Source organism: Streptomyces sp. NPDC002926, assembly GCF_053591755.1.
In genome coordinates this window covers 5,062-62,732 of the sequence record NZ_JBSFUK010000027.1, presented here as the reverse complement: position 1 = coordinate 62,732, position 57,671 = coordinate 5,062, and the positions used below count along the sequence as shown (strand labels likewise).

At 70.6% G+C, this 57,671-nt stretch carries 41 protein-coding genes and 3 pseudogenes (1 of these 44 running past the window's edge); 8 read left to right on the top strand and 36 right to left on the bottom strand.

Annotated features, from left to right (window positions below; genetic code table 11):
* On the bottom strand, nucleotides 1-2,079 hold the 5' portion of the coding sequence (acnA, locus tag ACWDZ6_RS27900; RefSeq protein WP_451505024.1) for an aconitate hydratase AcnA. 651 nt of this gene lie to the left of the window's left edge; the window shows 2,079 of its 2,730 coding nt (coding positions 1-2,079); it begins with the start codon at nucleotides 2,077-2,079; its stop codon lies beyond the left edge, outside the window.
* A 248-nt stretch (nucleotides 2,080-2,327) separates the two neighbouring features.
* Here acnA and ACWDZ6_RS27895 point away from each other — a divergent pair, with 248 nt between their 5' ends.
* From ACWDZ6_RS27895 to ACWDZ6_RS27885, 3 genes are all read left to right on the top strand, one after another.
* Complete coding sequence (locus tag ACWDZ6_RS27895; RefSeq protein WP_451505023.1) at nucleotides 2,328-2,684, top strand: VOC family protein; 357 nt, start codon at nucleotides 2,328-2,330, stop codon at nucleotides 2,682-2,684.
* 48 nt (nucleotides 2,685-2,732) lie between these two features.
* Nucleotides 2,733-4,262 carry a helix-turn-helix domain-containing protein gene (locus ACWDZ6_RS27890; protein ID WP_389180664.1) on the top strand — a complete coding sequence of 510 codons (1,530 nt, stop codon included), beginning with the start codon at nucleotides 2,733-2,735 and terminating at the stop codon, nucleotides 4,260-4,262.
* 329 nt (nucleotides 4,263-4,591) lie between these two features.
* Entirely contained in the window at nucleotides 4,592-5,407 is an 816-nt protein-coding gene (locus tag ACWDZ6_RS27885; protein ID WP_451505022.1) for a VOC family protein, read from the top strand.
* Between the two features lie 36 nt (nucleotides 5,408-5,443).
* Here ACWDZ6_RS27885 and ACWDZ6_RS27880 read toward each other — a convergent pair whose 3' ends face one another.
* The 5 genes from ACWDZ6_RS27880 to ACWDZ6_RS27860 form a co-directional block, all read right to left on the bottom strand.
* On the bottom strand, nucleotides 5,444-7,009 hold the full coding sequence (locus ACWDZ6_RS27880) for a PP2C family protein-serine/threonine phosphatase (RefSeq protein WP_451505021.1): 1,566 nt from the start codon (nucleotides 7,007-7,009) through the stop codon (nucleotides 5,444-5,446).
* 115 nt (nucleotides 7,010-7,124) lie between these two features.
* Nucleotides 7,125-8,684 (bottom strand): MFS transporter, encoded by a 1,560-nt coding sequence (locus ACWDZ6_RS27875; RefSeq protein ID WP_451505020.1) that lies wholly within the window; start codon nucleotides 8,682-8,684, stop codon nucleotides 7,125-7,127.
* 85 nt (nucleotides 8,685-8,769) lie between these two features.
* On the bottom strand, nucleotides 8,770-9,615 hold the full coding sequence (locus ACWDZ6_RS27870; protein ID WP_451505019.1) for an alpha/beta fold hydrolase: 846 nt from the start codon (nucleotides 9,613-9,615) through the stop codon (nucleotides 8,770-8,772).
* A gap of 63 nt (nucleotides 9,616-9,678) precedes the next feature.
* A complete protein-coding gene (locus ACWDZ6_RS27865; RefSeq protein WP_451505018.1) occupies nucleotides 9,679-10,077 on the bottom strand; it encodes a RidA family protein in 399 nt (132 codons plus the stop codon).
* Nucleotides 10,074-11,198 carry an acyl-CoA dehydrogenase family protein gene (locus tag ACWDZ6_RS27860; RefSeq protein WP_451505017.1) on the bottom strand — a complete coding sequence of 375 codons (1,125 nt, stop codon included), beginning with the start codon at nucleotides 11,196-11,198 and terminating at the stop codon, nucleotides 10,074-10,076. The genes ACWDZ6_RS27865 and ACWDZ6_RS27860 overlap by 4 nt, the downstream gene beginning before the upstream one ends.
* A gap of 132 nt (nucleotides 11,199-11,330) precedes the next feature.
* Here ACWDZ6_RS27860 and ACWDZ6_RS27855 point away from each other — a divergent pair, with 132 nt between their 5' ends.
* Both ACWDZ6_RS27855 and ACWDZ6_RS27850 read left to right on the top strand, forming a co-directional pair.
* Nucleotides 11,331-12,947 carry an AMP-binding protein gene (locus tag ACWDZ6_RS27855; RefSeq protein WP_451505016.1) on the top strand — a complete coding sequence of 539 codons (1,617 nt, stop codon included), beginning with the start codon at nucleotides 11,331-11,333 and terminating at the stop codon, nucleotides 12,945-12,947.
* Between the two features lie 4 nt (nucleotides 12,948-12,951).
* Nucleotides 12,952-13,758, top strand: coding sequence for a PaaX family transcriptional regulator (locus ACWDZ6_RS27850; protein ID WP_451505015.1), 807 nt, complete (start codon nucleotides 12,952-12,954; stop codon nucleotides 13,756-13,758).
* A 45-nt stretch (nucleotides 13,759-13,803) separates the two neighbouring features.
* On the opposite strand, the gene ACWDZ6_RS27845 is transcribed toward ACWDZ6_RS27850, so the two are convergent.
* Both ACWDZ6_RS27845 and ACWDZ6_RS27840 read right to left on the bottom strand, forming a co-directional pair.
* Nucleotides 13,804-16,125, bottom strand: coding sequence for a bifunctional salicylyl-CoA 5-hydroxylase/oxidoreductase (locus tag ACWDZ6_RS27845; protein WP_451505032.1), 2,322 nt, complete (start codon nucleotides 16,123-16,125; stop codon nucleotides 13,804-13,806).
* A 131-nt stretch (nucleotides 16,126-16,256) separates the two neighbouring features.
* Complete coding sequence (locus tag ACWDZ6_RS27840) at nucleotides 16,257-17,084, bottom strand: enoyl-CoA hydratase family protein (protein WP_451505014.1); 828 nt, start codon at nucleotides 17,082-17,084, stop codon at nucleotides 16,257-16,259.
* 216 nt (nucleotides 17,085-17,300) lie between these two features.
* On the opposite strand from ACWDZ6_RS27840, the gene ACWDZ6_RS27835 reads away from it, so the two are divergent.
* The gene (locus ACWDZ6_RS27835) at nucleotides 17,301-17,744 is read left to right on the top strand and encodes an ATP-binding protein (protein ID WP_326653267.1); all 444 of its coding nucleotides are present in this window, start codon (nucleotides 17,301-17,303) and stop codon (nucleotides 17,742-17,744) included.
* Between the two features lie 69 nt (nucleotides 17,745-17,813).
* Here ACWDZ6_RS27835 and argF read toward each other — a convergent pair whose 3' ends face one another.
* The 16 genes from argF to ACWDZ6_RS27755 all read right to left on the bottom strand — a co-directional run bounded on the left by argF (nucleotide 17,814) and on the right by ACWDZ6_RS27755 (nucleotide 45,063).
* Nucleotides 17,814-18,821 carry an ornithine carbamoyltransferase gene (gene argF, locus ACWDZ6_RS27830; protein WP_451505013.1) on the bottom strand — a complete coding sequence of 336 codons (1,008 nt, stop codon included), beginning with the start codon at nucleotides 18,819-18,821 and terminating at the stop codon, nucleotides 17,814-17,816.
* A gap of 66 nt (nucleotides 18,822-18,887) precedes the next feature.
* The gene (locus ACWDZ6_RS27825; protein WP_326653264.1) at nucleotides 18,888-20,120 is read right to left on the bottom strand and encodes an arginine deiminase; all 1,233 of its coding nucleotides are present in this window, start codon (nucleotides 20,118-20,120) and stop codon (nucleotides 18,888-18,890) included.
* 77 nt (nucleotides 20,121-20,197) lie between these two features.
* Complete coding sequence (locus ACWDZ6_RS27820; protein WP_451505012.1) at nucleotides 20,198-22,276, bottom strand: hypothetical protein; 2,079 nt, start codon at nucleotides 22,274-22,276, stop codon at nucleotides 20,198-20,200.
* Complete coding sequence (locus ACWDZ6_RS27815) at nucleotides 22,276-24,402, bottom strand: hypothetical protein (protein ID WP_451505011.1); 2,127 nt, start codon at nucleotides 24,400-24,402, stop codon at nucleotides 22,276-22,278. Before ACWDZ6_RS27815 ends, ACWDZ6_RS27820 begins: the two co-directional genes overlap by 1 nt.
* Nucleotides 24,399-27,029: a hypothetical protein gene (locus ACWDZ6_RS27810; RefSeq protein WP_451505010.1), complete on the bottom strand. Its 2,631-nt coding sequence runs from the start codon at nucleotides 27,027-27,029 to the stop codon at nucleotides 24,399-24,401. Before ACWDZ6_RS27810 ends, ACWDZ6_RS27815 begins: the two co-directional genes overlap by 4 nt.
* Nucleotides 27,030-27,037: 8 nt before the next feature.
* Nucleotides 27,038-30,430 (bottom strand): tubulin-like doman-containing protein, encoded by a 3,393-nt coding sequence (locus ACWDZ6_RS27805; RefSeq protein ID WP_451505009.1) that lies wholly within the window; start codon nucleotides 30,428-30,430, stop codon nucleotides 27,038-27,040.
* 41 nt (nucleotides 30,431-30,471) lie between these two features.
* On the bottom strand, nucleotides 30,472-32,874 hold the full coding sequence (locus tag ACWDZ6_RS27800) for a VWA domain-containing protein (RefSeq protein WP_451505008.1): 2,403 nt from the start codon (nucleotides 32,872-32,874) through the stop codon (nucleotides 30,472-30,474).
* A gap of 6 nt (nucleotides 32,875-32,880) precedes the next feature.
* Nucleotides 32,881-33,327, bottom strand: coding sequence for a Pycsar system effector family protein (locus ACWDZ6_RS27795; RefSeq protein WP_366734652.1), 447 nt, complete (start codon nucleotides 33,325-33,327; stop codon nucleotides 32,881-32,883).
* 56 nt (nucleotides 33,328-33,383) lie between these two features.
* The gene (locus ACWDZ6_RS27790; RefSeq protein ID WP_451505007.1) at nucleotides 33,384-34,712 is read right to left on the bottom strand and encodes a hypothetical protein; all 1,329 of its coding nucleotides are present in this window, start codon (nucleotides 34,710-34,712) and stop codon (nucleotides 33,384-33,386) included.
* Nucleotides 34,709-37,003 carry a hypothetical protein gene (locus ACWDZ6_RS27785; protein WP_451505006.1) on the bottom strand — a complete coding sequence of 765 codons (2,295 nt, stop codon included), beginning with the start codon at nucleotides 37,001-37,003 and terminating at the stop codon, nucleotides 34,709-34,711. The genes ACWDZ6_RS27790 and ACWDZ6_RS27785 overlap by 4 nt, the downstream gene beginning before the upstream one ends.
* Complete coding sequence (locus ACWDZ6_RS27780; RefSeq protein ID WP_451505005.1) at nucleotides 37,000-37,914, bottom strand: hypothetical protein; 915 nt, start codon at nucleotides 37,912-37,914, stop codon at nucleotides 37,000-37,002. Before ACWDZ6_RS27780 ends, ACWDZ6_RS27785 begins: the two co-directional genes overlap by 4 nt.
* 75 nt (nucleotides 37,915-37,989) lie before the next feature.
* Nucleotides 37,990-38,718, bottom strand: coding sequence for a Crp/Fnr family transcriptional regulator (locus ACWDZ6_RS27775; RefSeq protein ID WP_366734656.1), 729 nt, complete (start codon nucleotides 38,716-38,718; stop codon nucleotides 37,990-37,992).
* 223 nt (nucleotides 38,719-38,941) lie between these two features.
* Nucleotides 38,942-41,527, bottom strand: coding sequence for a polynucleotide kinase-phosphatase (locus ACWDZ6_RS27770; protein WP_451505004.1), 2,586 nt, complete (start codon nucleotides 41,525-41,527; stop codon nucleotides 38,942-38,944).
* Nucleotides 41,524-43,125: a 3' terminal RNA ribose 2'-O-methyltransferase Hen1 gene (locus ACWDZ6_RS27765; protein ID WP_451505003.1), complete on the bottom strand. Its 1,602-nt coding sequence runs from the start codon at nucleotides 43,123-43,125 to the stop codon at nucleotides 41,524-41,526. Before ACWDZ6_RS27765 ends, ACWDZ6_RS27770 begins: the two co-directional genes overlap by 4 nt.
* Before the next feature lie 172 nt (nucleotides 43,126-43,297).
* Nucleotides 43,298-44,650, bottom strand: coding sequence for a diaminopimelate decarboxylase (lysA, locus tag ACWDZ6_RS27760; RefSeq protein WP_451505002.1), 1,353 nt, complete (start codon nucleotides 44,648-44,650; stop codon nucleotides 43,298-43,300).
* 17 nt (nucleotides 44,651-44,667) lie between these two features.
* On the bottom strand, nucleotides 44,668-45,063 hold the full coding sequence (locus ACWDZ6_RS27755) for an SAV_915 family protein (RefSeq protein WP_451505001.1): 396 nt from the start codon (nucleotides 45,061-45,063) through the stop codon (nucleotides 44,668-44,670).
* A gap of 527 nt (nucleotides 45,064-45,590) precedes the next feature.
* On the opposite strand from ACWDZ6_RS27755, the gene ACWDZ6_RS27750 reads away from it, so the two are divergent.
* Nucleotides 45,591-47,501 carry an amino acid transporter gene (locus tag ACWDZ6_RS27750; protein ID WP_451505031.1) on the top strand — a complete coding sequence of 637 codons (1,911 nt, stop codon included), beginning with the start codon at nucleotides 45,591-45,593 and terminating at the stop codon, nucleotides 47,499-47,501.
* A gap of 193 nt (nucleotides 47,502-47,694) precedes the next feature.
* Here ACWDZ6_RS27750 and ACWDZ6_RS27745 read toward each other — a convergent pair whose 3' ends face one another.
* The 4 genes and pseudogenes from ACWDZ6_RS27745 to ACWDZ6_RS27730 form a co-directional block, all read right to left on the bottom strand.
* Nucleotides 47,695-48,438: a DUF4118 domain-containing protein gene (locus ACWDZ6_RS27745; RefSeq protein ID WP_451505000.1), complete on the bottom strand. Its 744-nt coding sequence runs from the start codon at nucleotides 48,436-48,438 to the stop codon at nucleotides 47,695-47,697.
* A gap of 250 nt (nucleotides 48,439-48,688) precedes the next feature.
* Nucleotides 48,689-48,889: pseudogene (locus ACWDZ6_RS27740) on the bottom strand (amino acid permease); the annotation flags it as partial.
* A gap of 152 nt (nucleotides 48,890-49,041) precedes the next feature.
* The gene (gene mmuM, locus ACWDZ6_RS27735; RefSeq protein ID WP_451504999.1) at nucleotides 49,042-49,959 is read right to left on the bottom strand and encodes a homocysteine S-methyltransferase; all 918 of its coding nucleotides are present in this window, start codon (nucleotides 49,957-49,959) and stop codon (nucleotides 49,042-49,044) included.
* A gap of 27 nt (nucleotides 49,960-49,986) precedes the next feature.
* On the bottom strand, nucleotides 49,987-50,910 hold the full coding sequence (locus ACWDZ6_RS27730; RefSeq protein ID WP_451504998.1) for an LLM class F420-dependent oxidoreductase: 924 nt from the start codon (nucleotides 50,908-50,910) through the stop codon (nucleotides 49,987-49,989).
* Between the two features lie 234 nt (nucleotides 50,911-51,144).
* Between ACWDZ6_RS27730 and ACWDZ6_RS27725 the strand changes: the two genes are divergently transcribed.
* Nucleotides 51,145-51,498, top strand: a complete 354-nt coding sequence (locus ACWDZ6_RS27725) for a VOC family protein (protein ID WP_451505030.1) — start codon at nucleotides 51,145-51,147, stop codon at nucleotides 51,496-51,498.
* Between the two features lie 351 nt (nucleotides 51,499-51,849).
* On the opposite strand, the pseudogene ACWDZ6_RS27720 reads toward ACWDZ6_RS27725, so the two are convergent.
* From ACWDZ6_RS27720 to ACWDZ6_RS27685, 8 genes and pseudogenes are all read right to left on the bottom strand, one after another.
* A pseudogene (locus tag ACWDZ6_RS27720) lies at nucleotides 51,850-52,332 on the bottom strand (DUF6099 family protein); the annotation flags it as partial.
* Nucleotides 52,333-52,512: 180 nt separating this feature from the next.
* On the bottom strand, nucleotides 52,513-52,845 hold the full coding sequence (locus ACWDZ6_RS27715) for a nucleotide pyrophosphohydrolase (RefSeq protein ID WP_366734663.1): 333 nt from the start codon (nucleotides 52,843-52,845) through the stop codon (nucleotides 52,513-52,515).
* Nucleotides 52,842-53,987, bottom strand: a complete 1,146-nt coding sequence (locus ACWDZ6_RS27710) for an AAA family ATPase (RefSeq protein WP_451504997.1) — start codon at nucleotides 53,985-53,987, stop codon at nucleotides 52,842-52,844. Before ACWDZ6_RS27710 ends, ACWDZ6_RS27715 begins: the two co-directional genes overlap by 4 nt.
* Before the next feature lie 56 nt (nucleotides 53,988-54,043).
* Nucleotides 54,044-54,439, bottom strand: a complete 396-nt coding sequence (locus ACWDZ6_RS27705; RefSeq protein ID WP_366734665.1) for a cell division protein SepF — start codon at nucleotides 54,437-54,439, stop codon at nucleotides 54,044-54,046.
* Nucleotides 54,440-54,544: 105 nt separating this feature from the next.
* Nucleotides 54,545-54,715: pseudogene (locus ACWDZ6_RS27700) on the bottom strand (DUF5133 domain-containing protein); the annotation flags it as partial.
* A 57-nt stretch (nucleotides 54,716-54,772) separates the two neighbouring features.
* Nucleotides 54,773-56,182, bottom strand: coding sequence for an NADP-dependent succinic semialdehyde dehydrogenase (locus ACWDZ6_RS27695; protein WP_451504996.1), 1,410 nt, complete (start codon nucleotides 56,180-56,182; stop codon nucleotides 54,773-54,775).
* A gap of 207 nt (nucleotides 56,183-56,389) precedes the next feature.
* A complete protein-coding gene (locus ACWDZ6_RS27690) occupies nucleotides 56,390-56,764 on the bottom strand; it encodes a hypothetical protein (protein ID WP_389187420.1) in 375 nt (124 codons plus the stop codon).
* Nucleotides 56,765-56,854: 90 nt separating this feature from the next.
* The gene (locus tag ACWDZ6_RS27685; RefSeq protein WP_326653235.1) at nucleotides 56,855-57,046 is read right to left on the bottom strand and encodes a DUF6381 family protein; all 192 of its coding nucleotides are present in this window, start codon (nucleotides 57,044-57,046) and stop codon (nucleotides 56,855-56,857) included.
* Nucleotides 57,047-57,671 lie beyond the last annotated feature (625 nt).

Genomic DNA, 57,671 nt, shown 5'->3' with positions numbered 1-57,671 from the left:
GATGTGGTCGGTGGTGACCGAGTCGCCCAGCTTGGCCAGCACACGGGCGTTCGCGATGTCCGAGACCGGGGTGGTCTCCATCGTCATGCCCTCGAAGTACGGGGGCTTACGGACGTAGGTGGACTGCGGGTCCCACTCGAAGGTGTTGCCGGTCGGGATCGGCAGCGCCTGCCACTGCGCGTCGCCCGCGAAGACATCCTGGTAGGACTTGTTGAACATGTCCTCGCCGATGGAGTTGGCGACGACGTCGTTGACCTCGGCCTCGGAGGGCCAGATGTCCGCGAGGTAGACCGGCTTGCCCTCCTGGTCCGTGCCCAGCGCGTCCTTGGTGATGTCGACCTTCATCGAGCCCGCGATGGCGTACGCGACGACCAGCGGCGGGGATGCCAGGTAGTTCATCTTGACGTCGGGGTTGATACGGCCCTCGAAGTTGCGGTTGCCCGAGAGGACCGAGGTGACGGCCAGGTCGTGGTCGTTGACCGCCTTGGAGACCTCGTCCGGCAGCGGGCCGGAGTTGCCGATGCAGGTGGTGCAGCCGTAGCCGACGAGGTTGAAGCCGACCTTGTCGAGGTAGGGGGTCAGGCCCGCCTTGTCGAAGTAGTCGGTGACGACCTTGGAGCCCGGGGCGAGGGTGGTCTTGACCCACGGCTTGCGGGTCAGGCCCTTCTCGACCGCCTTCTTGGCCACGAGCGCGGCGGCGACCATGACGTACGGGTTCGAGGTGTTGGTGCACGAGGTGATCGCGGCGACGGTGACGGCGCCGTGGTCGATCTCGTACGTGGTGCCGTCGGGGGCCGTGACGAGGGTCGGGCGGCTCGGTACGCCGTTGTGCTCGGCGGGGGCGTCCGAGGCCGGGAAGGACTCCTTGCCCGCCTCGTCGTCCTCGTCCACGTAGTTGCGGACGTCGAGCGCGAACTGCTCCTTGGCGTTGGCCAGGACGATACGGTCCTGCGGGCGCTTGGGGCCGGCGATGGAGGGGACGACCGTGGAGAGGTCGAGCTCCAGCTTCTCGGAGAAGTCGGGCTCGGCGGCCGGGTCGAGCCAGAGGCCCTGCTCCTTGGCGTACGCCTCGACAAGCGCGACCTGCTGCTCACTGCGGCCGGTCAGCTTCAGGTACTTCAGGGTCTCGTCGTCGATCGGGAAGATCGCGGCGGTGGAGCCGAACTCCGGCGACATGTTGCCGATGGTGGCGCGGTTGGCCAGCGAGGTGGCGGCGACACCCTCACCGTAGAACTCGACGAACTTGCCGACGACGCCGTGATGGCGCAGCATCTCGGTGATCGTGAGCACCAGGTCGGTGGCGGTGGTGCCGGGCTTCAGCTCACCGGTCAGCTTGAAGCCGACGACGCGCGGGATGAGCATCGAGACCGGCTGGCCGAGCATCGCGGCCTCGGCCTCGATGCCGCCGACGCCCCAGCCCAGCACACCGAGGCCGTTGACCATGGTGGTGTGCGAGTCGGTGCCGACGAGGGTGTCGGGGTACGCCTGGCCACCCCGGACCATGACCGTACGGGCGAGGTGCTCGATGTTGACCTGGTGGACGATGCCCGTGCCGGGCGGGACGACCTTGAACTCGTCGAAGGCGGTCTGGCCCCAGCGCAGGAACTGGTAGCGCTCCTTGTTACGGCCGTACTCCAGCTCGACGTTCTGCGCGAAGGAGTCCTTCGTACCGAACTTGTCGGCGATCACGGAGTGGTCGATGACCAGCTCGGCGGGCGCGAGCGGGTTGATCTTCGCCGGGTCGCCGCCGAGCTCCTTCACGGCCTCACGCATGGTGGCGAGGTCCACGACACAGGGCACACCGGTGAAGTCCTGCATGATCACGCGAGCCGGCGTGAACTGGATCTCCTGGCTGGGCTGCGCCTGGGAGTCCCAGCCGCCGATTGCCCGGATGTGGTCGGCGGTGATGTTCGCGCCGTCCTCAGTGCGGAGCAGGTTCTCCAGCAGCACCTTCAGGCTGTAAGGGAGGCGCGCGGAGCCCTCGACCTTGTCCAGCTTGAAGATCTCGTACGACTCGTCGCCCACGCGCAGCGTGCTGCGGGCGTCGAAGCTGTTCGCCGACACGACAGTCTCCTTCATCAATGTGCGCGTACTTACCACAATCCTGCCGCCACGGCTCCTCACCGATCCGCTAAGGTAAGACTTAGTTAGGTAACCCTTACCGATTGGCGGCTGCGGTACGTCTTCGGCAGATATCTCGATGTCGAGATAACTCTAGTACATGACCGCTGCGGGGTCATGCCCGGACCTCACCGAAGACGCGGGCCGGCCGCCCGTACGGCGGCGGTGCGCTTGCCGCACCCCTGCGCCCGGCTCACTATCGGAGCATGTTCAGCGGCGCGCATGTGATCCTCTACAGCCGGGACGCGGACGCGGACCGGACCTTCATCAAGGAAGCGCTCGGGTTCCCTCATGTCGACGCCGGGCGCGGCTGGCTCATCTTCGAACTGCCGCCGGCGGAGTTCGCCGTCCACCCGACGAGCGAGGCACCGAAGGCCGAGTTCTATCTGATGTGCGACGACTTGGAGCGGACACTCGCCGGGCTCACCGAGCGCGGCGTGGAGATCTCGCAGCCGCCGACCGACCAGGGATGGGGCGTACTGGCCGCGGTACGGATGCCGAGCGGGGCCGAACTCCCGCTGTACGAACCGCGACACCCCGTCGCCCACCGGCCGCCATCGTGACGGCCCCCCACGCACGATCACATCTCATATCTGAGATAGCGTGCAGCCATGGCAGATGACTACCTCGTACGCATCGGCAAGCTCATCCGTGACGCCCGTCAGCATCGGGGCTGGACACAGACGCAGTTGGCCGAAGCACTCGGCACCAGCCAGAGCGCGGTGAATCGCATCGAGCGCGGCAACCAGAACATCAGTCTTGAGATGATCGCCCGCATCGGTGAAGCGCTCGACAGCGAAATCGTCTCGCTCGGCTACGCCGGACCCATGCACCTCCGCGTGGTCGGCCGACGCCGGCTCTCCGGCGCCATCGACGTCAAGACGAGCAAGAACGCGTGCGTGGCGCTGCTCTGCGGCTCACTGCTCAACAAGGGCCGTACGGTGCTGCGCCGGGTCGCCCGTATCGAGGAAGTCTTCCGGCTGCTCGAGGTGCTCAACTCCATCGGGGTGCGCACCCGTTGGATCAACGAGGGCATGGATCTGGAGATCGTGCCGCCCGCGCAGCTCGACATGGACGCCATCGACGCGGAGGCCGCACGCCGGACCCGGTCGATCATCATGTTCCTCGGTCCCCTGCTGCACCGGATGGACACGTTCAGGCTGCCGTACGCCGGCGGCTGCGACCTCGGTACGCGGACCATCGAGCCGCACATGATCGCGCTGCGCCGCTTCGGTCTCGACATCACCGCGACCGAGGGGCTGTACCACGCGAAGGTGGAGGGCACGTCCGCGCACGACCGCCCCATCGTCCTGACCGAACGCGGCGACACCGTCACCGAGAACGCGCTGCTGGCCGCGGCCCGTCACGACGGTGTGACCGTCATCCGCAATGCCTCCTCCAACTACATGGTCCAGGACCTGTGCTTCTTCCTGGAGGCGCTGGGCGTCAAGGTCGAGGGCATCGGGACGACCACACTCACGGTGCACGGTGTGCCGACCATCGACGTGGACGTCGACTACTGCCCCTCCGAGGACCCGGTCGAGGCGATGAGCCTGCTCGCCGCCGCGGTCGTCACCGAGTCCGAACTCACCATCCGCCGCGTCCCGATCGAGTTCATGGAGATCGAGCTCGCGGTGCTGGAGGAGATGGGCCTCGACCACGACCGCTCACCGGAGTACGCGGCGGACAACGGCCGCACCCGGCTGGTGGACCTGACGGTCCGGCCCTCCAAACTGGAGGCGCCGATCGACAAGATCCACCCGATGCCCTTCCCGGGCCTGAACATCGACAACGTCCCGTTCTTCGCGGCGATCGCGGCGGTCGCGCAGGGCAAGACGCTGATCCACGACTGGGTCTACGACAACCGCGCGATCTATCTGACGGACCTCAACCGCCTGGGCGGCCGCCTCCAGTTGCTCGACCCGCACCGCGTGCTGGTCGAGGGCCCGACCCGCTGGCGCGCGGCGGAGATGATGTGCCCGCCCGCACTGCGGCCGGCCGTGGTGGTGCTGCTGGCGATGATGGCGGCAGAGGGCACCTCCGTACTGCGCAATGTGTACGTCATCAACCGGGGTTACGAGGATCTGGCGGAGCGCCTCAACTCGGTGGGCGCGCAGATCGAGATCTTCCGCGACATCTGACCGGCCCACGGGTCGGGAGGCTTCTTCTCCGTCCTGGGCCGTCCGGGGGCCGCTGCCGAGTGGGTCGCGTGCTGCCTGACCGATGTCCCGCACCGCCCGGTCACCCGGCCGATGACCGCCGCACACCGGGCATCCTCGGCCGGGCCGGGGATGCCCGAACAGGGCCGGGACCTCGGCGGGCCGAACGCCGCCGGCCTGCCTGGCGGGGCTGAGCACCTTGGCCTTTCGGTCACTGAGGGTGTGCGCGCGGTTCGCGAGCCTGCCCGGTTCAGGGGAGGATGAGGGGGCTGGGGGTGCAGAATGCCCCAATCCGACCGGGACGCCGAGTGATGGACAAGCAAACGAGACCAGCCGGATCCGCCGGAGTGACATCGAGCGCCGAAGTGTTCGGCGCGCCGTGCTGGGTCAGCCTGATGGCACGTGACCTGCAGGGCGCGCAGGATTTCTACGGCGCGGTGATGGGGTGGGTGTTCCGGAAGGGCAGCCTGGGCGACGAGTTCAGTACCGCCTTCTTGGAGGGCGCGCCGGTCGCCGGGATCGGGGCGCTGGCGTCCGCATTTCAGGTCGCCGTCGCCTGGACCCCGTACTTCGCCGTCACCGATCTGGACGAGACCGCCGCGCGTATCCGGGAGCGGAGCGGCACCGTCGCGGTCGGCCCGCTCGGCTTTCCCATGGGGCGGGGGGCGCTGGCCGCCGACCGTGACGGCGCCGTCTTCGGTATCTGGGAGGGACTGCTCGTCTCCGAATGGCTGACCGGGCGCAAGAGGGCGCCCGTGTGGCTTCGGCTGCGGACCCGCAATGCCTTCGAGGCGGCGATCTTCTACGGCGAAGTCCTCGAATGGGCATCCGAGCGGCCCGGCTCCTGCCAGGTCGACTACGAGGAGGACGAAGTCGTGCTCCGCCGCAAGGGGCACGTGCTCGCGCGCCTCAGCTCGGGCGCGACAGGGGCGGCACCGGACCCCACGCTCCGGCCCCACTGGCACTGCCACTTCCCGGTCGGCGACGTCGAGGCCACCGTGGAAGCGGCACGCCGCAACGGGGGCCTCGTCGTGGAACGGCACTCGATGCCGGAGGGTGAAGAGGCGACGCTGCGCGATCCGGACGGCGCCCTGTTCACCGTCACCAGCAGCACCGTCCGGGAATGAGGCCGCGGCGCCCGGTAGTGCGTCTACGAGCGGCACTCAGTGGTGATCCGACGCCGGCCTGCGCCGGATGCGTGCGGCCATGAGGGCTACGTCGTCGTCCGCGTGAGCGGCGTCCAGCTGGCCGAGGACCTCGTCCAGCAGTCCGTCGACGGTGATGCCCGGGGCGGCCTGTACCCGTACGAGGCGGGCGAGGGAGGAGTCGATGTCCTCTCCCCGCCGTTCGACCAGCCCGTCGGTGAACAGCAGCAGGGTGTCACCGGGGTGGAGCTCGCGAGTGGCGATTTCGTATCCGCCCAGGCCTGTGCCGAGAGGTGGCCCGACGGGCACGCGTACCAGGTCAGCCCCGCCGTCCCCGCCGAACACGGCGGGCGGCAGATGGCCGGCGCTGGAGAAGGCGCCGGTGCCGCGCACGGGGTCCACCCGTACCAGCAGACATGTGGCGGGCCGCCTGGTGGATTCGGAGATGATCACGTCGAGCTGGCGCAGCACCCGGTCCGGCGGGAGATCGGCGGACGCGACATCGCGCAGCGTGGAGCGATAGCTGTTCATGTCGACCGCGGCTTCCACGCCGTGCCCCATCACATCGCCCATGACCAGCAGAGTCCGTCCGAAGTGCAGGCGCACGGTCTCGAACCAGTCGCCGCCGACGATGGTGCCGGAGCCGGAGGGCAGGTAGCGGGTGGCCAGTTGCAGGTTGGGGTGCGGGCGTCCGGGTTCGGTGAGCAGGGCTTGTTGGAGCTGTACAGCGGTCCGCTGGGCCTGACCGTACAGACGGGAATGCTCGATGGCCGTGGCAGCCCGCAGAACCGCCGACTGGACGATCAGCACATCGTCCCGGTCGAACCTGCCGTGCGTCCGCGCGGCCAGCACCGCGCCCAGGACGTGGCCGTGAGCGAGAAGCGGCGCAGCCAGCACCCGGTCGTCGAGGACGGGGCGGCTGCCGTGCATCGCACGCACCGCGGCCCCGAGCGGGTCCGCCGGGCGCTGCGGCAGCAGATCCGCGCGTCCGGCCACGGCGGCGCGGTACACACCGGGCAGCGGTAGCGCGCGCAGGTCACCGCCGGCCGGCGAGAACGTCGGAGGTGACGTGAGGAGCAGGTCCACCTCGGCCGCGTCGGCAAGGCCGGGACTGAGGAAGCCCACCAGCTCCCGGCATGTGGTGTCCTCGTCGAGCGTCGTGCCGATCCGATCGGCGGACTCGGTGACGGAGACGCGGTACGGAGCGGACTCCCGCTCGACGGCCCGGGCGGGTGTGGTCTCGACGATGATGCCCATGAGTGCGACGACGTCTTTGTCGATCGTCAGACGTTGCCAGGTACAACGGGTTGCGTCGGTGACATGAGTGCGAGGGGTGCCGTCGGCGAGCACTCCGGCCAGGAGCAGCTCGGAGCCGACTCTCGGCCGGACTCGCGGGCTCACGGGACTGCCCACGAGCCCGTCGTACACCTCCCCCGCGATCCGGCAGTAGCCGCGGTCCGCGAAGAGGTAACGCGCGTGTGTGTCGAGGACGGCGAGACCCACGGAATCGGCCGCCTCCGACGAAACACCCGAGGAAGCGCCTGAGGAAGCGCCCGGGGACTCGCCGAGGGAGTCGGCACTCACACCATCGCCTCCTCCCGATCCAGCCGGTGTCCCCAGTCTCATGCGGCTCACGCGCGCCCGCATGAGACTGACGGGGTCCCGCGCTCCGGACGGCACCGGAGGCGCGTAGGCGGCCTCAGGATTCTCCGGCCTGCCCGCGAGCGCCCCCTCCCTGGAAGCGTTCCAGGTCCGAGGGGCGTACCTGGATGACCAGGAGGGCGATCACCGCGGCGATCACCGTGAAGATGGCGGCCACGGTGAAGGCGACGGAGACTCCGGCGGTCAGCACCTCGTCGCCCCACGGCGGTGGGAGCAGTCCGGTGCGCCGGAAACTCAGCCGATCCGCCGGGGTGGCCTGGGTCAGGAAGAGCGGTATCTGGTCCTTGGCCTCGTTCCGGCTGGCCGTGCCGAAGACCGTCACCAGGATGGAGAGGCCGAGCGAACCGCCCACCTGCTGGGTCGCGTTGAGCATGCCGGAGGCCGCGCCCGACTCATGCCGGGGCACACCGGAGACAGCCATCAGGGTCAGCGAGACGAAGTTCATGCCCATGCCGAGGCTGAAGATGAGCATCGGCCCCAGGATGCTGCCCAGATACGTCGAATGAATATCGGTCAGGGTCAGCCAGGACAGTCCCCCCGCGGCGAGGATCGCGCCGGTCACCATGAACGGTTTGGGGCCGAACTTCGGCAGAAGGTGGGAAGCGGTGCCCGCGCCCACCGCGATGAGTGCGCTCACCGGCAGGAAGGCGAGGCCGGCCCGGAGCGGGCTGAAGTCCAGCACGTTCTGCACGAAGAGCGTGAGGAAGAAGAACATGCCGAAGATCGCGGCGGCGAGGCTCAGCATGATTCCGTAAGTGCCTGCCCTGTTGCGGTCGGCGAACATGTGCAGTGGCGTGATCGGCTGCCTCGAGCGGCGCTCGATGAGGACGAAGCAGGTGAGCAGCACCACCGCCACAGCGAACGAGGCGAGCGTGAGCCGGTCGCGCCAGCCGTCCTGCGCGGCCCGGATGAAGCCGTACACCAGCGCGACCATGCCGAGCGTCGAGGTCAGCGCACCGGCCAGGTCGAAGTGGCCCGGATGACGCTCGGACTCCTTGATGTGGCGGGGCGTCGCCAGAACGATGAGCAGGGCGATCGGCACATTGACGAAGAACACCCAGCGCCAGTCGAGCCATTCGACGAGGACACCGCCCGCCAGCAGACCGATCGCGCCGCCGCCCGCGGAGACCGCCGCGAAAACTCCGAACGCCCGGTTGCGGGCCGGGCCTTCGGTGAAGGTGGTGGTGATCAGTGCGAGCGCGGTCGGCGACGCGATGGCGCCGCCGACGCCCTGCAGAGCGCGAGCGGCGAGGAGCTGGCCGGAGCTCTGGGAGAGGCCGCCGAGGAGAGAGGCGACCGCGAAGAGCATGACGCCGGCGAGGAAAACCCGGCGGCGGCCGAGGATGTCACCGGCGCGGCCGCCGAGGAGGAGCAGGCCGCCGAAGGTGAGCGTATAGGCGCTGACCACCCAGGAAAGGCTCGTGGTCGAGAAGTTCAGCGCGCTCTGGATGTGCGGGAGCGCGATGTTCACGATGGTGATGTCGAGTACCACCATCAACTGGCACGAGGCGATGACGAGGAGCGCGATCCCGTTGCCGCCGAGTTTCTTGTCCCGGGCGGCGGTCTGCGCGGTGGGGGTCGGCTGCGGGCTCGTCATGACGTCGTGTCCCTCTTACGAGGGTCGGTAGACGTTTGCGTCTACTCGTCGACGGTAAACCCGGGCCGGGCTCACCACCAGTCGATCAAGACGGTCCCGCGGCAGCTTCCGCGATGAAGGCGCGCAGCGCGTCCGTCAGGCGGTCCGGCTGGTCCTCGGCGATCAGCGTGCAGCTGTCCTCGATCTCCATAAGCCGTCCCTGCGGCAGCAGTTCGGCCAGCCGCCGACCGTGTTCCCGCGGCATCATGCGGTCCTCGACGGCCCACACCACCAGCGCGGGACGGTCGAACTTCCGTAGTCCTTCGGCCGCTTCGAGGAGTTCGGTCCTGCGTACGGCCGCGTTGTAGCGGCGGAAGTCCTTCCTGATGGCCTTGTCGGTGAGCAGCGGCCGCAACCAGCCGTCGGTGATCTCGTGCGGTACGGGACGCCTGGTGAGCGCGCCGAGGCCGATGGGCAGTCGGCGCAGCGGCTTCAGCGCGAGGGTCCGGGCCATCAGGGCGATGCCGCCCGGCACTTTGCAGACAAGTGAGATCATCTTGCCGGGTGCGCCCGGCGGGTAGTTGTCGAAGGCCTCGCAGGAGATGAGTACAAGACGGGCCAGCCGTTCGGGGTGCCGTCCCGCGACTGTCTGGGCGCGCCCGCAGTCGCTCTCGACGAGGGTCACCTCGCGCAGGTCCAAGCGGTCCAGGAACTCCGCGATCAGCTCATTGACGGAATCGGGGCCGAGTGGGACATCCGGGCGCATGGGGATGCGGTGCGAGCCGTAGGGCAGGGTCGGGGCGATACAGCGGTGGTCCCGTCCCAGGCCGGCGACGACCGTGCGCCAGACGGTCGCGTCGTGGACCAGACCGTGCAGCAGGACGACGACGGGGCCGGGGCCTCCCGTGTCCTCGTACACGATCGTCCCCGCGCTGAGCTCGATCTCCGGCATGACAGGTCCCCCCTCGGGTGACAACGATGTGAGGCGCGGAGGTTCCGGGCCGGCGGACTCCGGTCAGGGGAGCACGGCCATACCGTCGAGTTCGACCAGGGCCTCCTCGTCCCAGAGCCGGACGACGCCGATCACCGCCACCGCAGGGTAGTCACGGCCCGCCAACCGCCGCCAGATACTGCCCAGTTCAGCCGCATGAGCACGGTAGTCGGCGACATCCGTGGCGTAGATGGTGACCCTGGCGAGGTCCTGCGGTGCGCCGCCGGAAGCCGCGAGGGCGGTGAGCAGATTCGCCAGTGCCGTTTCGAACTGCTCGCACAGCGTCTCGCCGACAATCTTCCCGCCGGTGTCCAGCGCGGTCTGCCCGGCCAGGAACACAAGCCGCGAGCCGGTGGCGGTGACGGCGTGCGAGAAGCCGGTGGGCGGCGAGAGCTCGGCCGGATTGTGGCGGTGCAGGCTCATGCGTGCGGCTCCTTTGCGTACAGCTCCTTTGCGATGATCGTGCGCTGGACCTCGGTGGCGCCCTCGTAGATCCGGGGGGCGCGGACCTCTCGGTAGAGGTGTTCCAGCAGGTGGCCGCGCTGCAGAGCGCGGGCGCCGTGCAGCTGGACGGCGGCGTCCACGACGTACTGCGCGGTCTCGGTCGCCAGCAGTTTCGCCATCGCGGACCGCTTCGGTACATCGGCGGCCTCTTCGTCGTACGCGGCGGCCGCGGCATACACGAGAAGCCGGGCGGCCTCGGTCCGTGTCGCCATCTCGGCGACCTGGTGGGCGACGGACTGGAGCTCCTTGAGCGGACCGCCGAAGGCTGTGCGGTGAGCGGTGTGCTCGAGAGCCGCGTCCAGGGCGGCCTGGGCCATGCCGACCGCGAAAGCGCCGACGCTGGGCCGGAAGAGGTTCAGGGTGTTCATGGCGACACGGAAGCCGAGGTCGGTCTGGCCGAGGACATCGTCGCTGGTCACAGGCACATCGTCGAAGTTGAGTGCGCCGATGGGGTGCGGCGAGAGCATCTCCAGCGCGGCCCCTGTCAGTCCAGGCCGGTCCGCGGGGACGAGGAACGCGGTGACCCCACGCGCGCCGGCGCCCTCCGTCGTACGGGCGAACACGGTGTAGAAATCCGCCTCGGGGGCGTTGGAGATCCAGCGCTTCTCGCCGCTCAGCCGCCAACCTCCTTGAACCGGCACGGCTTTGAGGGCGAGTGCCGCCGCGTCCGAGCCGGCGTCCGGCTCGCTCAGCGCGAAGGCGGCAACGGCACGCCCCGCGATCACCTCGGGCAGCCAGCGCTCCCGCTGGGCGGCCGTACCCGCCTGGACCAGCGGGTAGCTGCCCAGGCCCTGCAGGGCGAGGGCGGTCTCGGCCTCCGTACAGCCGTACGCCAGTGATTCCCGCAGCAGGCACAGCTCGAGCGCGCCGGCCCCGAACAGACGCCGCAGGAGGCCGAGTTCACCGAGAGCGGCGACCAGGGGACGGTTGACGCGCCCCGGCTCCGCCTTCTCCGCGAGCGGTCGCAGCCGCTCGCCGGCCAGGGTGCGCAACTGCGCACACCAGGCGGTCTGTGCCGGATCGAGCGAAAATACGGGCATATGTGCCCTCACTTCGTGCGGCCGGGGGTCCGGGGGTGTCCCCTGTCAAAAGCACAGTATCGCGGACCGTTGACTGTCGTCACCTTCACGATACGCTCGATTCGCGACCCCACCACGAGAAGGGGGCGAACCATGGAGCTGACACCCTCGGCCCACCTCGACACCTTTCCGCGCGACCACCTCCCGCCCACCGGGCAGTGGCCGGAAATCCTCTTCGACCTGCCCGAACTGAACTATCCACAGCGGCTCAACTGCGGCTCCGAGCTGCTGGACCGTACGATCGAGCGCTTCGGCGCCGACCGGCCCGTCTTCCGTACGGGGGGCGGCGAGGTATGGACCTACGGAGAGCTGCGCGACCAGGTCGACCGGATCGCGCATGTCCTCACCTCCGGTCTTGGGGTGGTCCCCGGAAACCGCGTCCTGCTGCGGGGCCCGACGACCCCGTGGCTCGCTGCCTGCTGGCTGGCCGTGATGAAGGCGGGCGCGGTGGCGGTCACCGTTCTGGCCCAGCAGCGGGCCAGGGAACTGGCCACGGTGTGCGAGATCGCCGCGGTCAGCCACGCCCTGTGCGACATCCGGTCGGTCGACGATCTGGCGAAGGCGGAGGTACCGGGGCTGCGCATCACGGCGTACGGCGGTGACTCCCCCGACGATCTGCTGGGGCTGGCCGCCCGCGCGGCGCCGGAGCCGTACGAAGCCGTGGCGACCGCGGCCGACGATGTCGCGCTGATCGCGTTCACCTCGGGCACGACCGGCCGCCCCAAAGGGTGCATGCACTTCCACCGGGATGTGCTGGCCGTCGCGGACACCTTCTCCGCGCGCGTGCTGCGGCCCGAGCCCGACGATGTCTTCGCGGGCAGTCCTCCCCTGGGCTTCACGTTCGGGCTCGGCGGCTTGTTGATCTTCCCGATGCGGGCGGGGGCCTCGGCGCTGCTGCTCGAACAGGCAGGCCCCAGGCAGCTGTTGACCGCGATCGCCGCGCACCGGGTGTCGGTCCTGTTCACCGCGCCGACCGCGTACCGCGTGATGCTGGACGAGCTCGAGGCGCACGACACCGGTTCGCTGCGGCGCTGTGTGTCCGCAGGTGAGAATCTGCCCGCCGCCACCTGGCGTGCCTGGCAGGAGCGGACCGGGCTGCGCATCATCAATGGCATCGGCGCGACCGAGCTGCTGCACATCTTCATCTCGGCGGCGGACGGGTCGATCAGACCGGGGACCACCGGGGTACCGGTTCCGGGGTGGCACGCGCGCGTGGTGGACGCCGCGGGCCTGCCGGTCCCGGACGGCGAGCCGGGGCTGCTGGCCGTCCGCGGCCCGGTGGGCTGCCGATATCTGGCCGATCCCCGCCAGGAGGAGTATGTGCATGACGGCTGGAACGTCACCGGCGACACATACGTGCGTGAGCCGGACGGCTACTTCCGCTATGTGGCACGCGCCGACGACATGATCATTTCGGCCGGCTACAACATCGCGGGACCGGAGGTGGAGGACGCCCTGCTGCACCACCCGGATGTGGCGGAGGCCGCGGTGATCGGCCGATCCGATGCGCTGCGGGGCCAGATCGTGGTGGCGTACGTCGTGCTGCGCGACGGGGTCCCGGCCGGCGACGACACCACCGCCGCGCTCACCGACTCCGTGAAACGGCGGCTGACACCGTACAAATGTCCGCGCGAGATCGTCTTCCTCGACGCGCTTCCCCGCACCCCGACCGGCAAGCTGCAGCGCTTCCGGCTGCGGGCTCTAGAGTGATCACGTGGCCGAGCAGCACACCCCCCGCTCCCTGATCGTCACCCTGTACGGCGCGTACGGACGCGAACGGCCGGGGCCTCTTCCCGTGGCCGAACTCATCCGTCTGCTGGCGGTACTCGCCGTCGACGCCCCGTCCGTGCGTTCCTCGGTCTCCCGGCTCAAACGCCGCGGCCTGCTGATCCCCGAGCGAACCGCGGACGGGGCCGCCGGTTACGCGCTGTCGGCGGATGCCCGCCAGCTGCTCGACGACGGGGACCGGCGTATCTACACCCGGCACTCCCCCTCGCTGTCCGACGGCTGGGTGCTCGCCGTCTTCTCGGTGCCGGAGGCCGAGCGCCACAAGCGCCATCTGCTGCGTTCGCGGCTGGCCCGGCTCGGCTTCGGGTCGGCGGCGCCCGGTGTCTGGATCGCGCCGGCGCGGCTGTACGAGGAGACCCGGCACACACTGCGGCGGCTCCAGCTCGACCCGTATGTCGATCTGTTCCGCGGCGAGCACCTCGGCTTCGCGCCCACGGCTGAAGCGGTGGCGCGCTGGTGGGACCTGGCGGCGATCGCCAAGCAGCACGAGGAGTTCCTGGATCTGCACGGGCCGGTGCTGCGGGCGTGGGAGGCGCGTGAGGAGGTGCCCGCGCAGGACGCGTACCGGGACTATCTGTCGGCGCTGGACTCCTGGCGGCGGCTGCCGTACGTGGATCCGGGCCTGCCGGTCGAGCTGCTGCCGCAGGGCTGGCCGGGCGCACGGTCGGCGGAGGTCTTCGCCCGGCTGCACGCGCTGCTGCGGGACGCGGGCGCGGCGTTCGTACAACCGTGACCCCGGGTGGCGGAGGGGCCGGGCGGATGTGCCGCCACGACCGCCTCAGCGCAGGGTGAGCCTCGGCTTCGGTGCGTCCGTACGGCCGGCGGGGGGCTTGCGGCTGCCCGCCCGGTACGGAAGCGGCCAGGGTGCGCCCTGGCCCGCGTAGTTTTGGTCGGCCGCCGCGTGCAGCGTCCAGTGGGGGTCGTAGAGATGCGGCCTGGCCAGGGCGCAGAGGTCGGCACGGCCCGCCAGCAGGAGCGAGTTGACATCGTCCCAGGAGGAGATCGCGCCGACGGCGACGACGGGGATGCCGAGGCTGTTGCGGATCAGGTCGGCGTACGGAGTCTGGTACGAGCGGCCGTACTCGGGCTGCTCATCGGGGACGACCTGCCCGGTGGAGACGTCGATCGCGTCGGCGCCGTGGGCGGCGAAGGCGCGGGCGATCCCGACCGCGTCCTCGGCGGTGGTGCCGCCCTGTGCCCAGTCGGTGGCGGAGATTCGGACGGTCATGGGCCGGTCGTCGGGCCAGCTGCCACGCACCGTGTCGAAGACTTCGAGGGGGAAGCGGAGGCGGTTCTCGAGGGAGCCTCCGTAGGAGTCGGTGCGCCGGTTGGTGAGCGGGGAGAGGAAGCCGGAGAGCAAGTAGCCGTGGGCGCAGTGGAGTTCGAGGAGGTCGAAGCCGCTGCGGGCGGCGCGGCGGGTCGCCGCGGCGAACTGCTCGCGGATGTCGTTCAGTCCGGTGCGGTCCAGGGCGTGCGGGACCTGGTTGACTCCGGCCCGGTACGGGAGCGCCGAAGCGGCGGAGAGCGGCCAGTTGCCCTGGTCGAGCGGCTGGTCGATGCCTTCCCACATGAGCTTGGTGGAGCCCTTGCGGCCGGAATGGCCGAGCTGGACACCGATCGCCGTGCCCGGTGAGTGGTGGTGCACGAAGTCGGTGACACGGCGCCAGGCTGCGCCCTGTTCGTCGCTGTAGAGGCCGGTGCAGCCGGGGGTGATCCTGCCCTCGGCGCTGACACAGACCATCTCGGTCATCACGAGGCCCGCTCCGCCGAGGGCGCGTGCGCCGAGGTGGACGAGATGGAAATCGCCGGGGATGCCGTCGGCGGCGCTGTACATGTCCATCGGCGAGACCACCACGCGGTTGCGCAGGGTCAGTCCGCGCAGCCGGAGCGGCGTGAACATCGGGGGTGTGCCGGGCGGGCAGCCGAAGTCGCGCTCGACGGAGTCGGTGAAGGCCGCGTCGCGCATCCGCAGATTGTCGTGGGTGACCCGGCGGCTGCGGGTGAGCAGGTTGAAGGCGAACTGCCGGGGCGGCTGCTCGAGGTAGGTGGCGAGCTCCTCGAACCAGCGGAGGCTGGCGGCGGCCGCGCGCTGGGTGGACTCGACGACCGGACGGCGCTCGGTCTCGTACGCGGAGAGTGCCTGGCCGAGGGTCGGCTGTTCCTCGATGCAGGCGGCGAGTGCGAGCGCGTCCTCGACGGCGAGCTTGGTACCGGAGCCGATGGAGAAGTGGGCGGTGTGGGCGGCGTCGCCGAGCAGCACCGTATTGCCGTGGGACCAGCGGTCGTTGACGACGGTACGGAAGGCGATCCAGGCGGAGTTGTTGCCGCGGAGGGGGCGGCCGCCGAGGGCGTCGGCGAAGATCTTGGCGCACTGGTCGGTGGACTGCTCCTCGTCGCAGGCGTCGAGGCCGGCCGCCCGCCAGACCTCCTCGCGCATCTCGATGATGACGGTGCTGGTGCCGAGTCGGCTCTGCGGCCCGGAGTGCTTCGTCGAGGGGTGGTCATCGGGAGACGGGCGGGCGAAGGGGTAGCCATGGAGCTGCATCACCCCGTGCTCGGTCTCGGCGATCTCGAAGCGGAAGGCATCGAAGGCGAAGTCGGCGGCTAGCCAGATATAGCGGCACCGGTGGGAGGTGATGCGCGGCGCGAAGACGTCGGCGTGCGCCTCGCGGGTGAGGCTGTGCACGCCGTCGGCGGCGATGACGAGGTCGTACGCCTCGGCGAGCTCGGCGGCGGGCGGTGCGGGGGTGCGGAAAAGGAGCCGTACGCCGAGATCGGCGCAGCGCCGGTGCAGGATCTCCAGCAGCCTGCGCCGGCCGAGCGCGGCGAAGCCGTGTCCGCCGGAGGTGAGGGTCCGGCGGCGGTGGACGATGTCGATGTCGTCCCAGCGTACGAACTCGTCCTGGAGCGCGCGGTAGACGACGGGGTCGGCGTGCTCGATCCCGCCGAGGGTCTCGTCGGAGAGGACGACACCGAATCCGAAGGTGTCCTCGGGGCCGTTCCGCTCCCAGACGGTGATCTCCCGCGCGGGATCGAGCCGCTTGAGCAGAACGGCGGCGTACAGCCCTCCGGGCCCGCCACCTATCACGGCGACACGCAGGGCACGGCCGGACCGCGCCGGCTCGCGGACCCGGACCTCCTGCTCGGCCGGTGAGAGGGAGGTCCGGGTCGATTCGGGCGGCGCGGCAGGGAGCGGGCTCGCCTGGGCGCCTTCGGCCGGGCGGGGCATCGTCAGCGCCCCTGCCACTTCGGCGCGCGCTTCTCCGTGAATGCCGCGTGGAACTCCGCGTAGTCCTCGCCGTTCATCAGCAGTGCCTGCGTCGCCGCGTCCAGCTCGACCGCCGCCGCCAGCGGCATGTCGAGCTCGGCGGTGAGCAGTGCCTTGGTCTGGGCGTACGCCAGCGCCGGGCCCTGTGCCAAGCGGCGGGCCAGCTCGGCCGCCCGGGTGTCCGCGTCGCCCTCGTCCGCCAACTCGCTGATCAGGCCGATCCGTTCGGCCTCCGGTGCGCGGACAGGTTCGCCGAGCATCAACAGCCGGGTGGCGTGTCCCAGTCCGACGACCCGAGGCAGCAGATACGCCGCGCCCATGTCGCCGCCCGAGAGCCCCACCTTGGTGAAGAGGAACGCGAACCGGGCCGAGGGGTCGGCGATACGGAAGTCCGCGGCCAGCGCCAGCACCGCGCCGGCGCCCGCCGCGACGCCGTGTACCGCGGCGATCACCGGGAAAGGGCATTCCCGCAGCGCCCGTACGACCTGACCGGTCATCCGGTTGAAGTCGAGCAGCTGCGCGGTGTCCATGGCGAGCGTGGCGCCGATGATCTCGTCGACATCGCCGCCGGAGCAGAACCCGCGCCCCTGCCCGCCCAGCACGAGCGCCCGTACCGACCGCTCACGCGCCAGTTCCGCGAGCAGATCGCGCAGGTCGGCGTAGGCGCCGAAGGTGAGTGCGTTGAGCTTCTCGGGGCGGGCGAGGGTGACGGTCGCGACCCCGTCCTCCTGGGTGAGCCGGAGATGGCGCCACCGCTCGGTACGCGGCGCGGAGCCGGAAAAGGGGCTCATGGAATGTGGCCTCCTTCAGCGGGCGGTCTGCTGCCTGCCCGCCTCTTGAAGCTATCACTCATACGTGACTTCCGTCACGAGTACGCGATACGTCAGGGCACCGACTCGGCGAGAGCGCGGTAGCGGGTGTGGCATATGTCCCACCCGTAGCGGGCCGCAGCCCCTTGTCCAGCCCGTTCCGGTTCGTATGGTTGCAACCAGGACGTCGCACCTCGAATGGACCCGCCCAAGTTGCTCGAAGCCTCCAGCTCCGCCTCGTGGCGCATCGCGCTGCCGCACACCGCCGCCGCCGTGCCCATCGCCCGCGCCCTGATCCGTACGGCGCTGGCGGACATCGAGGCGCCCGCGGACAGCGACACGGCCGAGCTGCTCACGGCCGAGCTGGTTGCCAACGCGGTGAAGCACACCCCCGGAGACTCGCCGATAGAGCTGGTGGTGGAGTTGCTGGAGACGGAATGCCAGGTGGAGGTCCATGACGGCGACCCGGCCCCGCCCGGCGATCTCGCCCGCCCCGGCCCCGAGCCCGATCCCTGGCAGGAGCACGGCCGCGGACTGCTGCTGATCCGAGCGCTGAGCTCGGCCTACGGCCACCGCCCCACCGCCGCGGGCAAGGCGGTCTGGTTCACGCTTCCGGCACGGAACCGACCGGCTCCGCGATAGCCGGCGGCCGCGAGCCGACGGGCCCCGGACCGGCCTGCCCGCAACCGGCCCGCGACACCGCCCGCATGACTATCCGGCGTCCCCGAGGGTGGCGACCATGATCGCCTTGATCGTGTGCATACGGTTCTCCGCCTCGTCGAAGACGACCGAGTGGTCCGATTCGAAGACCTCGTCCGTGACTTCCAGCTCGGTCAGCCCATGCCTCTCATGGATCTCCCGGCCGACCTTTGTCCCCAGGTCGTGGAAGGCGGGCAGGCAGTGCAGGAACTTCACCCCCGCGTTGCCCGTGGCGCGCAGGACATCCATGGTCACGGCATAAGGACCGAGCGCCTCGATGCGCTCGTCCCAGATCTCCTTGGGCTCGCCCATCGAGACCCAGACATCGGTGGCGACGAAGTCCGCCCCCTGGACGCCCTCGGCGATGTCCTCGGTGAGGGTGATCCGCGCGCCACTGGCCTCGGCAGCCTCGCGGGCCCGGGCGACGATCTCCTTCGCCGGCCAGTACGCCTTCGGCGCGACGATCCGTACGTCCATGCCCAGCAGCGCGCCGGTGACCAGGTAGGAGTTGCCCATATTGAAGCGGGCGTCGCCGAGGTAGGCGAAGGCGATCCGCTCGAGCGGCTTGTCGCTGTGCTCGGTCATGGTGAGCACATCGGCGAGCATCTGGGTGGGGTGCCAGTCGTCGGTGAGTCCGTTGTAGACCGGGACACCGGCGAACGCGGCGAGCTCCTCGACCGTGGCCTGCCCATCACCGCGGAATTCAATGGCATCGAACATCCGGCCGAGCACCCGCGCGGTGTCCTTGGCGGACTCCTTGCTGCCGATGTGCGAACCGGCCGGGTCGATGTATGTCGTCGACGCGCCCTGGTCCGCGGCGGCGACCTCGAAGGAGCAGCGCGTACGGGTCGACGACTTCTCGAAGATCAGCGCGATGTTCTTGCCGCGCAGCCGCTGGACCTCGGTGCCCGCTCGCTTGGCCGCCTTGAGTTCCGCGGCCAGGCCGATCAGGCCGCGGAACTCGTCGGCGGTGAAGTCCAGCTCCTTGAGGAAGTGGCGGCCTTCGAGGTGTATAGCCATGGTGGCTGCTCCTGGGTCGCGAATGTGATGACGTGACCTTGGAAGTATATACGAAAGCCTGCATTGCTATACGGCATCGCGTTCGACGGGACAGCTCATACAGCGAGGTCCGCCTCTGCCCCGGCCCAGTTCACTGCCGGGGATCTCGATCACTTCGATGCCCTGCTTGCGCAGGTGGGTGTTGGTGGTGACATTGCGCTCGTACGCGACGACGACGCCCGGCTCGACGGCGAGGACGTTGCAGCCGTCGTCCCACTGCTCGCGCTCCGCCGAGTGGACGTCCTGGGTCGGCGTGAGGACCCTGATCTCCTTGAACCCCAGCGCGGCCGCGATCGCGCTGTGCATCTGCTCGGGCGGATGATCGCTGACCCTCAGCCCCTGAGCGCCTTCGGCCGGTTCGATGGTGTACGAACGGAGCATGCCGAGCCCCGCGTACTGGGTGAAGGTGTCGCGGTCGACCATCGTCATCACGGTGTCGAGGTGCATCAGAGCCCGTCGCTTGGGCATGTCGAGCGCCACGATGGTCCGGGCCGAACCGGCCGCGAACAGCCCGCGGGCCAGCATCTCCACGGCCTGCGGAGTGGTCCGCTCACTCATCCCGATCAGTACCGCGCCGTTGCCGATGACCAGGACGTCGCCCCCCTCGATGGTGGAGGGGTAGTCGTCCTGCCCCTCCGACCAGTGGTGGAACTCTCCCGCGCGCGGACCGGTGAAGAGCGGGTGGTGCTTGTAGATCGCCTCGAAGTGGACCGTCTCACGCTGCCTGGCCGGCCAGCGCATGGCATTGATGGAGACGCCGTCGTAGATCCAGGCGGAGGTGTCGCGGGTGAAGAGATGGTTCGGCAGGGGCCGGAGGAGAAAGTCGTCGAGATCCATCACATGGAAGCGGACGGACGTGGGCTCGGGATGACCGGCGAGGAACTCCCTCTTGGTCATCCCGCCGACCAGCGCCTCGACCAGGTCGGCCGTGGGCAGCTCGTCGAAAGCGGCTCTGAGGTGGCTGGTGGCGAGCGGACCGTACTCCTTCTCGGCGAAGACCCGGTCCAGCACAAGCTTTCTGGCCTCCGGGATCTCCATCGACTCGCGGAGCAGATCGCCGAAGAGGTGCACCTCCACCCCGCGGTCGCGCAGCACGTCCGCGAACCCGTCGTGCTCCTGCCGGGCACGGCGCACCCACAGCACATCGTCGAAGAGGAGGGCGTCCTTGTTACTGGGTGTGAGGCGCTTCAGCTCCAGGTCTGGTCGGTGCAGTATGACCTGGCGCAGCAGCCCGGTCTCGGAGTCGACGTGGAATCCCATGTCCCCATCCTCACCGCGCGGAGCACCGTTCACCCGGCGAACGGCTCACCTTCCCAACTCATTGTGCTGTCCCCCGCCTACATGACGCTCATCAGCATCACGATCAGAACCACAGCGACCACGAGCACGGCGGCGAGAACGACGACGACCAGCCGGCCGTCCTGTGCCGAAGGACGGTCAGGATCGCTCGCTGCGGGGGGCGAGGGCGGCGGCTGATCCGGGAGACTCCGCGGCGTCGCCCGTACATCGTGGGCGGAGCCGACTACGACGCTCGGCTCGTACCCTCCGTGCGCCGCCCTGAGCAGTGCCAGCCACGTGGCTTCCGGCAGTCCGGGACGCTCGGCCGTCACGATCTGCCGGACCGCGGCGCGGCCTGCCCGGTCGGAGCCGGTACTCAGCCGGGGCAGCAGTTCGGTCAAGCGGGTCTTCGGCCGTGGGTCGTCCAGCAGCGGCCGTACCACCCAGCGGTAGAGGGATGCGGCGTTGGCGGCCCGGATCTCGTCGCCGGGGCCGTCGCCACCGCCGCCCGGACCTGGCTGGCCGGTCAGGAAGAGATCGAGGTCGAGGACGGTGTCGCGCAGCCCCCGACGTAGCCGGTGGTGCCAGTACGGCCACCTCTCGGCGATCTCCGCCATCAGGAGTGTCACCGCCTCGTAGGGGATTCCGGCCCGCAGCGCGCGAATCAAGTCCCCGTCCACGGCGCCCCTCACCAGCTCCCTGGCATCGCCCGGCCCGGTGTAGCGCTCGGGAAAGACGGAGAGCACGGTCAGCAGGTACTGGTAGTCGACCGTCGGTCGCCGACCGCGCCGACGCAGCCGGGGCAGCCGGCGCCGACTCGCCTGCGGAGCCTTCCACTCCGCCACGACGATCCGGACCTCGGACTCGGCCGGGCGCGAGGCCGCGGGCGGGACGGCGTGCGAGACGGGATACGGCGGCTGAGCCGGGAGCGGCTGGTGCGTCGCGAGCGGCTGCTGCGGGTGCGGCTGGTGCTGCATGGGTGCCTGGTGCTGGTGCTGCGCGTGCGGCTGGTCGTGTTGCTGCGCGTGCGGCTGGTGCTGCGTGGGCGCTTGGTGCTGGTGCTGGGGCTGCGTGTGTGGCTCCCGCCCGTCATACGGCTCCCGGGACGACGGCATCGACGACTCCCGCCCGTCGTAGGGCTCACGCGCCGACGACTCCCGGCCGGGCTCTTCCTCCCATGGAGGCGGACGGTGTTCCTCCGCCCGGCGGCCGCCGTGCCCGCGTCCGGCGCCGTCCAGCGCCGACAGCGCACGTTCCACCGTGTCCAGCAGCGTCCGCCCGCCCGCGCCGTTCCCCGCCCGCTGCGTCGCGACCGTCCGCAGCGCCCTGTCCACCTCGAACTCCCGCCCGTCCCCCTGCGCCACCCCGCGAAGATGGTGGCGGACCAGCTGAGCCGCGAGTTCCTCCGCGCGGTCCCGGCACCGCTCCCGCGGATCCGTACGCAGCCGCTGGGTGTCCTGAGCCGCCGAGCCCGGCCAGCTGCGTACGAAAACGAAGCGCAGCGCCGCCGTTTCGGCCGTGTCGTGCGTCGCGAACGTCCAGCCTCTCGGGACGAGTCCGCTGAAGATGCCGGCCATGCCCCAGAGCACCCGGCAGGCGCTGTCGCCGCCCTGACGGTCCAGCAGGGTGAAGCGCTGACGAGGATGGCGCAGGAACTCCGCGGCCGCGCCCGTCAGTTCCTCCTCCACTCCGGCCAGGGTCGCCGCCAGCCGGCCCTGCCCCTCGAGGGCCGAGGGCAGCAGCGCCGCCTGACGCACCTGGTCCAGAGCACCCCGTACCTCGCCCAGCGCCAGTTCGCTGCCCTCCCAGGACCAGTCGTGCAGCCCCAGGCAGGTGTCGGGATCGAGTACTTGGGACGATCCGAGCAGCGCATGGCAGACCGTACTCGTACTCCCGCCCGCGTCGCGCCAGGGCGTGCGGTGCAGCAGCAGGGCGCTGCCGTCGCGCTCCAGCCGCACGAGCGCGGGCACCGTGTCCTCGCCGGTCGCCCGGAGCAGCGCGGCCGCGCTGCGGAAGACACCGTCGGCCTGCTCCGGGCCGCAGGACCAGGCCACCGGACCGAAGCCGGTGGTACCCGACGCGTTGTCGGCGTCCCAGCGGAAGACGATCTGCTCCACCCACTCCTCTTGCCGGACCATCAGGCGCCCACCTCTCTCGGCTCCGCTCCCGGCAGGAGCCCGCACATGGCGAAGATCGACAGCAGAGGCGCCAGCACCCGGCGGGGTCTGACACCGTGTGGAAACTCGTCGCCCCTCGCCTGGCCGCCGGTCGCCGCGACGAAGTGCAGGGTGCAGCGGGCACAGTCGTCGAAGGGCTTCAGCCAGGCGGAGCTGGCGTGGTGCGACACGAACGCGTAGGCGTCACGGCTCTCCGCGCGCACGGCATCCGCGTCGAACCGCTCCGGCAGTGCGCGGCCCAGCCAGCGGTCCACGGAGGGGGCGAAGCGCACCAGGTCGCTCTTGTTCACCGCGACCGCCGCCGGCGCGTCGATGTACGGCCCGCGCCGCGGTATCCGGTTGAGGACGGTGGTGAACGCCTCGTCGCCCAGATCACGCCGGCGCAGCTTGTTCCGCTCGCGCACCGGGTCGAGGAACGGCAACCGCAGCGCGCGCAGCGGATCGAGTACGAAGATGAAGGCGCCGACGCCCATCAGAAACCCGGTCACCTCTCCCTCCTGCGCCAGGTCCTCGCCCGCCAGGTCGAAGAAGACAACCGGCCGGGTCGGCCCGCGCCCGGAGACCAGGAGACCGTCGGCGAAGCGCGCGAAGGTCTGCTGGCCGGTGCTGGCCAGCTGCTTTCCCTGGTGCAGTCCCTGCACCCGCTCCCGCAGGAACGTACGGTGCGAAGCCGGGTTGAGCGGCAGGCACTTGAGACCGTACGGCTCGAGCCCGCCCTGTTCGATCTCACCGAGCATCGCGGCCAGCAGATGCGTCTTGCCCACGGCCGAGCTGCCCACCAGGGCGATGGAGAGAGGCTCACCGTTGGTGAGATACGGGACGGGCAGTTCGTGCGACCTGTCTCCGTCGGCGTGCGGGCAGCGGTGGAACGCCTGGCGCAGCGCGTCCTGCCGGTGTGCGGGGCGGTGCTCGGTACTGAGGTCGAGCGGTATGCGGTCGCCTTTGGGGGAGATCGTGAGCAGCATGCTCTCGTCGAAGGTGACCGGGAGCAGACAGTGCGGGCACAGCCGGGGGCGTGGGGACGCCGGCGGCTCGTGCACGGGCTCCGCGACGGGCCGGGGGCCGGCCCCGTTCGCGGGAGGTACGGCTCCCAGCAAGGAGCGCAGCGAGCGGCGAGCGGGCCCCGGCGTCTGTACGGCCGCCTCTTCCACCGGCCGGTCGAGACCCAGTTCTCTTCTCTTTCGGGCGAGTTGGGCGTCGAAGTCGGCACGTGCCCGGCCGAGCGGATCCGTGACACCGGGTGCCGAGACCAGCGGGTCGGTGACATTGAGCAGCCGCATCAGTTCCGTCGGCGTGGGCCGCTCGACCGCCAGCGGAGCGAACACACCGCCGTGGTCGAGCGCGGCCAGCCGACGAAAGTCCGCGAGATCGGCGGGCGGGCCCGTGCCCCGGTCCGCCCGTCCGGAGAGCAGGAAGTACATCAGCTGGGCGACGGCCCACAGATCGTCCCTGGCGTCGGCGCCTCCCATACCCTCGCGCTGTTCGGGCGACGCCCACGGCGCCGCGCCGAACGCGCCCCTGGGCTCCCCGGTGCGCAGCGCGCCGTACGGCTCGGCGAGCCGCACATGGGTGCCGTCCCAGCTGACGGTCTCCGGCGCGATGGCCCGGTGCACGAGCCCCACGTCCTCCAGCAGCCTGACGGCCAGGGTGAGTTGGGCGAGCACTTGGTGCTGCTCGTCCACGGTCAGGGCGCCGCGTCGGGTACTGATCGGCTCACCGCCGTGGATCCGGTAGAGGATGAAGGGCTCGGGGGCCTCCAGATCGAAGCCGATCATCCGTGTGAACACCTCGCCGTACCGCTCGGAGCCGTACCTCCGCTCCAGGGCGACGGCCGCGGCCACTTCCCGCTCCAGTGCGGCGTACGCCTGCGGATCCGCCTGGCCGGAGAGCGGAAGCCGGTACTGGTGCACCGGCCAGCCCGCGCCGAGTGTCACCTCGCGTGCGACCAGCGACGGCCGGCCGGGCAGCCGCCGGTCCGCGCCGAACCGGGCCGCGAACCCGACGGGATCCTCCTTGTGGGTGAGGAATTCCAGCACCCCCGACGCCTCCGCGGATGCGGAGTACGCGCCACCTCCCGGTCCCGTCACGGCGTACCGCCCTCCTCTCCCCTGACGGTACGGACGGTCTCCGCACGCAGCGGTACGAGCCGCAGCACACCGGCGTGCCGGCCGGTCGCCGTCCACACCACGTCCTCGGCCGCGCCGCGCCAGCTGTCGTGGTTCTCGTCCTGCTCCGCGCCGCGGCGCATCGCCTCCGGCACGAACCGCACCTGCCGTACCGCCACCGGATCCTTGGACAGCATCCGCCGGTGCTCGGCGCCGCACAGCGGCACGGCCTGCTCACCCGCGCTGCCCGGTCCCAGGAGCCAGGCCACCCGGTCCGCGGAGACGCCGAGCAACTGGACCGCGCCCGGGCGCCGTTCGGGGTGCGGGGCAAAAGGCGGCGGCGAGGCCGCTCCGTCGCGCTGCAGCCGTGCGTGCACCTCGTCGAGCAGCTCGCCCATCGGCCGGTCCAGCGGCATCCGGCCCGCGCTCGACGGGTCCCGCTCGACCGCTCCCCAACAGGGCGTGACAATGCGGGTCACTCCCTCCATGAGATCCGAGACGAGCGTGTCGACCAGCGCGGGGCCGCCGTCGCCGCGCTCCCGCTCCAGCCAGGCCGGATCGGTGACCGGCTCGAACCGGATGCCGCCGTCGTCCGGTTGCTCCTCGTCGTCCGGTTGCTCTTCGTCGGCCGGAGGCTCTGCCGTCCCATCCGTTCGAGTGCGCTCGAAGGAACCGACGGGGTCCACAGGGTCTGCGAAGCGGCCGGCCGGATCCGGTGCGCCCATGAGGTCGGCCGCCGGTGCGGCGTCGAGCCAGCCGTCACCGGCGGCGCTGTCGCCCCAGCTGTCCCAGCTCCAGGACTCGGCCACCGGCTCCGGTTCGGCCGAAGCAGCCGGTCCCGGTCCCGGACCAGGACCATGACCGGGCCGAAGCCCGGGACCGGGCGCCGGCGCTTCCTCGCGGCGGGTTCCGGAGGGCCGCGAGCCACCCGGGGTGTGCCGCTCCGCCGTGTCGGCGAGGCCCCGCAGCAGCAGGGAGACAGCTCTGGCGCCGTCCGAGCAGTGGTAGCGGGCATCCGCGAACAGCCAGTCGTGGACGGCCGTTTCGATCAGCAGCTGATCGACGTCCCGCACCAGCTGGGCGGCGAACTCCGCGTCCATCCGGCTCCACCAGGCGTCGACGGCCGCGCTCCAGTGGCGCAGCGCCAACAGCACCAGCATCACGAACGAGAGCACCAGTACGGCCGCACCGGCCCACGAGGGAAGCCCGAGGAACTGCCCGGTTCCCGCACCGGCCACGCCACCCGCCAGCCCGCCGAACAGACGGGGCGCCGCCCCCGTGTTCCCCCCGCCGTCGAGCCTGCCGTCGGGTGAACGGCTGGGCCTGCGGCGCAGCATGAGTACGGCGAGTGCGGCCCCGATCAGCCCGGTGGCCGGACCCAGCACCCAGCCGGGTCCCGGCCACAGGCCGGCGGCGAACGCCAGCAGAAACGCCACGACGGCCGCGATGCGCCCGGAGCCGCCCGCGGTGAAGGGTACGGGCGAGGTCAGATGTCTCAGATAGTCCCGGTCGCAGATCTCGTCGAGCCGCGCGAGCCTGGCGGCGCTGCCGGCCGGAGCGGACCGGTCCGACAGTGCCGCGAGCCGCGCGGCGACCGAACGCAGCGGAAGCCGCTCGGCGATCAGGCGCTCCGTGAAGCCGCGCAGTCCGGGTCCGACACTGCTGCGGGACACTTCGGGGATCTCCGGCAGGTCGATTCCGCGCTCCACCAGCCGGCTGCGCTGTTCCGGAGCCAGCCGCACTCCGCCACCGTCCGAGAGTGCCCCGGCGATGGTTTCCTGGTAGCCGGCCAGCGCCGTCGAGAGGCGTTCGAGGCGGCCCGGCAGATCGGCTTCCCCGGCCGTCGTGAACAGCCCGGCCCAGCTTCGTACGTGCTCATAGCCCTCCACCGCGTCGCGCAGTGCGGCCCCGCACTCCCGGTGCCGCGCCTCGGCCCGGCCGCCGGGCAGCAGCCAGGCGCGGCCCTCCAGGTTCCGCGGTACGGAGTCGCCGAGCAGCAGCGCCAGTTCGACGGGGAGAGTGTCGCCCAGGGCGGGGGCGGGGACTTCCTGGCCCACCAGGCTCTCCAGCGCCTGCCGCCAGGACCTGGTCCTGGCGTCATCCGTCAGATCGTGTTCCAGGATGCGTACGGCCGGCACCGCGACGCCGTGGACGACATCCCCGAGCGCCCGCAGAACGGCGTCGAACACCGCCGGGACGACGAGGAGTTCGACGAGGGGACGCAGGGCTTCGTCGGCTCCGTGCGTTCCGGGACTCCGGCCGTTGCTTCTGGCGCCGGTCCCGCCGGACACGTCGAGGAGCCACAGCACACCGGCGGCCGGCGGCCGCAGGGTGAGCGGCCGCCGCAGGGTCCGCTCCTCTCCCGGACCGACGGCCAGGCAGATCACCTGGGCCGGTCCGTAGGAGTAGAGCTCTTCGTAGAGGAGTTGATGGGTGATGAGACCGGGCGCGTCGTCGATGACGAGGAAGCGCCGCTCCTCGCCGGCCTGCGGCTCGTCCAGGGCCTCGGCCACGGCGCCGTGCAACCCGTCCTGCCCCGCGGTCGCCGGGGCCGAGGACCTCAGGTCGAGGCAGACCGCGTGGGCGGGAATGCGGTGTTCAGGTGTCACGGTCGGCTTCACTCCTCACCGCCCTCCAGGTCCCAGGGGTATGTCACCGAAGACGCCGCCGGGTCACGCTCCGACCTGTCGCGCTCCGGCCTCCTGTGCTCCGGCGCCTCACGTTCTGAGCTCCCGCGTTCCGGGCTCTCGCTTCCCGATCTCTCGCGTTCCGGGGTCTCCCACTCCCGCTTCTCGAAATGCGGCCTCTCACGCTCCCGCCGCTCCGGTGCCGGTGACCCCGCGGTGCGCCCGCCGTTGGACCACCCGTCCGGCTCCGGTCCGGCCTCCCGCGCATAGCGCTGGTCCAGTGCCCGCAGCGAGGGCCTGGTGGGCCGGGACGCACCCGGGAAGCGCATCTCCAGGGCTCCCTTGAGGGTCTGCTCCCAGAAGTGCCGCAGGGGCACGAGCCATTCCTCGTCCTCGTCGCCGTACCGCCCGGAGAGCTCGTCCAGAAGCGCGATCTGCTGGGGAGCCACCTCGTGAACGATCGTTGTGAAGAGCGTCGACGCGGGTACGGGGGTGGTGGCGAGCCCGGTCGGCTGGGTACGCATCAGCCGGTCGCAGAAGTCCTCGATGATCTGCCCCTCGTCCAGCAGCGCCCACCGCTCGTACGCCGCCAGCAGCCCGGCCCAGCTGGAGACGGAGCCGTCGAAGGCCTCCAGCCGCAGGGTCATGGTGGCCGAGTCGCCCTCCTGGAGCCGGATCCGTATCAACTCGGGCGATGTGGCCGGACCCTCGATATCGACGCGTCCGTTCCACATCGCGCAGAGGATCCGGTGCAGAATCCGCTGCCGGTCGTCCTCCGTGCTGGCCAGCCAGTCGTCCCGGTGGCCCAGCCGCTGCCGCCAGTGCAGGAAGTCGTCCACTCCCGCCGCGTCCCGCGCCTCCGACCAGAGCCTGAGCACATGCCGCACCTCGGAGACATCGGTGAGGCTCATCCCGCTGCGGAACAGCACCACCGTGATGGACTCCGTGTCCACGGCCCGGTACTCCTGGGTCGCCTGGGGGTCGCGCGGCAGATTCAGCTCCTGCTTCAGGAACTGTTCGGCACGCCCGTCCGCCTCGCTTGCCGGGTGCACGATGAGGACCTTCAGCGGACCGCTGCCGTCCGGGGTGAAGCCGACCGGCAGCAGCCCCGCCAGTTGCGAGCGGAACTGCTCCAGCCAGCGGCTGTCCACGGTGGCCTCGGCGTCCTCGTCGCCGGCCGCGGCCCGCAGCAGTACTCCCATCGAGGGCAGCAGGGGACGGTCGTTGAGCACACTCGCCTCTCCGAAGAGCCCCTTCACCCGCTGTTCGACGACCTGCTTGATCTCCTTGACGGCGGCCCGCGGAGAGCGGCGTACGGCCTCCAGCGCACGCTGCCAGTCCTCCGGCTGGATCAGTCTCGCCAGCAGCCCGGCGGGATCCGTGTTCTCCGGCAGTCCCTCGTGCTGAACGAGGCGGTCGAAGACATCGTCGTAGAAGGCCCTGAGGTTGTTCTGCGGAGGCAGCAGATACGAGACTCCCGTGCGGTCGTCGCGGTAGAGCTCCTTGCGGCGTTCCAGGAACAGCTTGCGCTCGTCCTCCTCGTGCGCGCGCAGCGCCCTGGCGAGTTCGCCGATCTCCTTGATGGCGCGGGCCATCGGTGGCCGCCACCGGGATTCCTGTTCCTTCCAGCCACGGTGCCACAGCCGGTTGGCCCGCCAGCGGTACCAGTCGTCCTGCTCGACGATGGCCTCCTGGACGTCCGGGTCCCCCCAGCGCGCCGGGACGAGCCCGCCCACTCCCCCTCTGATCCGCGGGATCTGCGGGGCGGAGGGCTGAACGCCGTCCGGCCGCTCCGGATCGTTCTTCCGGTTCTCCAGCATTCCGGCGAACCCGGCCTCGGCGGCCCGCTGCGGATGTCCGTGCAGCCCGGCCAGTGTCCGTTCGAGCTGGAACGGTCCGATCAGGCCGAGGAGTTCGCGTGCCCCTGCCTGCGGCTTGAAGTCCTCGACGAGCCGCGGGACCTCCCGGTCCAGCTCGCGGCCGAGCCTGCCGAGCCGGTCCTCCATGTCACCGATCCGGTCGCGGAGCGCCTGGCCGATGTGTTTGTTCCCCTTGGGCAGCGGATCGGGGACCGGGATCTCCGGGGCCTCCCGGGTCCACAGCCGGCCGATGCCCGAGCGCTCGAACAGCTCCTGGACCCGTTCGGCACCGTCGTCACGGGGGCGTCTGGCATCCTCGGCCATGCCGTGGACCGCCTGGGCGAGCAGCCGGCCGGCGACTATTTCGGCGAGGTCGTCCACGGGTACGGTCAGTGAGGCGGCCAGGCTGGTGGACATACCGCGGTAGCCGATGCCGGAGCGGGCCGGGGTGGAGCGCTCCACGCTCTTGTTGACGAAGCTGGCCGCGAACGACTGGTAGTCGTCCTCGGTGCGGCCCTGGCCGCTCTCGTCGCCCAGCTCCGTGCCGATGAGCGACATCACCATCGCGGTGATGGAGCGGCGCAGGTCCTCCGGTCTGATGACCGCGGGCCTGCTGAAGAGGAAGGCGGTCTGCACGGTCGACGGGCGCAGCGCGACGACCCCGTCCACGGGATAGTGCACGCTGATCGAGCCGCGCTGTTTCACATCGCCGAAGTCGTTCCGGGCGTCGGGCACATTCTGGTCGTCCACCAGCCGGGCGAGGTCGACCAGCGCGCGGGCGGAGTTCAGCTCGGCCTCGCGGCCGCCGCCCGCCTCGGGTGTGAAGGCCGAGGGCATGACCACCAGGGGATAGATCTTGACCCCTGGCACCTTGGACTTGCGGAACTCGTGCCCGATGAGGTGGATGAAGTCGTAGTAGATGCCGGCTCCGGTACCTCCGGCCACCGAGAACGCCACGAACACATCGCAGCCGCGGATCTGCCGTCCGCCCAGGTCGCGGAGATCGCCCGCGGAGTTGCTGATGGTGCTGATGGCCGCGCGCAGTTGCCGCAGTACCGGCTCGAGGCCGCTGCGCAGCGTGGCGAAGAGCGCGGCCCGGCCCACCGTAGGAAGCTGCCCGGCGCCGTTGTGCAGCGGGGCCACGCGCGGCTGCCGCTCCTGCGGCGGCAGCCAGCCGTGGGTCTCCTCGTGCAGGGCCACCCGCAGCATGCGGGTCACCTCCGGAGAGCTGTCGTAGCCGGTGGGCAGCAGATCGTGGATGACGCGTGAGGTACGGGCGTACGCGGCGGCCTCGGTGCCCTTGGCGCTGAACTGCGGCAGCCGGTCGAGCTCGGACTCGCTGAAGTCCGCGTAGACGAATTGGAGGTAGTCCGGCAGCTGGAACGGTGCTCGCCGGCCGGCGGCGACCAGTTTGGTGCCGTCGGGGCCGCACAGCTCGCGGCGCAGTCCGCGTTCCAGCTCGGCGCCGATCCGGCCGCCGGTTCCGCCCAGGCCGACGAAGAGCATGGGCTGGTAGATCTTCATCTCGTCTCCCCTTGAGCCGTCGTACGACGGCCCCTCGTGACTCAGAAATTGGGGTCGAACCGGCGCGTACCGGCCGCCTGTTCTCCGGTGCCGGCCGGGTCACCGCCCGGGCGGGGGCGGTCGGCCGCGTCGTTGCCGCGGTGGGGCCTGGACCAGCGGCCGCGCGGTGGTGTGCGCGCGTCGTCCCCGGTCCGCACGCCCGGGGCGCGGCCGGTGCGGGTGCGGGAGCCGCGCTCACCGCGCGGCGTCCGGCCGGCCGGGCTGCGCCGGTCGCGTACGACGAGTTCCAGGCCGTCGGCGATGCCGGTGGACTCCCCCGCGCGTACGGCGTGTTCGCGCCCCTGGTGCGGGCGGAGCAGCAGCTCGCCCCCACCGGTGCGCCGCAGCCGGTGGGAACCCGGCGCTCCGGGGGTGCTGCGCTGGAGCGAGGGTGCGGCGCCTGTGGCCCGGTCCACGGTGAAGTGGAATTCGCCGCCGGTGCTCTGCCCCGAACGTACGGTGAGCTCGTCGAGCGGTCTGCCCTCCATGCTCAACTCCAGCTGCACACCGACGAGATCGCGGCGCCGCCTGCGGGCTACGAGCCGTATGACGCCGATGACCGCGAGCAGCAGAAGCAGTGCGGCTCCGCCGATCACCGCGCCCGACCAGCGGTCCCACCAGGTGGGCGGCGCCTCGACCCGGAGATCGAGGAACGAGGTGTCGAGCACCCGCCCGTCGTCGCCCGTGTCGACGACGGTGACGCTTCCGCCCACCTCGCCGAGCGGAGTGCCGGAACCCAGCGAGAGGGTGAACCTGGCGCGGGTGCGCTCGCCCGGGGCGGCTGTGACGGTGGCCGGGCTGATCCGCAGCGCGGATCCGGGCGCCTGGTCTTCGAGGGCCAGCCTCAGTGTGTGCGGTCGACTGTCGTTGTTGGTGACGTCCAGGGTGCCGCCGACGGTGGCGCCGGGGTGCACGGTGGCCCGGTCGACCGTCAGCCCCGCTGTGACGGGCGGCGTGCCCGAGGTGACGCGGGCGTGCAGCGGGCGGCGGTCGGCGGTGACCCCGGGAGCGGCCATCTGCGTGGTGAGTTCGAGGTCTCCCGACGCGTCGGCCGGCACGGTGAGCGTGCCCGTGAAGCGCACGTCGTCGGCCCGCTGGTCCGGTGCCCGCCCGTCGTCCGCCAGCTTCACGGTGACCGGGGCGAATCCGCTTCCCGACAACCGCGCGGAGACCTTGACGCCGGCCAGCTGGCGCGCGTCGGTGACCACGACGCCGCGCCTGGTCTGCATCCGGATCTCGACCACGGCTTGTTCTCCGGCACGCGGAGCGGCGGGGTCCAGGGTCACCGCGGAACGCAGCCGGCCCTGCCAGATGGCGCGGACGGCGACTTCACGGTCCCGGTGGCCCTCCGGTGCCTCGACCCGGACCCGCCAGCGGCCCGGCAGCGGATTCTTCACACGCAGCGCCTCGACCGGGCCGTCCTGGCCGCTGGCCTCGAAGGTCGAGCCGTCGAACGCCCCTTGTGTGGGCACCTTGCGGCCGCTGGGATCGTAGTAGGTGACGGACACCTTGGGGTCGTGTTTGCTGACGGTGATCGACCCGTCGGTGGCGATCGGCGGGATCGTCACCGCCAGATCGGCCGGCGGCTTTCCGACCGTGCCGTGTGCTATCTGGGCGCAGCGTGCCGCGGCGAAGGTCTCCTGCAGCGCCTTGTCGATCTCTGTAGAGCTCTCCACCACGCGCATCCGCGGGGTGGCGCCGGGCAGATCGGCGCAGCCGTTGCGGAAACCGCCCTCGGCCATCTCGGTCAGGGCCGCCCGGTCGATCTCGCCCCCGAAACCGAGCGGCCATACCTGGACGGATTCACGGCGGGCGCGGGCGAGCGCTTCGGTCAGCCGTTTGGCGCCGTTGGCCTGACGGCTGGCGGCGTCGGTGCCGTACTCCGGGCTGTCACGCACATCCAGTTTGCCGTCGGTGAGCAGGAAGACCACCTTCGGGGTGGTTTCGTCGGTGCTCTCGGACAGCCGGTCGACGGCCTGGCTCAGCGCGGCCGGGAAGTCGGTTCCCGGACCGGTCCGCCGTGGATCTCTGCGGGACAACTCCTGTACGCAGTCGCTCAGTCGCTGCCGTCCCGCGGCGTCGGCCACGGTGAGTCCGCAGACCTCCCGCACCGCGGTCTGTCCCGCCTTCTCTGAGCTGCCGAACCCGATGACGGCGGCGCGGGAGCGCTCCGAGATCTCGCCCTGGCTCAGCAGCGCGGCGGCTTCCACCTCGCGTGTCAGATCCTTGTCGGAGAGACTCTTCGACTGGTCGACGACCACGGCGAAGTCGATCGGGTCCGGGCCTTCGGCCGCGGCGGCGGCAGGGGCCCGGGCGGACTCCGTCGCCGTCGCTGTCAGGGGCCCGGTCAGGGCCAGCAGCGCGCCGGCCATCACCAGGGCGCCCGCCTTGCTTCTCAGCTGCATCGTCTCTCACCACAGTTCGCTGAAGAGGGCCAGTAGCGCGCCGAGCGCGAGGCAACACACGCCCATGCGCAGCCACCGGTATTTCGCGGCGAGCACCGCTCCGTGCACGCTCGCCTGGTCCAGCAGCCAGCCGGTGACGTCCTCGCCCGCTGCGGCGAGGCGGGCCAGCAGTTGTTCCGAAGAGGCGCGGGCCGCCAGGTCGCGCAGCAGGGTGCGGTCGGCGCCGACCCTGGTACGCGGCAGGATCACAGCGACGAGCATCAGCACTCCGGCGGCCCAGAACAGGCCGCCCACGACAAGGAGTGCCGACGTGGAGCCCGATTCGGGCAACGGTGTGTCCCCTTTGGAGAACACGACGGCGAGGAAGGCGACGGCGCCGGAGAGCAGGATCGCCGCTTTCGTGTCGGCCCTGCCGATGTCCTCGCGGACCGACATCAGCAGGCGCTCCGCCATGAAGCGGACATCATCCGGTGCTGGCCGGTCCGGTCCCGGCCGTAAGGCGCCGGAGCTCACTCGTCGTCCCAGTCGTCGAATGCCTCGCTGGGCCTGGACGTACGGCGCCGGGACGGCCGGCGCTCGTCCGGTTCCCGTTCCGCCGCGGATTCGACCCGGGTCGGTTCGTACACATGCGGCGGGTCGTCGGGCCGGGCCGGGCCGCCGGCCGCGCTCGCTGCTTCCGCGTCCCAGGAGGGCCGGTCCGGCTCCGGCCGCACCGACCCTTCCCCGAGCGCGGGTCGCTGCGGCCCGCGCTGGGGCAGCACCCGGTCGACGACGCCCCCGAGCACGCCGCCGGTGCTCTCCCGCAGGTACTGCAGCACCTCGTACATCGGCTCGCCGATGTCATGGCGCTCCAGGACCCCGGTGTCGATGAGCCGGTTGAACACCGTGAGGAAGTCGGCCTGGCCCTCACGCCGCTCCTGCCGGATCGCGCGACGGATCTCCCACTGCTTGTCCGGGTTCCGCGCCATGTGGTGGGCGATTTCGGCTTCCTCGCCGCTCCGCAGCAGGATCTCCAGCTCACGCGCCCGATCGGCGACCAGCCGCCGTTCGTGCGCGTCCTTGCGCCGCTGGGCCTCCGCCACGCGCTCGTCCTTGGCCATGTCCAGGTCGACCTCGTGCCGCTGCTGGACCTTCCGCTGGACCACTTTGCTCAGATCGACGAAGACATGGACGCGGGTACGCAGGCCGAGATCGCGGCCCAGGGCCAGCCGGCCCGCGCCCAGTTCGTCCCGTACCGCCTCGTCCGCGCGCTGCGCCTCGGTGAGTGCGAACCGCCGCGACACCGCACGCAACCCGTCGAGGAGTTCGTCGTGCAGCAACTCGGCGACGTCCCAGACCCGTTGGGTGACCACCAGGTAGGGGTCCGTGACCTCCCAGTGCACCTTCGCTGACGCGTCGAAGAAGACTCCGTCGCCGGCGGCGGGCAGCCGGAGGTCGAATTCTGTGACGTTACGGCCGAGCAGCACCTCGAACACGGTGTACGCCCGGCTGAGCCACTGCCTCTGGTGGTTCTCCCGGCGCTCCGGCCACACCACGGTGTGCCCGCCGTTTCCGTACATCACCACCGCGGCTATCTGGCCGCTCCGGCGTTTGTACGGCGGCGAGCACTCCCGTACGAGCGGTCCTTGCGGACGCTCCCGGTGCTGTTCCCTCTCCTGCTCCGGGCGCTGTTGCCCGCGCAGTTCCCGTTCCTGTGCCCAGTTCTGCCCAGGCTGCTGGTTCTGCCCCTGCCGGCGCTGCTGTCCTTGCTGCTGCTGTCCTGGGCGCTGTTGCCCTTGGCGCTGCTGTCCTTGGTGCCGCTGTGCCGCCTGCGGCCCCTCGTTCCCGGGAGTGGTCATCGATCGGCTCCTTCGCCCACGGCGTCCCACATCCGGCTGGCCGCGGCCTTGTTCAACGGCCGGTCGCGGTCCCTGACGAGGTCCTCCAGCAGACTTCGCAGCCGGTCGCGGTCCCTGCGCTGCTCCGCGAGCAGCGGCAGAAAGCCGCAGACCACACGGAGTGCTTCCTCGTTGCGGGAGGCCCGGCGCAGCATGCTGCCCAGTTCGTCCAGCGCCGTCTCTCCGGCGCGGGCGGTGGCGAGTGTGTGCCGCAGCAGGGCCGCCAGTTCCGGCGCGAGATGCGGCCGGGTCGCCAGCAGGGCGATGAGGAGCGGCTGTGCGTCGTACGGCTCGAGTTCGGGGACTTCTGTCAGGCCCCAGAGGTAGGTGGTGCGCATCGTGAGCGTCCCGATCATGGAGATCAGCACGAGATTGGCGAGCCTGCGGCGCCCGTCCTTCAGCCACTCGGAGAGCCGGCCGGTCACTGTCTCGGGCTCGGCGGATGCGAGCAGCCGCATCACGCTGAACGAGGCCGTGCCAAGCACGTCGACGTCGTCGTCATCCTGCCTGCGCACCACACTGACCAGCGCGTCGAGCGAGGCGCCGACCGAGCCGGCCGGCAGGACATAGCCGTGGGCCAGCACAGCGGTGGCGAGCAGCGCGTCGTTGTCGCTCTTGGCCCACTCCTTCACCAGCGACTTGACCGCCGGCTGCACCTTCGCGTCACGCGCGGCCTCGGCGAGCGCCGTCGCCGCCGCCATCTGCGGTACGGGATTGTCCAGTGCTGCCATGGGGCGCACCAGTTCACCGAATCCATAGATCCAGTCCCACGAGCAGAGGACACCGGCCGCGATCGAGGCGCGCACCCATACCTCGGGGCGCGGATCGTCGCACAGGATCCGCAGCCAGCGCGCCATGGGGCCGCGGACATTGTGGTAGCCGTGCCACACCTCGCGGAGCACGGCCGTGGCCAGGCCCTCGCCCTGGAACCGGATGGCACGCATCGGTACCCGGGTGTCACCGAGGTCGATTTCGCCGTCCTCGAGTACGGACCTGGCGACCATGGGGCGGATCTCGGCGTGCGTGCCGAAGAGCCGCCGCCCCACGGGCTGTTCCGGGTCCAGCGTCACCGCCAGCTCCCAGGCAAGCAGCTCGGCGGCTTCCGCGGTAAGGCTGTAGGCGGAGCCGTTGAACACAGCCACGGCGATCCGGAAGGCGGCAGCACTGAGCGTCGGCAGTGCCTCGGGAAGGGTGCCGGGGCGGTCGGCGCCCGCGAACCACGCCCGGGCCTGTGCCCGGACGAAGGTGGCGCAGTCGTTGAGCAGTTGCTCGTCGCTCAGCTCGTCCTTCTGACGGCGGGCCAGATGGTCGGCGAGCCGTGCGGCCTCGCGGGGCCGCAGTTCGTCGAGGCCGAGGGCCTCGGTGACGTCGGTACGCACGGCGAGCGCCCGCGCGCTGTCGAGGGCGCCGTCGGGCTCGCCCTTCAGCAGGACCCGCAGATGACGGTGGAGCACCTCTTCGGCAGGTGCGGGCGGGCAGTACATGCCGTAGCGGCCGCGGAGCAGCCGGTCGGCCAGGTCTCCGCTCTCGACCAGCACCACTCCGTACGCATGTGACTTGCGCAGCAGTTCGCTGAACCTGTCGAGGTGGAGCTCGGAGAGGCGGCTGGGCCTCCGGGGCTCCGTGTGGGTCTCGCCCCGGCGGCGCTCGGGCTCCCGGCGTCCGTCGTCCGGCGGCAGCTCGAGCAGATGACCGGCCCCGGCCTCGATCATCTGCTCGCTGATCTCGTGGACCGCGTGGCTCGGGTCCAGCCGGGTCACTTGGTTGTCCGCCAGTTCGGAGAGCAGGGCGAGGGCAGTGGCCTTGCGACCGCTTCCGGATTCGCCGCACAGCACCAGAAGGCCGTCCGTACGCAGAAGTTGCTTCATCCGGTGGTAGCCGGAGGCCTCGCAGTAGACATCGGCGAGGTGCTTCAGCGCCTCCTGCGGGACCGAACCCTGGACCACGGGCGGGCTGCTGTCGGGGCCGAACTGGCCGATGAAGTAGTTGCCTTCGAATACCTGGCCGTCGCCGCGGATCTCATACGTGCGGTCGGCGCGGCCCGGCGCGAAGGTGCGGCGCGCGGCGTGTGCGGTGCCGGCGCCGCCGGTGCCGCCCGAGCCGCCCAGCGGGTTGCGTCCGGCCTGCTCGAAGGGGTTGACCTCGGGCTGCTGCTCCGCCGTGTCGGCTCCGCCGTTCTCCGAACCGGAGGCCGGCGACTGCGGTTCCTCGTTCTTCTCGTCCTGCGGCGGGGAGTCGTCCTGATCGCTCATGCGTCGCCTCCCTTGCCGCGGGCGGAACGGTCCCGGCCCTTGTTGATGCCGGTGAAGCCACCGTGGATCTCATTGCCCTTGAAGATCTGCATGTCTCCATGGGCGTTGTACTGATTCGTGCTGTCCCGACTCGCGTTGCCCCCACTCGCGCTGTCGTGACTCGCGCTGTCATGATGCGCGCTGTCCTGACTCGCGCCCGGCTGACCCGTCGTCGGCGGCCGAGCGCCCGGAACCGGGTCGCCGGGCGTCCATGCGTCGGGCGTAGGTGGCGGTGGGCCGTCCCCCTGCACCGGCCCACCGCCGGTCTGCTCCGCGGCCCGGTCGCCGAGCGGCGGCTCGGGCCGGCGGGGTATGTGGAACCATGCGGTCTCGTCGGTCTCCTTGTACCGGACCGGCGCCTGGCGGTAGTGACCCGGTTCGACGTAGCGCCCGCCCTCGGCGACCACATTCACGTACAACCAGTCGGAGACCACGATCAGCAGGTCTGCCTTGTCGGCGGTGGTCATGATCTGCTTCGCCGTGGGGCTGTCGCAGAGCCGGCAGGCGAGATCCACCGCGCGTCCCACGAGGCCCTTGCCGTCGTCGAGGACGAGGCCGGCGTTCATGCCGACGCGTAACCGCAGTGGTCGTGCGCTGCCGTCGTTGAGTTCCCGCAAGCTCTCGTAGAGGGTGTCGACCCACCGGCCGACCATGAGGGTCGGGGGTACCTCGGGCCGCAGGGCCGCGAGGATGCCGTCCCCCCTGTCCTCCTGGTGGACCCGCCCCGGCTCGATACCCACGGACGCGTGCGCCTCGGAGAACGCCTCGTACATGGCGGCGCGCATGCGCTTCTTGGCTTCCAGGCCCAACTTCCCCGATCCACAGGCGTCTCCGAAGATCACCAGTCTGTGGACGGCTCCCGCACTGCTCACTAGGACTCCCTGCGTGCTCTGGCGCTTGGTGACAGGTCAACTCTGGGCGGGCGCGGCGGCCGGCGATGTAGCCGTTTACACAGCCGGCGGAGATTTCTCCGGCGGCCGTGTCCCGGGTGGCTGCGCGCGGCCCTGGGCGAGGAGGAGGAGCACCTCCATATCGGTGACGATCACCCGGCGGTTGGCCGTACGGACCACGTCCTGCTCCCGCAGCAGGCGCAGGGCTTTGGCGACCGCCTCCCGAGTCGCTCCTATAGCGGCCGCCAAGTCGTGTTGCGGCAGCGGGAGTTGCAGCATGGTGCCGTCGTCGCCGCGGCGCCCTGCCCGCTCGGCGAGCTCCACCAGCCGGGCGGCGAGCCGCTGCAGCACGGTGCCGGAGGCGAGAGTACGGCGCTCGATGTCCGCGCTGCGCAGCCGCGTGCTGAGCTGGCGCATGATCAGCGATGTGGCGTGCGGCCTGGCGGCCAGGAAGCCCCTGAACCGGACTCCGGAGACGGCCACCGCCTCCACCCGGCCGAGTGCGGTGACGGTGGCGCTGCGCGGCCCCTGGTCGACGGCGGCGAGATCGCCGACCACCTCGCCCGTACCGCGCAGGGCGAGGATGAGCCGGGCGCCCCGCTCCGTCTCGACCGAGACGACGGCCCATCCGGAGAGTAGCGCCAGCACATAGGTCGTCGTATCGCGTTCGCGGATCATCACGTCACCGGGTTCGTACGCCCGCGGCGCCCCCTCGGCGAGCAGCGCCCGGCGGTCCTGGAGGGTGAGGGCGTCGAGGAACGAACGGTCCTGACCGAACAGACTCATCGTTCCCCCACAACGATCCATCTGGCCCTTTCCGGGGGACCACGCGATCTGCCGGTGTGCTCTTCCTCCCACGTCGGATGGCGTTCTCAGCACCAGACCGATGGCTTGAAGTCACGTCACGCGGTGGGGTGAAAAACGCTAGGTGCTCGTCCGGACAAGCGTCAACGAGAACGCACCGTGCGCCCCCTCACCCGCACCTGTGCGCCCCTTTTGCGGCCTCTGGTCACAGCCTCGGGTCGACCGGCTCCGACTCCAGGGCGAGCACCGCGAAAACCGCTTCATGGATCCGCCACAGCGGCTCGCCGTCGGCCAGCCGGTCCAGGGCCTCGAGCCCCAGGGCGTACTCCCGCAGCGCCAGCGAGCGCTTGTGGTTGAGGGACCGGTTGCGCAGCCGCTCCAGGTTCTCCGGGCGGGTGTACTCGGGGCCGTAGATGATCCGCAGGTACTCACGGCCACGGACCTTGATGCCCGGCTGCACCAGTCGGCCCTTCCCGTCACGCGCGAGTGCCTGGAGCGGCTTGACGACCATGCCCTCGCCGCCCCTGCCGGTCATCTCCAGCCACCAGTCGACACCCGCCCCGACCGAGGCCTCGTCGCCGGTCTCGACGACAAGGCGCCGCGTGACCTGGAGCAGGCCGGTCGGGTCGTGCTCCACCAGGCGGTCCAGCCACGCCAGTTGCTCGTCGTGCGGTACAGCGGCGAGCGAGCGCCCCTGTACCGCGAGGATCTGGAACGGAGCGAGACGCACCCCCTTCAGCCCCTCGGTCGTCCAGCAGTAGCGCCGGTACGCGTCGGTGAACGCGGCGGCGTCCGCGGCACGTTCGCGCTGCTCGGCCAGGAGTCCGTCCACATCGACGCCGCGCCCCACGGCAGCCTCGAGGGCCGCCGTGGCGCCCGGGAAGACGGCCCCGGCTGCGGCGCCGACCGCGGCGTACTGCGAGCGCAGCAGCCCGGCCGCCTTGAGCGACCAGGGCATCAGCTCCGCGTCGAGCAGCAGCCACTCGGTACCGAACTCGTCCCACAGGCCGGCCGCGGTGACGGCCGTACGCAACCGGTCGAGGACCGCCTCGGTGACGGCCTCGTCGTCGAAGAAGGGCCGTCCTGTACGGGTGTACAGCGCGCCGGTGGGGCCTCCTCCACAACCTCCGGCATCGGAGGTACCCCCAACGCCGAACCGCTCGCGCGCGGCCACGGCGTCACGGCAGACGAGCGCCACCGCCCGCGAGCCCATGTGCTTCTCCTCGCACACGACCTTGGCGATGCCGTCCGCCCGGTACTGGGCGAAGGCCTCTGCCGGGTGCTCCAGGTATCCGTGCTCCTTCGAGGTCGCGGTCGGCGACATGGTCGGCGGAAGGTAGGTGAGCAGCCGCGGGTCGACGGCGAAACGGCTCATGACCTCGAGCGCCGCCGCGGCGTTCTCCTCGCGCACACCGATACGCGCCATGTGACGGGTCTCCACGACCCGCCGGCCCTGCACATCGGCGAGGTCCAGCGGACGGCCCTCGCGGCCGCCCGGAGCCTCGGTGGTGAGCGGCCTGGCCGGTTCGTACCAGACCTTCTCGGCCGGTACGTCGACGAGCTCGCGCTCCGGCCAGCGCAGCGCGGTCATCCTGCCGCCGAAGACCGCTCCGGTGTCCAGGCAGATGGTGTTGTTGATCCACGAGGTGCTGGGCACGGGTGTGTGGCCGTAGACGACTGCCGCCCGCCCCCGGTAGTCCTCGGCCCACGGGTAGCGCACGGGCAGGCCGAACGCGTCGGTCTCGCCGGTCGTGTCGCCGTACAGCGCGTGCGAGCGGACCCGCCCCGAGGTGCGCCCGTGGTACTTCTCGGGCAGACCGGCGTGGCAGACCACGAGCCTGCCCTCGTCGAGTACGTAGTGGCTGACGAGTCCGTCGATGAACTCCCGCACCTGCTCGCGGAAAGCGTCGTCCTCCTTCTCCAACTGCTCGATGGTCTCGGCGAGTCCGTGTGTGTGCTGGACGTTCCTGCCCTTGAGCCAGCGTCCGAGCTTGTTCTCGTGGTTGCCGGGCACGCACAGGGCATTGCCGTCGGCGACCATGCTCATCACGCGGCGCAGCACACCGGGGCTGTCGGGTCCCCGGTCGACGAGGTCGCCGACGAAGACCGCGGTACGCCCTTCGGGATGAGCACCGTCCTCGTAGCCGAGCTTGGCGAGCAGGGTCTCCAGCTCGGAGCGGCAGCCGTGGATGTCGCCGATGATGTCGAAGGGGCCGGTGAGGTGCCTGAGGTCGTTGTAGCGGCGCTCGAGGACGACCTCGGCGCTCTCGACCTCCTCCACGCTGCGCAGGATGTGAACCTTGCGGAAGCCCTCACGCTCCAGTCCGCGCAGCGAACGGCGCAGTTCGCGCCGGTGGCGCTGGATGACGTGGCGCGGCATCCCGGCCCGGTCGGGACGTACGGCGTTGCGCTCGGCGCAGACCTCTTCCGGCATGTCGAGGACGATCGCGATGGGCAGCACGTCGTACTGGCGTGCCAGCTGCACAAGCTGCCGACGGCTCTCGGGCTGCACACTGGTGGCGTCGACCACGGTCAGCCGTCCGGCCGCGAGCCGCTTGCCCGCGATGTAGTGCAGTACGTCGAAGGCGGCACCGCTCGCGCTCTGGTCGTTCTCGTCGTCGGCGACGAGCCCGCGGCAGAAGTCGGAGGAGATGACCTCGGTGGGCTTGAAGTGCTTACGGGCGAAGGTGGACTTGCCGGAGCCGGTGGCGCCGATGAGGACGACGAGGGACAGGTCGGTCACCGGGAGCGTGCGCCTCGCCGGCGCGGTGGTCGGAGTGGTGCTGGTCATGCGACCTTCGCCTCCTTCTCGGCCTCGGTCCTGCCGGTGTTCTCGGTCCTGTCGGTCCTGCTGGTGTTCTCGGTCCTGTCGGTCCTGCTGGTGTTCTCGGTCCTGTCGGTCCTGTCTGTGTGCCGGGACCTGTCGGTGTTCCTGGTCTTCCCAGTCTCGTCGCTCCGGGTGAAGACAGCCATCTGGGTGGGCGGCCCCACCTCCGGGTCGTCGGACCCCACGGCCACGAACTCGACGCCGTAGCCGACGCGTTCGGCGACGGCACGCGCCCAGGAGCGGAATTCCGCGCGCGTCCACTCGAATCGGTGGTCGCTGTGCCGGACATGCCCGGCGGGCAGCGTCTCCCAGCGGACGTTGTACTCGACGTTCGGCGTCGTCACGACCACGGTCTGCGGCCTGGCGGACCCGAACACCGCGTACTCCAGAGCGGGCAGCCGCGGCAGATCCAGGTGCTCGATGACCTCGCTCAGCACGGCGGCGTCGTATCCGCCGAGCCGTTTGTCGGTGTACACGAGCGAACCCTGCAGGAGCTTGACGCGTGCGGCCTGTCTCTCGCCCATCCGGTCCAGCTTCAGCCGGCGCCCGGCTATGGTGAGCGCCCGCACGGACACGTCCACGCCGACGATCTCGGTGAAGCGCACATCCTTGAGCAGCGCCTGCACCAACTGGCCCTGCCCGCAGCCCAGGTCCAGCACCCGGCTCGCCCCGGCCGTGCGCAGCGCCTCGAGAATCGCGTCCCGCCGCTGCTGAGCGAGCGGCACCGGCTTCTCCTCGGTGTCCGTCGTCTCGTCCACGGCGTTGTCCACGTCCTCGACCTCGAGGTCGTCGGCCTCGGCCAGCCGCACCAGCTCAAGACGCTCCATCGCCTGCCGGGTCAGCCCCCAGCGGCGCGACAGATAGCGGCTGCTGATCAGCTTCTGCTCGGGGTGTTCGGCCAGCCAGCCCTCGCCCGCCCGCAGCAGCTTGTCCACCTCGTCGGGCGCGACCCAGTAGTGCTTGGCGTCGTCGAGCACCGGCAGCAGGACGTACAGCTGCCGCAACGCGTCGGCCAGCCGCAGCTCCCCTTCGAGCACCAGCTGTACGTAGCGGGAGTCGCCCCACTCGGGGAACCGGGCGTCCAGCGCCACCGGCTCCGCCCCGACCGAGGCCCAGCCCAGCGGCCCGAAGAGCTTTCGGACCAGCTCGGCGCCACCGCGCGCGGGCAGGGCGGGCACCTCGACGCGCAGCTGCATCGGCTCCTCGGCGCGCCCGGGCAGTGCGGTGCACACACCCCGCAGGGCGCTCTTGAACACGGTGCTCAGCGCGACGGCCAGCAGCGAAGACGCGGCGTACGGCCGGTCGTTGACGTACTGCGCGAGCGCCGGATCCGGCGCGCCACCACGCCCCTTGCCCTTGCCGCGCCGCACCAGCGCCACCGGATCCACCTCCAGCAGCAGCGCGGAGGTGCAGCGCTCGGCGGACGCCTCGGGGTAGAAGACATGCGCCGTGCCGTGCGAGGTGGAGAACTTCTGCACCTTGTCGGGATGCTTGTGCAGCAGAAATCCGAGGTCGGTGGCGGGACGTTCGGGGGTACCGGTCGTGCTGATCGTCAAGAACATCCGGCGTACCTCTTTGACCTTCGCTTGTACGAGCTGAAACGGCTGTGACCTGCCAGGACGGGCTTCAGAGGCTATCGGAGGCAGTCAGCGGCAACCACTGAGTTTCGACCCGGATTCGACCCGGTCCGCACGGAGCCGGTCAGAGGCGGCCAGAGGCGGAACGTCCGGCGCGCTAGAGGCCGATGTCCCGGCGGCTCATGTCGTCCAGCGATTCACGGCGTATGAGCATCCGTGCGTGGCCGTCCGAGACGGCGACGACGGGAGGCCGGCCGACAAGGTTGTAACCGGAGGCCATGGACAGGTGGTACGCACCGGCCGCGGGTACCGCGAGCAGGTCGCCCGGGCGTACGTCACCCGGCAACGGCACGCCGTCCGCCAGTACGTCGCCCGCCTCGCAGTGCCGGCCGACCACGGTGACAAGGCGCGGCGGCACCGATGAGGAGCGGCCGATGAGCCGGGGCGCGTACCGCACCCCGTACAGCGCGGGCCTGGGGTTGTCGCTCATACCGCCGTCGACGGCGACGAAGGTGTGCTCCCCGGTGCGCTTGACCGCGAGGACCCGGTAGAGGGCAACCCCGGCGGGGCCGATCACCGCCCGGCCCGGCTCCAGGGTGAGCCGGGGCACGGGCAGCTTCGCCTTGGCGCAGCCGTCTTCGAGTTCGGCACGGATCCGGCCGGCCAGGACGCCCACATCGAGGCTCTCCTCGCCGGGCCGGTAGGCGATGGCGTGCCCGCCGCCGATGTCCAGCTGTGGCAGGGCGATGCCGTGCTGGTCCCGTATCCGGGCCATCAGACCGACGATGCGCCGCACCGCGGCGACATACGGTTTGGCGGTGGCGATCTGCGAGCCGATGTGGCAGTGCAGCCCGACAAGTTCCAGGGGCGGCCGGCCGAGCACCCGGGCAACGGCATGCTGCGCGGACCCGTCCGTGATGGAGAGGCCGAATTTCTGGTCGTCCGTGCCGGTGCGTATCTTCGCGTGCCCGCCGGCCGCGACGCCCGGCACCACCCGCACCATGACCTGCTGGCGGGTGCCCACGGGTGTGATCGCGGACAGCCGGGCAATCTCCGATGCGCTGTCCACGACAATGCGTCCGGCGCCGAGCCGGACGGCGGTGAGCAGGTCCTCGGGGCTCTTTGCGTTGCCGTGCATCACAATCTTCTCCGGCGGGAAGCCGGTGGTGACGGCGAGTTCCAGCTCCCCTGCGGAGCAGACGTCCAGACCCAGGCCCTCCTCCTTGACCCAGTGCGCGACCGCTCGGCACAGGAACGCCTTGGCCGCGTAGACGACATCGGCCTCGGGGAACGCCGTGCGATAGGTGCGGCAGCGCTCCCGGACCTCTTCCTCGTCCAGTACGTACAAGGGGGTACCGAAGCGGTCGGCCGCCTCGGCGAGTGACACCCCGCCGACACAGACGTCCCCGTCGGGTTCGGGACGGGCGGAGCGGGGCCAGACGGACAGGTCGTCGGTGTCGCGCAGGCGTCGGGACAGGGTCTGCGAATCCGATGACAGGGAAATGGACATGACGCCTCCTCAGCCGATCAGCAGGTTCGGATACGAGACGAGGGCGCGGCACCGGTCACCCGCAGGACACCGATGTGCTGCGGTTTCCGGTCACGCCGAGAACTCTCGCGATGACGCCCCTCGGCGGCCGCGGGGGCGGAGAACTGCGGATCGACGGTGAGGCTGACGACGCCCAGGGGTGCGGCAAGTGCGCGCAGCGCGGGCTCCGAGAGCCTGATGCAGGCCTGTTCCGTGCCCAGCGTGGCGAGGAGCTTCTCCTCGGAGGTGAAGCCAACTGCTGTGCGGCCGCCGAGGGGGGTGCGGAAGAACCGGGCTGTGCAGCCCGCGGGTCCCGGCCGGACGGGGACGTAGAGAGGTCCGGCCGGGAAGCGTTCAGAAGGATCGGGGTCCTCGGAATGATCGACTGGAGACATGGTCCTGCCCTCGGAGAAGACGACACGCGGCCGGGTCGGCCGGGGTGCTCTGGTGACGCTATGCCCGCTTGTCAGGGGAACGGCCCCTCCCTGACGGGTGCTTGACGGGAATACCCGTACCCGTAACGCGACGCTGACGGGATACGCGGGCACCGGGCAGGCCGGTCCGCACTGCGCCGTCTCGCGATGACGGGTAGCCGATTGCGGCGTCGTCCCTCGTCGAAGCCGGCGCCGACATCGGGGCGGCATGCCCCGCCATCAGCGGGGCATGCCGCTCGCCGACCGCTCGGCAGCCCGCACCCGGGATGCCGGCGGCGCGATCGAGTGGCGGCGCAACCGGGGGCGCCACGGCTCGTATCCAGCCACCCTGACCAGCCGAATCGTCCACGGGCCGCGTTGCGTACGCTGACCGGGCCGTCCCGTTGATGGCTGATTCCGTTTGCATACGACAGGAGTACCCGGTGGCCAGTCCCACCCCTGTGGCTTCCGATTCCGCCGTCACCCCACGGCAGCGCCTGCGGGTGTGGATGCTGGCGGGCCTGTCCGACATGGCCAGGCACCAGCAGGGGCCGCGAACCGAGACGGAACCCCCGCCCGCGCACAAGGGGCAGCGGTGGTGGCGGGTGATGTGCCTGACCGGCGTCGACTACTTCTCCACGCTCGGCTATCAGCCGGGCATCGCCGCGCTCGCGGCCGGGCTGCTGTCGCCGGTGGCAACCATCGTCCTGGTGATCGTGACCCTGGCGGGCGCGCTGCCCGTGTACCGGCGGGTGGCCGAGGAGAGCCCGCACGGCGAAGGCTCGATCGCCATGCTGGAGCGCCTGCTGTCGTTCTGGAAGGGCAAACTGTTCGTCCTGACCCTGCTCGGCTTCGCCGCCACCGACTTCCTGATCACCATCACCCTGTCGGCGGCGGACGCCTCCACCCACCTGGTGGAGAATCCGCACGTGCCCAGCCTGCTGCACGGACAGCAGATGCTCGTGACCCTGGTGCTGGTCGCCCTGCTGGGGGCGGTGTTCCTCAAGGGCTTCCTCGAGGCGATCGGCGTAGCCGTCGTCCTGGTCGGCCTGTATCTGGCCCTCAACGCGGTCGTCGTGGTCGTGGGCCTGTGGCACGTCGCCACCGCCGCGCACGTGGTCACCGACTGGTCCAGCGCCCTGACCACCGAGCACGGAAACGTGGTGGCCATGATCGGAGTGGCACTGCTGGTCTTTCCCAAGCTGGCGCTGGGACTGTCCGGCTTCGAGACCGGCGTGGCGGTCATGCCGCACGTGGAGGGCGATGCCGGCGACACCGAGGAGAAGCCCGCGGGACGCATCCGCGGCACCAAGAAGCTGCTGACCACCGCCGCGCTGATCATGAGCGTGTTCCTGATCGCCACCAGCTTCATCACCACGCTGCTCATCCCGGAGAAGGAGTTCGAGCCGGGCGGCGCGGCCAACGGGCGCGCGCTCGCGTATCTCGCGCACGAGTACCTCGGGGGTGCGTTCGGCACCGTGTACGACGTCGCCACCATCGCCATCCTCTGGTTCGCCGGTGCCTCCGCCCTGGCCGGACTGCTCAACCTGATGCCGCGCTATCTGCCCCGCTACGGCATGGCCCCGCACTGGGCGCGCGCCGTGCGCCCCATGGTGATCGTCTTCATCCTGGTGGCGTTCCTGGTCACCTGGCTCTTCGACGCCGACGTCGACGCCCAGGGCGGTGCCTACGCCACCGGCGTGCTGGTGCTGATCTGTTCCGCGGCGATCGCGGTGACCATCGCCGCCCGCCGCGCCGGGCAGCGCAACTGGACCATCGGCTTCGCCGTCATCTCCGCGGTCTTCCTCTACACCACCGTGGTCAACGTCATCGAGCGGCCCGACGGTGTGAAGATCGGCGCCTGCTTCATCGCCGGGATCATCCTCGTCTCGCTCCTGTCCCGGCTCGCCCGCGCCTTCGAGCTGCGTGTCACCCACGTGACTCTGGACGACACGGCCGAGCGGTTCGTACGGGACATCGCCAGCCGCAGGATCCGGTTCATCGCCAACGAGCCCGACCGCCGTGACATCGCGGAGTACCGCGAGAAGATCGAGCAGATCCGGGCGGACAACGACGTTCCGTCCCAGGAGGACTTCGTCTTCGTCGAGGTGACCGTCCTCGACCCCTCGGAGTTCGAGTCGGGCATGAACGTCCGCGGTGAAGTGCTGCACGGCCGCTACCGGGTCCTGACCCTCGAGTCCTCCTCCATCCCCAACGCCCTGGCCGCCCTGCTCCTGCACGTCCGCGACACCACCGGACAGCAGCCGCATATCTACTTCGAGTGGACCGAGGGCAACCCCTTCACCAACTTCCTCCGCTTCTTCCTCTTCGGCCAGGGCGAAGTCGCCCCCGTCACCCGCGAAGTCCTGCGCGAGGCCGAACCCAACCGGTCGAGGCGACCTCGCGTCCACGTCGGCTGAGCCGCGCCGCGCTAGGCAAGGGGGGCGCGGACCGGTCACTGTCGCCGGCAGGGGGAATCCAGAGGCGAGAGCGTTGGGGACCCTGCCCGTCGAGGCGCAGAGCGGCCGACGCGTTCGGTGATCCGGGGCCGTGATGCGGAGGCCCGACGGCCGGCGCACGCCAGTCCTTCTCTGTCCTCGCCGGTCGGCGGGGTCACTGCTCCAGACGCGGTGCCGCCGTGTCCAGCGCCGCGCCGGTCTGGTCGGCCAGCGTCACGGCGACCAGCCGCGCCTGGAGCGGAGGGACGGCGGGGCCCGGCTGAAGCAGGAACCGGCCGCGGTAGTGGCCGCCGGCGAGGGCCCGGAGCTCGATCTCGCCGTCCGGCCAGCCGCGCCGCTCGACGTCCCAGCGCCCCCGCGCCACGACCACACTGCCGTCCTGCTCCAGCCTCGCCGGATGCCCGAGCAGACTGCCGTACTCGAAACGGCAGCCCCGCAACTCCAGCAGGTCGATGAGCTGCCGTCGGACATGGTCGACGATCTTGTCGGGAGATCCGCTGGCCTGGACCAGCTGCGCGGTCTCGTGGACCCGGGCGAGGTGACCGGCGTCGGTCACCGTGATGACCTCGAGCCGCCGGGCGCGGGCGGCGAGCTGCGACACGACAAGGCCCACGACCAGCAGCAGGACGGCCGTCTCGATGTCGTCGGCGTCGTTGATGGTGAACCGCTGGTACGGAGGGGTGAGGAAGAAGTCGAACCAGGCGGCGGACGACACCGCCGCGACGGCTCCGGCCGCGCGATTGCCGATCGCGGCGACCGCCACGACGACCACGACGAGGATGAGCGCCATCGTCGCGTCCGTCAGGTCCGTACGGAAGGGCACCAGCACGGCGGCCACCGCCGGCGGGGCGAGCAGGGCAGCCCCCAACGCCCCCGTGTCACGAAGCGGAGTCCTCATGAGCCACCTCGCATCTCATGGCCTCAGAACTTCTCCGGGAGGATCGGCGCCGCCACCACTGGCCGACCGGACAAACAGCGATGACAAGTCCGAGCGCATTCTCTGCGCCCACAAGGACAGAGTCCGCCCCTGGCCCCCCTACCGCCATCGGAACAGCCGACCTTGACGACTCTCTGACACCACCCGGACACCGCTCGGACAGGGCCGAACTGCAGAGGAGGCACGGGCGGCGACCGAAAGCAGCTCGGTCGAGCCGGAAGCGGAGCCTGCAGATCACCACGTCCGTGTCACGACACACCGCATGCGCCACGACCACACCACGCTGGTTCTGCAGAACCCGCTGCCACGGGCGGGCCGATTCGACCTCAGGGATGAACACGGTGATCCGAGTGTCCGGATGACGGGATGCCAACTCGCGCACGTACGCGGCGATCGGAGGGCCGACCGTGCGGCCGACCGTGCGGCGGGCCGTACGGCGGGCCGAGGAAACGCGTACCGGCGGGACTCCCCGCGGCGCCGGCGGTTGGCCGAGCCCGGTGAACCCGCCCGGACGGCCATACGGCCCGACGTACGCCCATACCGCCCGCCCGCTGCCAACCGGCCCTACCGCCCGCCACCCGCACGGGGCACGAGTGCCGCAAGCTCCTCGATCTGCCCCGGTCCCACTCGGCAGCAGCCTCCGACCAGCCGGGCACCGGACGCCAGCCAGTCCCGCACCCCGGCCGGGTCGTAGCTGACTCCGCCGCGCCACGCCCCTTCGGCCGCGTCCCACCGCTCTCCGCTGTTGGGGTAGACGACCACCGGCTTGCCCGTCACCGCCGCCGCGAGCTCGACGGCCCGGTCCGCGTCACCCGGCTCGCAGCAGTTCACCCCGACGGCGATCACCTGCTCCCGGCCGACGGCGAGAGCGAAGGCCGCCGCCAGCTCCTGGCCTGCCCGGGTCCGCTCGCCGGCGATGCTGTACGAGAGCCAGACCGGCACCCCGCACCCCTCGACCGCCCGCAGCAGCGCCTCCGCCTCGTCCGTGTCCGGCACCGTCTCCAGGGCGAGCACATCGGGGCCCGCCGCGGCCAGGGCTTCGATCCTCGGCCGGTGGAAGCGCTCCAGCTCCGGCACCGACAGCCCGTACCGGCCCCGATACTCGCTGCCGTCCGCGAGCATCGCGCCGTACGGCCCCACCGAGGCCGCGACCCACACCTCCCGCCGAGCCGCCTCACCCGCACTCCGCGCCAGTTCCACACTGCCGGCCAGCAGCCCCGCGGCCTCCTCCCGCGCCACGCCTCTGCGCGCGAAGCCCTCGAAGGTCGCCTGGTAACTGGAGGTGATGAGGACCTGGGCACCCGCCCGTACATACGCCGTGTGGGCCGCTTCGATCTGCTGTGGATCGTCGGCCAGCAGCCGCGCCGACCAGAGGCCGTCGGACAGATCGCAGCCCTGTGCCTCCAGTTGGTTGGACAGCCCCCCGTCGAGGACGACGACGCCTTCGGCGAGCGCGGCGGCGAGTGTACGGACGGGTTTCACGAGAACTCCCAGGTGCCCGGTTCGGCCTCAGCCCAGTTGGGGCTGGACCTGCGAGGAGATCAGCTCCAGGTGCTCGAGGTCATCGAGGTCCAGCACCTGGAGATAGATCCGGGACCCGCCGATCGCGCCGTACCGTCCGATCTTGTCGACCACTTCGGCGGGTGAGCCGGCCAGCCCGTTCGCCTTCAGCTCGTCCACCTCCCGTCCGATGACAGCCGCTCGGCGTGCCACCTCCGCGTCATCCTTGCCCACGCAGACGACCAGGGCGTTGGAGTACACCAGCTCGTCCGCCCCGCGCCCCGCCGCCTCGGCCGCGGCGCGCACCCGGCCGAACTGCCGCTCGCTGTCCGCGACGGAGGCAAACGGAATGTTGAACTCGTCGGCGTACTGCGCGGCCAGCCGCGGGGTCCGGCTGGCCCCGTGCCCGCCGATCAGCACCGGTACCTTCCCCTGGGCGGGCTTGGGCAGGGCGGGCGAGTCGGCCAGTTGGTAGTGCGCGCCCTCGTACGAGAACGTCTTGCCGACGTCTGTGGCCCACAGTCCCGTGACAATGGCCAGCTGCTCCTCCAGCCTCCCGAACCTCTCCTTCGGGAAGGGGATGCCGTACGCCCTGTGCTCCTCCTCGAACCAGCCGGCGCCCAGGCCCAGTTCCACCCGGCCGCCCGACATCTGGTCGACCTGCGCGACCTGGACGGCCAGCACGCCCGGCAGCCGGAACGTCCCGGCGGTCATCAGCGTGCCGAGGCGGATCCGTTTGGTCTCGCGCGCCAGCCCGGCCAGGGTGATCCAGGCGTCGGTCGGCCCGGGCAGGCCGTCGGCGGAGCCCATGCTCAGATAGTGGTCGGAGCGGAAGAAGGCATCAAATCCGAGGTCCTCGGTGGCCTTGGCAACGGTCAGCAAGGTGTCGTAGCTCGCCCCTTGCTGGGGCTCGGTGAAGATTCGAAGATCCATGCATCCATCCTGCACCTTCGAACGGTCGTCAAGCCCACCGCCGGCGCCATACCGCCACCGGCTCGCCCGGGTGAAAACCGTCAGCCCGGCGGCCCGCGCTGCGCGGCGGGAAGGGCCCCGGGCCGAGGAGGCAGCCACGGCTGCGCAGTAACAAGTCCCCCGCGATGGAGACGTGTGAAGTTGGGCGATGGTGTGGTGCCGGCCCGCCCGACGCCGTCCTGGCAAGATGGCGGCATGGAACGTGTGCTTGGAATCGGTGGATACTTCATGCGGGCCTCCGACCCGGCGGCCCTGAGCGCGTGGTATCGCGATTGCCTGGGCCTGGACGCCGATGAGAACGGCCTGTGGCGTCAGGGAGCCGGGCCTACGGTGTTCGCGACGTTCGAGTCCGAGACCGACTATTTCGGGTCCCGCACCCAGCAAGCCATGCTCAACTTCCGGGTCCGCGACCTCGAAGCGATGCTCGCGCAATTGCGCGCCAAGGGAGCGGACGTGGCCAAAGAAACGCAGGACATGGAGGGTGTCGGTCGATTCGGCTGGGTCACCGATCCTGAGGGCAATCGGATCGAGCTGTGGCAGCCCGCCTGACCGCGTCTCCACGCGGGCGATCCCGCCTGACCGCGTCTTCACGCGGGCGATCCCGCCTGACCGCGTCTTCACGCGGGCGATGACGTGCTGCTGAACCGTCCGACCCACATCACGCCGGCACGCCCCGACCCCCATCGCGGGGGAGGTCGTAAGCCGTACCCGAGGTCATGACGGCCCCGCCGCCGAGTCCACCGCATCCATCGCGTCCACTTCCCCCACCGAGTCCGCCGAGGAAGGCGAGGGAGACGAAGAGGACGAAGGAGGCAAGGAAGGCGAGGAAGGCGAGGAAGGCGAGGGAAGCATGCGAGGCGGCGAGGGGGGCGAGTCCGACATCGTCTCCCGCGCAACCACCGGACCGGCTCTGCCCCGGATCGTGTCGGGCGGTCTCTCCGAATCCCGCGCCGCGAGCCGGCGCAGCATTCCACGCACCCGGTCGTTCGACTCGTCAGCGGCGTCTATCGCCTCGATGCACTGCCAGTACAGCCCCTCCTCATCGGTGGCGCACGCGACGCCGACCAGTGCGATCCCCACATCACCCAACAGCACACTCAGTCCGATCAACGTCCGCCGCGCGTCCGCCACTTCGGACAGCTGCGCGGCGCGGACCCCGCCGCTGCGCACCATCGGATGGTCGAGCACCCCGCACCCTCGACCACCGATCTCGCTGAGCCCGCGCGCCTCGCCTCTCAGCTCCAGTGGCCCGCACAGCGCCAGCCGGCTGCCGATCGCCTGGGCGAGGACTTGCGCCTGCCAGGCCTCGGCAACAATGTCAGGCACCGCCCGGCTCTGCGCCAAGGCGTGCCGACTGAGTCCGATGAGCCGCTCCGCATCCATGTACGCCGCCCCCGTTCGTACGACTTACTGCCCACTCAGTTCATTACCCAGAGTGAAGCTCATTGAGCCTGAACGCCAGGGGAATTCGGAAATCTGTGGACACCAAGGCCGATGGGGATAACTCCCCAACTCCATAGAGTGACGAAGGCATGCGTGAGGGGGCGGCGAACCGGTCGAAAATCACTTCGCCGGGAAGCGAATCTCATTCCGGTCGATCTTGTCGGAGAGCGCCGCCAGCGCGTCGATCCCGAGCACCTCGCAGAACTGCAGCAGATACGCGAGCACATCCGCGACCTCGTCCCGCACCCGGTGCGCCGCCCCCTCTTCCTCCATCACTCGCGCCGACTGCTCGGGCGTCAACCACTGGAAGATCTCCACCAGTTCCGACGCCTCGACGCTCAGCGCCACAGCCAGGTTCTTCGGGGTGTGGTACGGCTGCCAGTCGCGCGCCGCCGCGAACTCGGCCAGCCTGCGCTGCAACCCGGCCACATCCAGTCCGTCTTCTCTCGTCACGGCACCAGGTCTACCACCGTCACCCCTTCCACCCCACGCGCATACGACGCATCAGCGACCGCCCCCACCAGCCGGATGTGTCCGCGGGCGCACATCTCCGCGCCCAGAGAAAGCAGTTCCCGCGCCTGGCGCGGGTCCAGGCAGCGGTCGAAACCGTCCGCCAGAACGGTGAGCGACTGGTACGCCGCCGGCACCTCGGCCGCCTGGTCCATGGCCAGCACACCCGGCCCTGTGAGCAGTACCAGTGCCAGCGCCAGATACCTCAACTCGCCCTCGCCGAGACGCCCCACGGGCGTCGATCCCCGCGCACCGCTCCGGCCGAGGAGCGCCCGTACCGTTCCGTCGCCGAGCTCCTCGACGGCCAGATCCGCCACGTCGCCCGCGCATCCCACCCGCGCCGCGGCGGCCAGGCGGGCATGCCGCTTGGCGCACTGGCTCCGCGTGCGGTGCAGCACCTCAGCCAGGTTGTCGCAGCCGCGCCGCAGCCTCCCCTCCCCCGCCACCACCGGCTCACGCATCCGCTGGGGCTGCGGGTCACAGGCGAAGACCGACCGCAACGCCACGACGACCTGCTCGGCAGCGGCGAGGACTTGTAACTGGCCCCGCGTCTTGCCCGCCACACGCAGCGGCAGCAGCGCCGTGCCGAGCCGGTCGTCCGGCAGCGGGGCCCGCGTCACGGTCGCGGCCCCTGCCGTGTGCCAGGCAGCCTGCACCGAAGACCGTCCGGGATCGCGCAGCGCGGTGGTCAGCAGGGAGCGCCCGCCGCTGGTCAGCCGCTCGCCCACCACGCGCAGTTCGGGCTCCGCCTGCACCGCGAGATCGAGTTCTACGGGACCGGCCGGGCCGTCGACCGTGCAGCCGATCCGGAATCCCCGCCGGCCCTGTCCGTCGGCCTCCGCCCACTCCGGCACGCAGGCGGAGGGATCCGGAAAGGCCGTTTCGAGCTCGTCGCCCGCGCCGAGCCGCGCCAGCGCCTCGTACATCTGCAGGACGCTCGATTTGCCGCTGCCGCTCACGCCCGCGAAGAGCGTCAGCGGACCGATGGGCAGGACCGCACCCCGGTGCGATTTGAAGGCGGAGAGCCGCAGTTCGGTGACTGTGGGGCGGGTGCAGTTCGTGCCGTCGAGCGTGGTTACGTCCATGAGCGGGACGGTACGCAGCAGGATACGCGCCGAACCGTTCCGCCTCGACGACCTTCCTACGAACGGGGGACGGCCGCCGCGATCCCCTCGACCTCCGTGCCGACCGGGGCGAGCAGGAAGACATTCCGGTCGACCCGGTGCATCCCGCTGCCGAGGCCGAAGACGACACCACTGCTGAAGTCCAGGATGCGCTTGGCCACTTCGGTCTCGGCGCCGGTGAGGTCCAGCAGTACCGGGATCTGAGCGACGAGGTACTCGGCGACCTCGCGCGCGTCGGCGAAGACCTGCACCCGCAGCACGACGAAACGACGCTGCTCGGCGGCCGCGTAGTCCTGCGGGATGGTGTTGTGGTCGACCCGCGAAGGCCACTCGTTACGACCGCGCAGCGGGACGACCTGGGCCAGACCCTCCCACTGTTCGTCGGTGACGTCGTACCTCTCGTACCTACTCATGTCACCATCCTCGCGCCCCTCACCCGTTCGGCCCAACAGCGACACGGGCGAGTCGGCCACGGATCGGGTCGATCCGTCCGGCCGGGACAGCCCGAGATACAACTCGGCCGCGACGATCGCCTCACGCGCGGTGCGTTGTCCCGTCAGGACGCACAGGGTGTATGCGAGATCCTCCAGCCGACGCCGTCCGACCAGGTCCTTCGGCTCCTCGGTGACCAGATGTTCCCAGGCTCGGCAGCCCCGCAGCAGCCCGGCGAGCAGAGCCCTGTCCGGCAGAAGCGTGATTCCTGCTCCCGGCCTCGGCCCGCCGTGCGGGCCGGAAGTCTGCGGGGGTCAGCTGTTGTCGACCGGCTCGGCTCCGTGCCACACCGTGGTCATATTGCAGAACTCCTGGATACCGTGCTTCGACAGCTCCCTGCCGTAGCCGGAGCGCTTGACGCCACCGAACGGCATCGCGGGGTGGGAGGCCGTCATTCCGTTGAAGAAGATGCCGCCGGCCTCCATGTCACGTACGAACCGGCGCACGTCCCCTTCATCACGGGTCCACACATTGGAACTCAGCCCGAAGGGCGTGTCGTTGGCGAGGGCCACCGCCTCATCGAGGCCGGCCGCACGGTAGACCGTGGCCACCGGACCGAAGGCCTCCTCGTGGTGAATCCGCATGCCGGCGGAGATCTCGGTGAGGACGGTGGGCTCGTAGTACCAGCCCCGGTCCAGTTTCTCGGGACGCCGGGCTCCGCACCGTGCCTTCGCGCCGAGGCGCAGGGCGTCGGCGACCAGCGCTTCGAGGTCCGTACGGCCCTGTTCGCTGGCGAGCGGACCGACATCGGTGGACTCCTGCATCGGGTCGCCCACGGTCAACTCCCGTATTCCCGCGGTGAATCGCTCGCAAAAGTCTTCGTACACGTCGGCGTGGACGATGAAACGCTTGGCCGCGATGCAGGACTGGCCGTTGTTCTGCACCCGGGCCGTCACCGCCGTCCGGGCCGCACGTTCGAGATCGGCCGACGGCATCACGACGAAGGGATCGCTGCCGCCGAGCTCCAGTACGGTCTTCTTCACCTCGTCGCCCGCGATGGCGGCGACTGAGCGCCCGGCCGGCTCGCTGCCGGTGAGTGTCGCGGCGGCCACCCTGGGGTCGCGCAGGATGTTCTCGACCGCGCCGGATCCCACGAGAAGTGTCTGGAAACAGCCCTCCGGGAAGCCGGCCCGGTGGAAGAGGTCCTCCAGGTACAGGGCAGTCTGCGGCACGTTCGAAGCGTGCTTGAGCAGACCGACGTTACCGGCCATGAGCGCGGGGGCCGCGAACCGTACGACCTGCCAGAGCGGGAAGTTCCAGGGCATCACGGCCAGGACAACGCCGAGCGGACGGTAGTGGACGCGGGCGTGGGAGGCACCGGAGTCCCGCACGTCGGCGGCCGCAGGATGCTCGTCGGCCAGGAGCCGCTCGGCGTGCTCGGCATACCAGCGCATCGCCTTCGCGCACTTCGCCGCCTCCGCGCGGGCGGCCACGATCGTCTTGCCCATCTCGGTGGTCATGGTGCGGGCGATGTCCTGCCGGTCCTGGTCCAGAAGGTCCGCGGCGCGGTTCATCAACTCCGTCCGCCGGCTGAACTCCGTGGTGCGGTGCTGCCCGAAGGCGGCCGTGGCGAGCGCAAGGCGCCGTTCGATCTCCTCGGCCCCGAGCGCGTCGAACGTCCTGAGCGTCTCTCCGGTGGCGGGATTCACCGTGGCGATGGGCATGGCACTGTCCTCCTCGAGCTCGGTCTTTCGACACTTGCGCGGTACGGACGGTCCGGCAACGCAGAGCGCCCGGACACCGGCCGGACATCCGGGCCGACCGCACCGGCGGACTCCGGGCCGGGCGGGCGGCTTCCGCGACCGGGCGGGCCACCGGTTTCGGCGCGGGCCCGGTGGGCTCCGAGCCGGTCTGATGCGTCCTGGGCCGGACTAGCGGATGCCGCTCTCGAGTCGCAACTGGACGTCCTTCTCCTGGTCGCCGGCGGCCGTGCCCTCCACCTGCACGACGAACGACGCCGCCAGCGTCTCGCCCAGCCGGTCCACCCCCCAGTAGGTGCCCTGCACACCGACTTCGACGGGTGCTGTCAATTGCACGGGCACGGCCGGCGCGTGCGCGGGGGACACCTCGAACGTCGACGTCCACACGGTCGTGTGCGGGTGGGACGTGTATTGCGGTGCATCGTCATCGGCGCGGTCCGAGGTGAAGGACTGCGCCAGCACGTGGAAGACGGTGTCGGCATCCTCCTTCGAGCAATCGCTGAGCGTGACGACGACCGGTGTCGTGTACTGCGGATCGCTTTGCACGGTGATTCCTGCCTTTCCGTACCTCGCCTGCCCATGGCCTCCAGTCCGCTCGGCGGACTGGAGGCCATGGGCCTGTGATGGCCAGGTGCTTCACGCAGGCGGGGACTGCTCCTGCCCACCCATCGAGCCCTCCTGCCGGCTCTGTTCCTGGAGTCGGCGTGCCTTCTCCTGCAGCTTCTGACGCTCCTGCGGGTCAGTCGCGCGCTCCGCGGCCTCGGACAGCTGCTGTGCCTTCTCGCGCATCTGCTGCGCTCGACCTCGGGATTCGCCTGCTGCGCTCATTGTCACTCCTTGACAGTAGGAAGAGCGGGCTCAACCAGCGAACCAGGACCTCGTCACCCCCGCACGTCGAACGGTGACTGTCCGCTACCGACCGCCGAGGCGGTCCCCAGGTACCCGGAGAGCCCAGCCGGCGGGCTGTCGCGGAGAGCACTCCAGTACGGGACGCAGCGTCGAATTACGGGACGCCGGCGATCTCGACAGCGGGCCGTACGAACACCCGCGGACTGTTCGCAACCGTCAGCACCACGGCCCAAGCAGGGTCCCCGGTACGACACTTGGAACTCCTCGCCCCATGCGCCCGGGCCGGCATCCCTATCGCGCCCGGCAAGCCGTGACGGCACGGACCTCGGCGCCTCGCGACGTCAGCCGTTCACCCGAGCGGCCCGAAGCGCTCGCCGTCGGGCAGGAGGACCCGCGCATCGGTCATCGAACCCCTGAAACCGGCCCCCAGAGCTCGCACCACAGGACCCGTAACCCCACCCCGCCCCCGCATTCCTCGTCTAAGCTGATCACGTGGCGACACAGGGGGCGGCGACACAGGGGGCGGCGACACAGGGGGCGGCGACACAGGGGGCGGCGACACAGGGGGCGGCGACACAGGGGGCGGCGACACAGGGGGCGGCGA

Excerpts from the sequence above, each read along its gene's own strand:
- ACWDZ6_RS27745 (WP_451505000.1), bottom strand. The coding sequence starts at position 48,438 with ATGAGGACTCCGCTTCGTGACACGGGGGCGTTGGGGGCTGCCCTGCTC.
- ACWDZ6_RS27770 (WP_451505004.1), bottom strand. The coding sequence starts at position 41,527 with ATGACCAGCACCACTCCGACCACCGCGCCGGCGAGGCGCACGCTCCCG.
- ACWDZ6_RS27800 (WP_451505008.1), bottom strand. The coding sequence starts at position 32,874 with ATGCAGCTGAGAAGCAAGGCGGGCGCCCTGGTGATGGCCGGCGCGCTG.
- argF (WP_451505013.1), bottom strand. The coding sequence starts at position 18,821 with ATGGCTATACACCTCGAAGGCCGCCACTTCCTCAAGGAGCTGGACTTC.
- ACWDZ6_RS27840 (WP_451505014.1), bottom strand. The coding sequence starts at position 17,084 with ATGAGCCCCTTTTCCGGCTCCGCGCCGCGTACCGAGCGGTGGCGCCAT.
- ACWDZ6_RS27860 (WP_451505017.1), bottom strand. The coding sequence starts at position 11,198 with ATGCCCGTATTTTCGCTCGATCCGGCACAGACCGCCTGGTGTGCGCAG.
- ACWDZ6_RS27895 (WP_451505023.1), top strand. The coding sequence starts at position 2,328 with ATGTTCAGCGGCGCGCATGTGATCCTCTACAGCCGGGACGCGGACGCG.
- ACWDZ6_RS27795 (WP_366734652.1), bottom strand. The coding sequence starts at position 33,327 with ATGGCGGAGCGCCTGCTGATGTCGGTCCGCGAGGACATCGGCAGGGCC.
- ACWDZ6_RS27730 (WP_451504998.1), bottom strand. The coding sequence starts at position 50,910 with ATGGATCTTCGAATCTTCACCGAGCCCCAGCAAGGGGCGAGCTACGAC.
- ACWDZ6_RS27755 (WP_451505001.1), bottom strand. The coding sequence starts at position 45,063 with ATGTCTCCAGTCGATCATTCCGAGGACCCCGATCCTTCTGAACGCTTC.
- ACWDZ6_RS27855 (WP_451505016.1), top strand. The coding sequence starts at position 11,331 with ATGGAGCTGACACCCTCGGCCCACCTCGACACCTTTCCGCGCGACCAC.
- ACWDZ6_RS27870 (WP_451505019.1), bottom strand. The coding sequence starts at position 9,615 with ATGCCGGAGATCGAGCTCAGCGCGGGGACGATCGTGTACGAGGACACG.
- ACWDZ6_RS27775 (WP_366734656.1), bottom strand. The coding sequence starts at position 38,718 with ATGAGTCTGTTCGGTCAGGACCGTTCGTTCCTCGACGCCCTCACCCTC.
- ACWDZ6_RS27685 (WP_326653235.1), bottom strand. The coding sequence starts at position 57,046 with ATGAGCGCAGCAGGCGAATCCCGAGGTCGAGCGCAGCAGATGCGCGAG.
- ACWDZ6_RS27750 (WP_451505031.1), top strand. The coding sequence starts at position 45,591 with ATGCTGGCGGGCCTGTCCGACATGGCCAGGCACCAGCAGGGGCCGCGA.
- ACWDZ6_RS27695 (WP_451504996.1), bottom strand. The coding sequence starts at position 56,182 with ATGCCCATCGCCACGGTGAATCCCGCCACCGGAGAGACGCTCAGGACG.
- ACWDZ6_RS27705 (WP_366734665.1), bottom strand. The coding sequence starts at position 54,439 with ATGAGTAGGTACGAGAGGTACGACGTCACCGACGAACAGTGGGAGGGT.
- ACWDZ6_RS27725 (WP_451505030.1), top strand. The coding sequence starts at position 51,145 with ATGGAACGTGTGCTTGGAATCGGTGGATACTTCATGCGGGCCTCCGAC.
- ACWDZ6_RS27865 (WP_451505018.1), bottom strand. The coding sequence starts at position 10,077 with ATGAGCCTGCACCGCCACAATCCGGCCGAGCTCTCGCCGCCCACCGGC.
- ACWDZ6_RS27805 (WP_451505009.1), bottom strand. The coding sequence starts at position 30,430 with ATGAAGATCTACCAGCCCATGCTCTTCGTCGGCCTGGGCGGAACCGGC.
- ACWDZ6_RS27765 (WP_451505003.1), bottom strand. The coding sequence starts at position 43,125 with ATGTTCTTGACGATCAGCACGACCGGTACCCCCGAACGTCCCGCCACC.
- ACWDZ6_RS27885 (WP_451505022.1), top strand. The coding sequence starts at position 4,592 with ATGGACAAGCAAACGAGACCAGCCGGATCCGCCGGAGTGACATCGAGC.
- ACWDZ6_RS27785 (WP_451505006.1), bottom strand. The coding sequence starts at position 37,003 with ATGAGCGATCAGGACGACTCCCCGCCGCAGGACGAGAAGAACGAGGAA.
- ACWDZ6_RS27820 (WP_451505012.1), bottom strand. The coding sequence starts at position 22,276 with ATGGTCCGGCAAGAGGAGTGGGTGGAGCAGATCGTCTTCCGCTGGGAC.
- ACWDZ6_RS27790 (WP_451505007.1), bottom strand. The coding sequence starts at position 34,712 with ATGACCACTCCCGGGAACGAGGGGCCGCAGGCGGCACAGCGGCACCAA.
- ACWDZ6_RS27835 (WP_326653267.1), top strand. The coding sequence starts at position 17,301 with ATGGACCCGCCCAAGTTGCTCGAAGCCTCCAGCTCCGCCTCGTGGCGC.
- ACWDZ6_RS27710 (WP_451504997.1), bottom strand. The coding sequence starts at position 53,987 with ATGGACGTAACCACGCTCGACGGCACGAACTGCACCCGCCCCACAGTC.
- ACWDZ6_RS27825 (WP_326653264.1), bottom strand. The coding sequence starts at position 20,120 with ATGGGATTCCACGTCGACTCCGAGACCGGGCTGCTGCGCCAGGTCATA.
- lysA (WP_451505002.1), bottom strand. The coding sequence starts at position 44,650 with ATGTCCATTTCCCTGTCATCGGATTCGCAGACCCTGTCCCGACGCCTG.
- ACWDZ6_RS27875 (WP_451505020.1), bottom strand. The coding sequence starts at position 8,684 with ATGACGAGCCCGCAGCCGACCCCCACCGCGCAGACCGCCGCCCGGGAC.
- ACWDZ6_RS27890 (WP_389180664.1), top strand. The coding sequence starts at position 2,733 with ATGGCAGATGACTACCTCGTACGCATCGGCAAGCTCATCCGTGACGCC.